Below are 57185 nucleotides of genomic sequence, written 5' to 3'. Positions count from 1 at the left end.
GCGAACGACGCCGCCGCGCGCCAGACGGCCAGGTAAGTCTCCTGCATGACCTCGGCGACGACGTGCTCGTCGGCGCACCGGCGGCGCAGGCGCACGAGGAGCCAGGGCGACGTGCGGCGGTAGAGCTCCTCGAACGCCGCGCGGTCGCCCTTGGCCGTGCGCCGGACGAGGTGTTCCTCGTCGGCGTCCTCCAGTGGCAGTTTCCTCACACCAGGCAAGACGCCGGATCGGCCCCGGCGGTTCTCACACGATTGTGTGCTGCGTCACACTGGGCGCGGCGGCCAGAACTTCCGCCAGCCGTCGGCCTCCAGGGTTGTCGGCTCCAGGCCCACGTCGCGCGCGGCCTGTTCGGCGGCCCGGACGTCGTTCGCGAACTGCTTCGCCATCGCCCGCAGCTCGCCCTCGGGGTCGACGCCCGCGCGCCGCGCCGTCGCCGCGATGCGGAACAGCTGGGCGGCGGCCGCGGTGCCGGCCGGGAAGAGGTCGAGCGGGATGCCCGCGCGCCCGGAGCGCTGCCCGAGCTTGCCGGCCAGCGCCACCGCCGGCTGGCCGAGCGCCACACCGTCCACAATGGACTTGCGTTGCTTTTCCTGCTGCTTCAGCTCTTCCCACTTGACGTTCTGATGCTCGACGGTGTGCACCGAATCGGCACCGGCGAAAACGTGCGGGTGCCGGCCGACCAGCTTCGCGACCAGGTCGGCGGCGACCTCGTCGATGCCGAACGGGTCGGCGGCGTCCTCGGCCGCGACCCGCGCGTGGAAGAGCACCTGGAGCAGGACGTCGCCGAGCTCCTCGCGCAGCGCCTCGCGGTCACCCGACTCGATGGCGTCGAGCAGCTCGTAGGTCTCCTCGACCAGGTACTGCCGGAGCGAATCGTGGGTCTGCGCCGCGTCCCACGGGCAGCCGCCCGGCGAGCGGAGCCGGTCCATCACCTCGGCGGCCTCGACCAGCGGCGGCGCCGGCGTCTCGATGACCTCCGCGCCGGTCGCGATGAGCAGCGACGCCGCGGGCTCGTCCCGGGACCCGGCGAGCAGCACGACGTCCTTCAGCGAAGGCGCCTCGGTGACGGCCGGGACCCCGAACACGCTCGCGTCGAGGTCCGTGGCCGCGTAGACCGCGGTGGCGTCACGAAGGATCTTCAGCGCCGCGGCGGGCAGCGTCGCCCCGCGGACGACTACGACGACGCCCGTGCTCACTGCTGCGTACGGCCGGGACCCGCGACGGGCACGATGAGGGCCGGGGCGGCGTCCAGGTTCGGCACGACGCCCATGGTCGCGGCATCCCACACGCCGTAGCGCGGGTTGATGCGCAGGCCGCTCTCCCCGACGTAGGGCTGGAGCAGGCGGGTGCCGATGGCGGTCAGCTGGTCGTCCGTGGGCTTCTGCGGCTCCCCGTCGGCGGGCACCGGCTGGTCGGTGCCGCGGGTCCGGAGGACGAAGACGTACCAGTCGGGCTTGGCCGGCATCCGCGGCTGGAACGCGACGACGCTGTTCGCCGGGGAGCCGAACAGCACGGTCTCGGCGAGGGCGGGGTACTGGGCGGCGCCGAAGACCGAGGTGAGGCCGGCGTCGGAGAACCCGTTGGGGCCGGGCTGGCCGGTCTGCTGGGACTGCTGGAGCTCCTGGCCCGCCGCCTGCACGGCCGCCTGGACCTTCGACGGGTCGGCGGCGAACTGCTTCGCGACGTCGAACGCCCGCGCCCGGGCCTCGGGGTCGTTCGCGGCGGTGGCGCTGAAGCCGACGTAGTCGGCGCTGACCGCGAGCTTCGGCAGGAACTTGGCGGCGAGCTGGCGCTCCAGGTAGGTGTCCGAGGCGCGCTCGCCGCGATCGCGCACGTTCGCGGCGATCTGCGCGACGGCGAGCGAGTCGCCCTGCCCGGTGTCGGTGACGGGCGCACCCGGCAGCGTCGCGGCGATCTGCGCGATCTTCGCCTGGTCCGCGACGATGTTTTCCTTCTTCGCGGCGTAGGTGATGAGCTGGTGGAGCGCCCCTTGCCGGACGATCTCCCGGCCCAGCAGGACGACCTTGTTCTCACGGGCGAGCTTCTGCGCGTACGGCTGGTCGCGGACGGCCTGGTCGATCATCGACTGCACCCGGTCGAGGCCGAACGACTGGTCACCGAGGATCGAGGCCGCGCCGACCTGGCTGGGGCCCGAGCCGCACCCGGCGAGCAGAAGAGCACCGGCAACAACCGCGACCAGCGCGCGAGGGCGCCCCATGATCCGCATCACAGGCCATACCCTCTCACACCATCGCACCCGAAACGCAACACCCGTGCGGTGTCGCCGGGCGTAACCTCGACGACATGGACCACTGGCTGACCATCGAGGTCTTCGATGGCGAGTCCACGGCTTCCTTGTGGCGGCTCGCCCGCGGTGACGCTCTCACCGAAGCAGCTTTGACGAACGGCGCGGAACAGTGGGTGTGGCACGAACACCGCTGGGGCGTGGTGCTGGAGATCGAGTTCAAGTCGGAGGAAAGCCGCGACGCGTTCCGCGCGCTGCCGGTCGTGACGGCGGCGCTGGACGCCGTGCCGGATCCGGCCCGGGGGTTGCTGGTCTATCCCGGGCGCGGTGGGGGTGCGGGGTCTCGGAAGCCGCGGAAGCCCCGGCCGTTGCCGATGACCGGGGCCGGGGCGGTTCCGGTGCCCGTGGAGTCGGTGAAGATGGGGTTGGCGGAGGCTTTGCCGCCGATGTTCAGCGAAGTCGGCTGAGCAGGCTGGCGATGAACTCTCGCGAGTCTTCCTCACCGAGGGCCCTTGAATCCAAGCCACTCAGCACTCTCCGATAGGCGTTGATCTCGTGGGGCTCCTCGAGGTACATCGATGTTGCCTCGCCTTCGATGCACACAACCGGCTTGAACGAGTCCGACTCGAGCAGCAGGAACCGCCCGGCCGACGCCGGATGTCCTCCCAGGCTCGCCGGGACGATCCGGATCGCCGCGTTCGGCTGTAAAGATATCCGCGCGAGCTGGCGGAGCTGGCCGTCCATCACACCTGCGCCGCCGACTGGGAGGCGGAGCACGAACTCGTGCAGGAAGAACCGGAACCGCACCAGCGGCCTTGCGAGAACCGACTGGCGCGAGAGCCGGGCGAACACGTGCTCATCGACTCTGTCGGGCTCCGCCGGAGCGCCCATTTCGATCGCAAGGTTGCGGGCGTAGTCGCCCGTTTGCAGCAGTCCCGGGACAACGCTCGACTGGAAGGCCGAGATCGTGGTCGCGTGTTCTTCGTGGCTGATCAGCGTCTGCAGAATCTCGGAGCGTTCAAGTAAGCCGGGCTTGCGCATTTCGTCGGCCATGGCCATCAGTTCGCGGTATTCCGCTCCCCTGATCTCCAGCGTCGTCAGGAACCGCGCCAGGCGGGCAGGGTCGGGCCTCGTCAGCCCTCGCGTCACCGACGAGACCCACTGCGCACTCATCTCCAGCTTCCGCGACATCTCGCGGACACCCCAGTGCTTCTCCGCCATGCGCTGGAGCAGCCGTTCGCCGAGCTGCCTGCTACGGATGTTCATGCGGCGAACCTAGAAGCACCGGCCGCGAAAACCCTGACGCCACAACGAGAGTTCCCCCGAAGTGGCGTCAGGTGTCCGCAGCGCGTTACACGGCGGCCGGCTTCTTCGTCAGCTGCGTCAGGAGCTTCGTGCACCAGTCCAGCAGCTCTTCGTCCCGCAGCGTCGGCGCGCCGATCCGGCCGCCGGCCGGGCCCTCCGTGGGCTTCGGGACCGAGACCGTGTTCGTCACGGCCTTGAACGTCGCCTTCGGGTACAGCCTCTTCAACCGGACCATCTGCGAGTCCTGCAACGGCAGCGGCGCGAACCGGATCGTGTTGCCCTGGACCGCCACCTCCGTCACGCCCGCCTCGCGGCACGTGTGCCGGAACCGCGCCACCGACAGCAGCCGGTTCACCGGCGCCGGCGGCTGGCCGTAGCGGTCGATCAGCTCTTCGCGGACCGCGTCCAGCCCCTCGGTGTCCGGCGCCGCCGCGATCTTGCGGTACGCCTCCAGCCGCAAGCGCTCACCCGGGACGTAGTCGTGGGGGATGTGAGCGTCGATCGGGAGGTCGACCCGGACGTCGGCCATCTCCTCGTCCTCCGCCGGCTCGGCGCCCGCGTGCCGCCGGAACGCGTCGACCGCTTCGCCGACCAACCGCACGTAGAGGTCGAACCCGACACCCGCGATGTGCCCGGACTGCTCCGCGCCGAGGATGTTGCCCGCGCCGCGGATCTCCAGGTCCTTCATCGCGACCGCCATGCCCGCGCCCAGCTCGGTGTTCTGGGCGATCGTCGCGAGCCGGTCGTGGGCCGTCTCGGTCAGCGGCGCCTCCGGCGGGTACAGGAAGTACGCGTACCCGCGTTCGCGACCTCGCCCGACGCGGCCGCGCAGCTGGTGCAGCTGGGCCAGCCCGAGCAGGTCACCGCGCTCGACGAGCAGCGTGTTCGCGTTCGAGATGTCGAGCCCGGTCTCGACGATCGTGGTGCACACCAGGACGTCGTACTCGTTCTCCCAGAAGCCCTGGATGATCTTTTCGAGCTTGTCCTCGTTCATCTGCCCGTGCGCGGTGACGACGCGCGCCTCCGGCACCAGCTCCCGGATGTGCCGCGCGGCCTTCTCGATCGAGGAGACGCGGTTGTGGACGTAGAACACCTGGCCGTCGCGCAGCAGCTCACGGCGGATCGCCGCGCCGACCTGCTTGTCGTCGTACGAACCGACGTACGTCAGGATCGGGTGCCGGTCCTCGGGCGGGGTGAGGATCGTCGACATCTCGCGGATGCCGGCCAGCGACATCTCCAGCGTCCGCGGGATCGGGGTCGCGGACATCGTCAGCACGTCGACGTGCGTGCGCAGCGCCTTGATGTGTTCCTTGTGCTCGACACCGAAGCGCTGCTCCTCGTCGACGATCACGAGGCCGAGGTCCTTGTAGCGGATGCCCGTCTGCAGCAGGCGGTGCGTGCCGATCACGATGTCGACCTCGCCGGCGGCGAGCTGCTCCAGGATGAGGTCGGACTCGGTCTTGTTCGTGAAGCGGGACAGGCCCTTGATCGTCACGGGGAACGAGCGCATGCGCTCCTGGAACGTGTTCAGGTGCTGCTGCGCGAGCAGGGTCGTCGGGACGAGCACGGCGACCTGCTTGCCGTCCTGCACCGCCTTGAACGCCGCGCGCACGGCGATCTCCGTCTTGCCGTAGCCGACGTCGCCGCAGATGACGCGGTCCATCGGGACGCCGCGTTCCATGTCGGCCTTGACCTCGTCGATCGCGGCGAGCTGGTCGTTGGTTTCGGTGAACGGGAAGGCGTCCTCCAGCTCGCCCTGCCACGGCGTGTCCGGGCCGAACGCGTGCCCGGGCGCGGCCTGGCGCGCGGCGTAGAGCTGGACCAGCTCGGCGGCGATCTCCTTGACCGCCTTCTTGGCCCGGGCCTTGGTGTTCTTCCAGTCGGAGCCGCCGAGCTTGTTCAGCGTGGGCAGCTCGCCGCCGACGTACTTGGACACCTCGTCGAGCTGGTCGGTCGGCACGAACAGCCGGTCGCCCGGGTGCCCGCGCTTGGACGACCCGTACTCCAGCAGCAGGTACTCGCGGGTCGCGCCGGCGACCGTGCGCTGCACCATCTCGACGAACCGGCCGATGCCGTGCTGCTCGTGCACGACGTAGTCGCCGTTCTTGAGCGCCAGCGGGTCCACCGCGTTGCGCCGCCGGGACGGCATCTTGGTGGTGAGGTCCTTTGTGGACGTTCCGGCGCCGGAACCGCGGCCGGTCAGGTCCGCCTCGGTGAGCACGACCAGGGCGCGCTCCGGCGAGACGAAGCCGTCCGTCAGGCCGCCGCAGGTGACCGTGACCAGGCCCGCCGCGGGCACCCCGGTGAGACCGTCGCCGGCCTGCGTCGCCGGGACGTCCGCGCCCGAGAGCTGCTCGACCGCGCGCGCCGCGGTGCCCTGGCCGGCGACGACGAGCACCGCCGTGCCGCCCGCCGCCGTGTGGGCGCGCAGGTCCGTCATCGCGCGCTCGAGCTCGCCGCGGTACGCCGGCGCGGCTTCGACCGAGACGCGGTAGACGTCCGGGTCTTCGCTGGTCAGCTGGGTGAGCGTCCACCAGGAGCGCTTGGTGTCCTGCGCGTGGGACGCGATCTCGTCGAGCCCGCGGTAGGCGGACGCGCCGAGGTCGATCGGGGCCTGGCCGCCCGCCGCGGCCGTCGTCCAGGACGCTTCGAGGAACTCCTGGCCGGTGCGGACGAGGTCGGCGGCCCGGGCGCGGATCTTCTCCGGGTCGGTCACCAGGACGTGGGTGCCGATCGGCATCGCGTCGGTGAGCAGCTCCAGCTCGCCTTCGCAGAGCACCGGGATGAGGGCCTCCATGCCCTCGACCGGGATGCCGTCGGCGAGCTTGGTGAGCATCTCGGCCAGGTGCGCGTCGGCCTCGTACGTCTTCGCCAGCTCCGCGGCCTTCTCCTTGACCGGCGGCGTGAGCAGCAGCTCCCGGCACGGCGGCGCGGTGACGCGCGCGATCTCGCCGGGCAGCGACCGCTGGTCGGAGACGGCGAACGCGCGGATCTCGCTGACCTCGTCGCCCCAGAACTCGACGCGGACGGGGTGCTGCGCGGTCGGCCCGAACAGGTCGAGGATGCCGCCGCGGACGGCGAACTCGCCGCGCTTCTCGACCATGTCGACGCGGACGTAGGCCAGCTCGACGAGCCGTTCGAGGAGGCCCTCGAAGCTCTGCTCCTCGCCGACGACGAGGTCGACCGGCTCGAGCGAGCCGAGGCCGGGGGCCATGGGCTGGATGAGGCTGCGGACGGTCGCGACGACGACGCGCAGGGTGTCGTCCTCGGTCTTCAGCCGGTGCAGCACCTCCAGCCGGCGGCCGACGGTGTCGGCGCGCGGGGAGAGCCGCTCGTGCGGGAGGGTCTCCCAGGAGGGGAAATCGACCACCCGGTCCTGGCCGACGAGCGCGCCGAGCGCGGCGGTCAGCTCGTCGGCCTCGCGGCCGGTGGCGGTGACGGCGAGGACGGGTTTGCCCGCGCCCTCGTCGGCGGCGAGGGCGGCGGCGACGAGCTGCCGGGCGGCGATCGGGCCTTGCAGCTCGAGCAGCGGCGCACCGGCGCGCTCGACCACGCCACGCAGTGCCGGGTCGGGCAGGATGGCGGTGAGGAGTCCGGACAATGGAGCGTTTGTCACGGTCCCAGCCTACGTGCCACCCCCGACAGGTTTCCGATCACGGCTGGTCGCGCAGCAGTTCCGCCACCTCCGCGAGCCGCGGCAACTGCTCGTCGAACACCTTCGGGTCGGTGCTCGCGATCCGCAGCAGGACGTGCTCCGCCCCTTCGTACTCACGCAGCCGCGAAGCCACCTCCGCGACGCTTCCCGTCACCTGCATCTGGATGCCCTGGACGTACTCCGCCGGCGCGCCGTAGTTGGTCAGGCAGTACTCCTCCAGCAGCGCGCGCCCGCGGTCCACGTCGTCCTCCACCAGGACCGTCGCGAACAACGCCGGCGTCACCGGGCGCGACGCCCGTTCGCGGATCCGGGCCAGGCCGGACCCGTAGTCCGCCGGGTCGGGCGGGTAGGGCAGCCAGCCGTCGTACAGCCGGCCGACGCGCTCCAGCGCCCCCGGCGTGTACGCCGCCAGCCACACCGGCGGCCCGCCCGGCCGCGCGGGCGCGGGATAGGAAGGCAGCGAGTCGTGGTGGAGCACCTCGCCGTGGAACGACGACTCGCCGCTCCACGCCGCCCGCCACAGGCCCACGATGTCGTCGAGGCGCGCTCGCCGGCGCGCCCAAGGCACCCCGACGAACGCGAACTCCGGCTCGCTGCGGCCGGCGAACCCCGCGCCGACGGCCACCGTGAGGCGGCCGCCGCTGAGCAGATCGAGCGAAAGCAGCTGGTTCGCCGAAAGAACCGGGTCCCGCAACGCCGGGAGCAGCGCGGACGTCCCCAGGGTCACCCGGGAAGTCCGGGCGGCGAACGCGCCCAGCACGGTGAAAGCGTCCAGCGGAGCCCGCGCGAGGGTGTCGCCCACCCAGACCGAGTCGAGGCCGAGCTCCTCCGCGGAGACGGCGACGTCGACCAGCTCGGGCGCGGTCCGCCCGGCGTCGAGGATGGGCTGGTAGGTCGGCACGACCAGGCCGTAGTTCGTCATGCCGGAAGCCTCGCCGAAGCGGGGAATGCCCTCAATTCCCCGCGAGGAATGGCGCGCCCGAGCAGGATGGGACCGTGGACTTCGGAACGGCGCTCAAGGACTGGCGCACCCGGCGGCGGCTCAGCCAGCTCGACCTGGCGCTGCGCGCGGGCACGACGCAGCGGCACGTGAGTTTCATGGAAAGCGGCCGTTCGGTGCCCGGCCGCGGGATGGTGCTGCGCGTCGCGGAATCCCTCGAACTGCCGCTGCGCGAGCGCAACGGCCTGCTCCACGCGGCCGGCTACGCGCCGACGTACCCCGAAACCCAGCTCGGCGACCCGGCGATCCGGCCGGTGCTCGACGGGCTGCGGCGGCTGCTCGACGGCCACCGTCCCTACCCCGCGATCGTCGTCGACCGCTACGGCCTGCTCGTCGCGAAGAACGACGCTTTCTCCCTGCTCATCGAGGGTGTCGCGCCGGAATTGCTCGAAGAACCGGTCGACACGCTGCGGCTCGCGCTGCACCCGCGCGGAATGGCGCCGCGCGTGCGGAACCTCGACGACTGGGCCCGCCACATCCTGGAGCGCCTCCGCAACGACCTCGCGCGCACCCCGGACGACCGGCTCGCCGCGCAGCTCGCCGAGCTGACGGGGTACCTGCCGCCGGAACGGCCGCCGAGCGCGGACCACCTCGGGTTCGCCGTCCCCGTGCGACTGTCCACTTCGGCCGGTGAACTGCGACTGATCACGGCGATCACGACGTTCGCGACCGCCGCCGACGTCACGGTGTCGGAGCTGAAGCTGGAGACGTTCCTGCCCGCGGACGCCGAAACCGCGGAACGGCTTCACACCCCCAGCGCCGTCGTGTGAGAGTAGTGCCATGCCCAAGAGGCCCCTTCAACACGTGATCGGCTCGAAGGCGGCCGCAGCTGTCTCGCGTATCTGGCTGGACATCGATGCGGCCGTAGACGAGGTCAAGAACGACTACGGTGAGGATTTACTCGTCCAAACCTCCCTGAGAGGCGAGGTGGACCCTTCTCGAGTATGGGTCCAAGTCAAGGGGCGCTCGCAAATCGATCCGACTTCCTTCAATAAAAAGAGCGTCCGAGTACCGATCGACCGCGCCATCCGATGGGCCTACAGCGCCGAGACAGTCGCGCTCGTATTGTGGGACGTTAGCGCAGATCGCGGTTGATACACGTACCCGAGAACACAGGTTGACCCGATCGATCTCCTCCTGTCTGGAAAACAGTGGATTTCCCTTAAGTTCGACGAATCCGATAAATTCGACCGGACAGCCGCCCACCTGATCGCATGGGATGCACGAATTCAACATTCTTTCGGCAGATACCTCGTTGCCATGGAAAGCTACTCCTCTGCGGAACGACTTGGCACCGAGGGCGCCTCGCACCGACCTTATCGAGCGGCATACTTTGCAATATACGACTTACTGCGCAAGGTGCAGATATTCACTGATGAAGATGTAGTACCAGAGAGACTGATAAGCACATTGAAAAATGGCTATAGGCACACTTGGGAGAAGCCTCTACCGCCCGGAGAACGATTCTCCCGAGCCCTTAATTTGATCGTCCTAAGTCATTTCCAAGAGACAACCGGGTGAGGCCTCCCGGCGGGACTTATACTTGCAACGACAAAATTCGTCGCAAGCATGATTCTCTCGGGGCGAACCGTTCTGGATTGGGCACGAGACGAAGGGCTCTTGTAACCCAAGTCCACCTGATCGAGCCGCGGAACGCCTTCAGAGCACCAGCGCCGTCAGGTGACCCACCAGCAGTTCCGTGCTCGCCCACAGCACGGCCGCGCACACGCTGCCCACGGCGAACCGGCGGTACGGCATCGCCGCCGAGCCCGCGACGCGCGGCACCAGCGTCCGGACGCCGGCCAGGCAGCGGCCCGCGATCACCGCCGGGACGCCGTAGCGCTCGACCGCCGCTTCGGCGCGGTCCCAGCGGTCCTGGCCGATGCGGCGGACGAACCGGGACCGGCGGAGCCGCCGTCCTTCGAAGTAGGCCAGCTGGTCGCCCACGACCGCCGCGACCACGGCCACCGGCAAAGCGAGTCCGAGGTGGAGCGTGCCCCGCTCGGCGAGGAACCCCATCAGCAGCAGCGCGGACAGCGTCGGCAGCACGATTCCGGGCAGCAGCGCGGTTTCCGCCGTGATCAGCAGCGCGCAGACTAGGTAGACGACCAGCGGGGGCGCGTCAAGCAGTGGCCGCAGCAGGCTGTCCATGCGTCGTCCTCCCCACCGTCACCGGCAGCGCCGCGCGGTAGACGAACGCGGGCGGCAGGTTCTCCCAGACGACAGAAGTGCGCTCCACCACGGCGAAACGGCTTCGCAGCGAAGCGGCGAAGCCCCGCGCGGGTGGCGTCCAAGCCGTGTGGGCGTACGCGAACGTCGTGAACCGGCCGTTCGGGGCGAGCGCCGCCGTGACCGCGTCCAGGATGCGGTGCCTGCGGTCCGCCGTCATGGCCGTCCACGGCAGCCCGGAGACGACGACGTCGAGGTCGCCGGCGTCGAGGTGCTCTGCCGAACCGGTGACGACGTCGGCTTGGGGAAAGCGCTTGCGCAGCGAAGCGGCGAAACGCGGGTTGATCTCGTACGCGGTCAGACGTGCTTCGGGACGAAGCAGCGCGAGAACCGCTTCGGTGAACACGCCGGTGCCCGGGCCGAGTTCGACGACGCGGGCCGCGCGTTCCAGGCCGAGGCCCGCCGTCATCGTTTCGGCCAGCCTCGGCGAGCTGGGCGCGATCGCGCCCGTCAGCATCGGGTGGCGGAGGAATTCCCTGGTGATCGACATGATCCCGACGCTAGGAACGGCGGCGGTGGCCGCGAATCCGCCGGATCGGCCGGTCCGGTCCTCCCCGAGGAGGACACGGTCTGGCCGGAGGGATGACGACCCGGGCCGGGTCCCGGCATTACGTTCGGTGGCGTGGAACGACTCGTGAGGTGGGTGCGCGGGCACCGGTGGACGGTGGACCTGCCGCTGTACGCCGTGTTCGTCTTCCTCGGGCCCAACTGGAACGGGGAGCCGGCGTGGGGTGTCCGCGCCCTTTCGATGCTCTTCCTGCTCCCGATCCTGGTGCGCCGCCGGTACCCGCGCACGGCCGCGGTGCTGATCATCGCCGGGGCGGCGGTGGTGTACCTCGACGAGATCTGGGCCTACGACCGCGGCCGGACCGAGCTGGCGATGACGGTCGTGCTGTTCAACCTCGTGAAGCTGGGTGACCGGCGCTTCGCCGCGCTCATCGCGGCCGCCATCGTCGTGCTCGACTTCCAGTGGGGCGTCCTGTGGGGCCCGGGCACCCAGAACCCCACGTTGACGATCATCGGCATCCTGCCGCTGCACTTCGCCGCGTGGGCGCTCGGGGAGTTCTTCCGCAAGCAGGAGCAGCTCACCGCGGAGGAGGAGAAACGCGCCGAAGCACAGTCACGCGCGGCCGTCGCGGAAGAGCGCGCCCGGATCGCGCGCGAGCTCCACGACGTCCTCGCGCACAGCATGAGCGTCATCGTGCTGAACGCCGAAGGCGCGAAGCTCGCCCGGCACCGCGACCCCGAAGCCGTCGACCGCACGCTCGACACGATCGGCCGCACGGGCCGGGACGCGCTGGCCGAGCTGCGGCGGCTCCTCGAAGTCATGCACGCCGGCCAGGCCGCGCGCAGTCCCCAGCCGACCGTCGACGAGCTGCGCGCCCTCGTCGAGCAGTGCGGGCGCGCCGTCGCGCTCGAGGTCACCGGCGACCCCGGTGGCCTGCCCGCGAGCGCCGCGCTGCAGGCGTACCGGATCGTCCAGGAGGCACTGACCAACATGATCAAGCACGCCCCGGCCGACGCGACCGGCCGCGTCGAAGTCGCCTTCGGGCCGGCGGAGATCCGGATCGAGGTGACGAACACCGGCGGGAAGGCCGCGCCGGTGCCCGCGTTGCCCTCGTCCGGGCGCGGGCTCACCGGGATGCGCCAGCGCGTCGAGATGTACCACGGCGAACTGGCGGCCGGGCCGTCGCCGGAGGGCGGGTACCGGGTGTGCGCGAGCCTGGTGGTGGCGTCGTGACGACGCGGGTGCTGCTCTGCGACGACCAGGAGCTGGTGCGCGTCGGGCTGCGGATGATCGTCGAAAGCCAGGACGACCTCGTCGTCGCGGCCGAGGCGGCGAACGGCGAGGAGGCCGTCGCGAAGGCCCGGGAGCTGCGGCCCGACCTGGTGCTGATGGACGTCCGGATGCCGGTGCTCGACGGCGTCACCGCCACCGGGCGGATCTGCGCCGAGCTGCCGGACGTGCGCGTCCTGATCATCACGACGTTCGACCTCGACGAGTACGCCTACGCCGCCCTGCGCGCGGGTGCCAGCGGGTTCCTGGTGAAGGACGCGCCGTCGGAAGAGATGCTCGTCGCGATCCGCGGTGTGCTGCGCGGCGACTCGATGGTCTCGCCGTCGGTCACGCGGCGGCTGCTCGACCGCTACCTCGACGACGACCGCGATCCGGTGGACATCGCGAAGCTCGGCGTGCTGACCGAGCGCGAGAAGGACGTGCTGGGGCTGATCGCGCGCGGGCACTCCAACGGCGAGATCGCGGCGAAGCTGTACATCGGCGAGACGACGGTGAAGACGCACGTCGGGCGGATCCTCGGCAAGCTCCGGCTGCGCGACCGGGTGCACGCGGTGGTCTTCGCCTACGAGTCCGGGCTGGTGCGTCCAGGGGCGTGATCACTCCCTATTTATCCTCTTGATAGGGATGTATAGAGTACTTTGCATGACGATATACAAGTCCGACGCGGGCGCGCGCCTTCTGCGTGAGCGCTACCTCGAGGCACTGACGAGCTGGCCGGTCCCGCGCGACGAAGTGCGCGTGCCGACCCCCGAAGGCGAGACGTTCGTCCTGGTCTCCGGCCCCGAGAGCGCGCCCACGCTGGTGCTTCTGCACGGCTCCGGCAGCAACTCGGCGGAATGGGCGCACCGGATCCCGGCGCTGGTCGAGCGGTTCCGGGTGTACGCCGTCGACATCATCGGCGAACCCGGGATGAGCGCCGAGACGCGGCCGCCGCTCGACAGCGACCGGTACGCGCAGTGGCTGGACGCGGTGCTGGACCACTTCGGCGTCTCGCGGGCGGCCTTCCTGACATCGTCGTTCGGCGGCTGGCTGGCGCTCGACTACGCGACCCGGCGGCCCGAGCGCGTCGCGGCGCTGGCGCTGCGGTGCCCGATCGGCCTCGGCCCGACGAAGAAGGGGTTCGTCGTCAAGGCGGTGCTGCTGTCACTGCTCGGGGAGAAGGGACGGCGGAAGTCGGTGGCCGGCGTCGTGGGCGAGCCGGAGTCGTCACCGATCGTCGAGCAGCAGCTGCTCGTGTCGGCGAACTACCGGTACCGCACCGGCCCGTTCCCGGTCTTCGGCGACGCGGCGCTGGGCCGGCTGACCATGCCGGTGTACGCCGTCGCCGGGGCGGAGGACGCCATGGTCGACTCCCGGACGACCCAGCGGCGGCTCGAGGCGGCCGGCGCGGTCGTGGACCTGGTGCCCGGCACCGGGCACCACATCCCGGGCTCGGCCGACCTGGAGTTCCTGAAGGAGGCCGCGGCGAACGGTGATTTCACCGCTTGATGGCAGGATGGGCCGTATGCGGCGTGTGCTGGGTCTCATCGGTGCGGTGTCCCTGCTGGTCACGGGCTGCTCGGGGGCGTCGAGCGCGCCCGTCCAGAGCGTTCCGCCCGCGGCCACGCCGCCAGCGGCGAGCGGGAAGTTCAAGGTCGAGACGGTGACGGCCGGGCTGCAGCACGGCTGGGACATCGGCTTCCTGCCCGACGGCGGCATCCTCGTGCCGCAGCGGCCCGGCAAGCTCGCGCTGGTCCGCGGCGGGCAGGCGACCGACGTCAAGGCCGACTTCTCCGACGTCCTCGTGCAGGGCGAAGGCGGGCTGCTCGGCATGGCCGTCAGCCCCGACTTCACGACCAGCCGCGAGTTCATCACCTGCCAGGACCACCAGGAGGGCGGCAAGGCCGTCGACATCCGGCTGGTCACGTGGAAGCTGGCCGACGACGGCGCGAGCGCGTCGAAGGTCAAGAACCTGCTGACCGGGCTGCCGGTGAACCCGAGCGGCCGGCACTCCGGCTGCCGTCCGACGTTCGCACCGGACGGCGCGCTGCTGGTCGGCACCGGCGACACGGCGCGCGCGTCGATCGCGCAGGACCGCCACTCCCTGGGCGGCAAGGTGCTGCGGCTGGACGCGAAGACCGGGAACCCGTTGCCGGACAACCCGTTCATCACGTCTTCGGACCCGAAGGAACGGCTGATCTACACCTTCGGCCACCGCAACGTCCAGGGCGTGGCGATCCGGCCGGGCAGCGGGCAGGTGATCACGGCCGAGCACGGGCCGACCTTCGACGACGAGGTCAACCTGCTGAAGCCGGGCGCGAACTACGGCTGGGACCCGTCGAAGGGCGGCACGGACTCGAGCTACGACGAGAGCGTGCCGATGACCGACCTCAAGCGCTTCCCGGACGCGGTAAGTCCACTGCGGACGTCCGGCAAGATCACCGAGGCGATCAGCGGCGACGCGTTCCTGACGGGCGCGCAGTGGGGCCGCAACGACGGCGCGCTGGTCGTGGTGGCGTTGAAGGGGCAGAAGCTGCTGCTGTACCACTTGGACGCGGCGGGCAAGGTCCTCGACGTCTCGCTCCCCCCGGAGTTCGACGACAAGTTCGGCCGCCTGCGCGCGGTCCGCAGCGGCCCGGACGGCGCCCTGTACGTGACGACTTCGGACGGAACGGACGACAAGCTGCTGAAGGTCACACCGGCCTGAGCATGAGAAAGCCACGGGCCGCCGGTGCCGTGGACACTTCCGCCGGGGTGGCGGATCGCGGAACATGTTCTGTACCAAGAGTTTTCGCCCGCCCCCGACGAGTGTTGGACGCGGTCCGAAGATAGCGTTCCCGCGGCAGCACCGCGCCGGTCCCCGAGCGCCATCGCCGACCTGGCGATCGGGGACCGGCCTCCAAACCGTGCCCCTCCCCTAGGATCGGGGCATGACCAAGATCGACCCGGCCACGTCCGCGCTCGTGCTCGTCGACCTGCAGGAGCGGATCGTGACGCTCCCGACGACGCCGTACCGAGGGGAAGAGGTCGTCGCGAACGCACTGCGGCTGCGGGCGGCGTTCCGCGAGGCCGGCGCCCCCGTGGTGATCGTCAAGGTGTCGCGGCCGGACAACCCGCCCGGCAACGAGCTCGTCTTCGACGCGCAGGACGACAAGATCGTCACCAAGTACGCGATCGGCGGTTTCGCGAACACGGACCTCGACGAGTTCCTGCGCGGGACGGGCGTGAAGACGGTGTACTTCGGCGGCATCGCCACGGAGTTCGGCGTGGAGTCGACCCTGCGCGCGGCGTCCGACCACGGCTACGACACGGTCGCGGTGTCGGACGCGATGACGGCGCTGTCCGAGATCTCGCACGAGAACGCGATCACGAAGATCTTCCCGAGGCTCGGCACGGTCATGACGACGGACGAGGCACTGGCGGGCCTGAAGTGATCGACAAGATCGCGTGGATCCACCTGGTGGACGGCCGGATCCTGAGCACGCGTTCCCGTGGCAAGCAGGTCTACTACCTGCCCGGCGGCAAGCGCGAAGCGGGCGAGACGGACGTCGAGACGCTGGTCCGCGAGATCCGCGAAGAGGTGTCGGTGGAGATCGCCGAGCCGACGATCGCGCCCGCGGGTGTGTTCGAAGCCCAGGCCGACGGCAAGGCGGCGGGGATCGTCGTGCGCATGACCTGCTTCACCGCGGACTACACGGGAACGTTGGCGGCGAGCAGCGAGATCGAGGAGATCGCGTGGCTCGGCTACGCGGACCGGGAGCGGGTCTCCCCGGTGGACAAGATCATCTTCGACCACCTGCGCGACGCGGGTTCGCTCAAGTAGCGAGGAATTCGGCGACTTCCGCGCCGAAGGTGCGCAGCTCTTCGCCCGGCGTGACGAAGGTTCGGACGGTGACGGCCCAGGGACGCGTTTCGTCGTGAATCGGTTCGCGGCCCTGCAACGTCCACGCCAGCTCCACGGCACGACCGTGGTGGGTCGCGCGGAGTCCGAGGTCGGCGCGAGCGGACTGCCACACCCGCTCGCCGGACCAGCCGCGGAAATCCCGCTCGAGGCCGGCGGTGAAAGGGCCGAGGCCATCGCCGTGGAGGGTCATCACGCTGGCGGAGGCCGCCAGGCCGTTCCCTTCGGCCCGCGCCGTGAAGTACACCAGGTCGCCTTCGGACGCATCGAGGTCCGTGAGGGTCAGCGTGACCCCCGGCCCCGCCAGGAAAACCGTCATCCCAGCCGAAGCTTCGGCTTGTGCTCCAGGTGCGACAGCCCGTTCCACGCCAGATTCACGAGGTGCGCGGCGACCTCGTCCCGCTTCGGCTTCCGCGCGTCCAGCCACCACTGCCCGGTCAGCGCGACCATCCCCACCAAAGCCTGCGCGTACAACGCCGCCAGCTTCTCGTCGTACCCGCGAGCCGCGAACTGCTGGGCCAGGATGTGCTCCACCTGGCTCGCGATGTCGTTCAGCACCGTCGAGAACGTGCCCGTCGAACTCGCCACCGGGGAATCGCGGACCAGGATCCGGAAACCGTCGTGGGAATCCTCGACGTACGACAGCAAAGCCGTCGCCGCCTGTTCGAGCATCACGCGGGGGTGGCCGCCGTGCAGGGTGGACACCATGCGCTCCAGCAGCAGCTGGGTTTCGCGGTCCACCACCACCGCGTAGATGCCCTCTTTGCCGCCGAAGTGTTCGTACACCACGGGTTTCGACACGTTGGCGCGGTGCGCGATCTCCTCGATCGACGTGCCGTCGAAACCCTTTTCGGCGAACAACGCCCGCGCCACGTTCAGCAATTGCTGACGCCGCTCGCTGCCGGTCATCCGGACGCGCGTCACCGGGGCGACCGGACGCGCCCCGGTGACCTGCTCACGTTTGGAACGTCGTCTCCCCGCCATCGGGGCAGCCTAGTTGACTAGCCCTTTTCCGTCGCGATTCGGGCCAAGCGCTGCGGCGTCGGCCAGCGCACGTCGTGCACCCAGCCGAACTTCTCGAAGATCCAGATCAGCCGCGCGGAAATGTCGATCTGGCCGCGCTTCACGCCGTGGCGCGCGGACGTCGGGTCGGCGTGGTGGAGGTTGTGCCACGACTCGCCGAACGAGAAGATCGCCAGCGGCCAGAAGTTCGCCGACTTGTCGCGCGCGGCGAACGGGCGCTCGCCGATCATGTGGCAGATCGAGTTGACCGACCACGTCACGTGGTGCAGCACGCAGATGCGGACCAGCCCGGCCCAGAAGAACGCGGTGACCGCGCCCCACAGCGACCACGAGATCAATCCGCCCAGCAGGGCCGGCAGCGCCAGGCTGACCAGCGACCACAGCCAGAACAGGTCGTCGACCTTCTTGATGGCCGGGTCCTTGACGAGGTCGGGCGCGAAGCGCTCGGCGTTGGTCTGGTCGCGCTCGAACAGCCAGCCCATGTGCGCGTGCCAGAAGCCCTTGGCGATGGCCCACGGCGAGGTGCCGAACGCCCACGGGGAGTGCGGGTCGCCGTCGCGGTCGGAGAACGCGTGGTGGCGGCGGTGGTCGGCGACCCAGGTGATGACCGGGCCCTGCAGCGCGATGCTGCCGGCGATGGCCATGACCACGCGCAGCCACGGCTTGGCCTTGAACGAGCCGTGCGTGAAGTAGCGGTGGTAGGACACCGTGATGCCGAGCCCGCTGATCGCGTAGAACACCACGAAGATGCCGACGTCGACCCAGCTCAGTCCCCAGCCCCAGGCGAAGGGCACCGCGACCAGCAGTGCCACCAGCGGCGCGATCACGCCGAAGTAGACCGACAGCTGCACGCCGATGCCTCGCGTGCCTTCAGTAACGGGTTTGGGCCCCTTGGGAGCGGAAGGCTCCCCGGCGGGCTGAGAACGGTCGAGCGTGGCCGTCATACGCTTCACTTCTCCCTATGCGGGCAACCTAATGACGTAGGGTGCCCTAACCTACGATGCCGTAAGTTACGGTACAGGAGGTTTCGGCGACTGGGGAGTGCCGGAAGCCTCACACCCGTACTTCGGAACCGGGGTACCCGGCGGACTGGGCGGTAACGCATCCCCCGCGCGGACGACACCCGATCGTCGCTATCCTGACCAGGATCGATCCGCCGTAGTGTAATCGGCAGCACTTCAGATTTTGGTTCTGACAGTTCAGGTTCGAATCCTGGCGGCGGAGCAGCTCGAGGACCCGAACCCACGACACCGGGAGGTTGGCGCTGACCGACGAGGCGACCGACCCGGGTGCGGCCAGGCGTCCCGCCCTGGCCGAAATGTCCGATGCCTGGCTGGTCGGGCGTGCGCGGGAGCTGATCGCCGCGGTCCAGCGGCAGGACTACACCCAGCAGCTCCAGATCGTCGAGCTGATGGACGAGCTCCTCGACGAGACCCAGCGCCGCGGCGAGCCGACGATGATCGCGCAGCTCCTGCGCGCGTCCGCGATCGCCCGGCTGATCACCAAGGGCCTGGCCGCGGAGGCCGAACCGCGGCTCGACGAGATGCTCGCGCACACCCGGCGCCACGGCCTCGCGCTGTTGCGGGCCGACGCGCACGCGCTGCGCGGCCGGCGGCTGGTGATCGCCGCGCAGGAAGACCCCGCGCTCACCGAGATCGCCCGCGCGCTGGCCATCCTCGACGACTCCGCGATCCCGAACCGGCAGGTCGGCATCCGCCAGTGGAACCGGATGCTGTGGTCGGCGCTGAACGACTGCTGGATCGTGCTCAACCAGCTCGGCGTGTACGAAGCCGCCGAAGAGGTCATCGGCCGCGCCGCCTCCGTGATCCGCGAGAGCGCGAGCCCGCACGAGATCACGCTGCAGCTGATGAACCGGGTGAAGATGCTGCTCGGCTGGGGCCTGCGGCTCGAGCGCATCGACGAGTACGACGAAAGCGCCGAGAAGTTCCGCACCGCCGCTTCCATGGCCGTGGCCGCCGAAGGCCCGTTCACCGAGTCGCTGTTCCCGCGGAAGGCGGGCGTCCCGGCCGTCGACCAGGTCGGCGTCCTCGCCTCGGCGCAGGCGCTGCACAGCCCGAGCGCCGACCAGATCGACCGGCTCCGGGCGCTGCACGAAGGCACCGGCTACCCGGGCGAACGCGAGATCGTCGCGATCGCGCTGGCCCGCTGCCTCGACCAGGCCGGCCGGCGCGAAGACGCTCTCGGCGTGCTGCGGCACGCCCGCGAGTCGCTGACCGACGACACGTCGCAGCCGTCGATGCGGCTGAACATCGCCCGTGAGCTGGCCCGGCTGGACACCAGCCCGGACTACGCGTCCGGCGCCAGCCAGTCGCTGATCGACTACGCCACCCGGCTCGAGTCCGAGATGTGGAGCCTGCGCGAGTCGCAGATCGCCACGCTGAACGCGCGTCGCGAGCACGAACGGCTCTCGGCCGAGCACGGCGCGATCACGCAGCAGGCGCTGCAGGACCCGCTCACCGGCCTGCCGAACCGGCGCGCGCTGGACGAGAAGCTGCGCCAGCTCGCGTCGTCGGCCGACGCGCAGCCGCTCGCCGTCGCGCTCGTCGACCTCGACGGCTTCAAGGGCGTCAACGACAAGGCGTCCCACGCCGAAGGCGACAACGTGCTGCGCGTCGTCGCGAGCACGCTGCGTGACGCGCTGCGCGGCGACGACCTGGTGGCGCGCTACGGCGGCGACGAGTTCATCGTCCTGCTCCCGGGCACGCCGGCGTCCGCGGCGAAGATGGCGCTCGGGCGCGCGGTGAAGTCCGTCGCGGGCCTGCCGCACCACCTTTCGCACGGCGTCACGCTGTCCATCGGGCTCGTCTCGCTGCGGCCGCAGGAGCGTGGCGAGCAGGTCCTCGCGCGCGCGGACGCGGCCATGTACCAGGCGAAACGCGGTGGCGGCAACCAGGTGGCCTCGGCCAACTCGATGGCCGCCGATCCCGCCGCCGCGTGGTCGGGCGAAGGCCTTCCCACCGACCCGGCGTGGGAGCCCGAAGAGCCCAGTTAGGATCGGTGCCCGACAGAAGCCATCTTGTGGTAACCGTTGGGAGCGCCGTTGACCGGCCCGCTGAGCACGTTGATCCTCGCCGCGGGTGAGGGCACCCGCATGCGATCCGCGACCCCGAAGGTGTTGCACCCGATCGCCGGGCGGCCCCTCGTGGAGCACGCCGTCCGGGCCGCGGCCGGCCTGGACCCGGAGCACCTCGTCGTGGTGACCGGCCACGGCCGCGAGGCGGTCGGCGCCCACCTCGCCGACGTCGGCACGGCCCTCGGGCGCGAGGTCGGCACCGCCGTGCAGGCCGAACAGAAGGGCACCGGGCACGCCGTGGGCTGCGCGCTCGCGACCCTGCCGGCGGACCTCACCGGCACGGTGATCGTCAGCTACGGCGACGTCCCGCTGCTGGACACCACGACGCTGCGCGCCCTGCTCGAGGAGCACACCGACGCGAAGAACGCCGTCACCGTGCTCACCGCCGTGGTCGACGACCCGACCGGCTACGGCCGGATCACGCGTGACGACGCCGGCAAGGTCACCGGGATCGTCGAGCACAAGGACGCGACCCCGGATCAGGCGGAGATCACCGAGATCAACTCGGGCGTCTACGCCTTCGACGCCGCGGTGCTGCGCGACGGCCTCTCCCGCCTCTCGACGGACAACGCGCAGGGCGAGCTCTACCTCACCGACGTCCTGGGCATCGCGAACGGCGACGGGCTGCACGTCGGCGCGCTCGTGGTCGACGACCCGTGGCTGACCGAGGGCGTCAACGACCGCGTCCAGCTGTCGGTGCTCGGCGCCGAGCTCAACCGCCGGATCGTGCGGCGCTGGCAGCGGGAGGGCGTCACGGTCGTCGACCCGGCCACGACCTGGATCGACGCGGGCGTGACGCTGTCGCGGGACGTCGTCATCGAGCCCGGCGTCCAGCTCAAGGGCACGACGTCGGTCGGCGAGGGCACGATCCTCGGGCCGGACAGCACCCTGACGAACATGGTCATCGGCGCCGGCGCGTCCGTCGTGCGCGTGCACGGCTCCGACTCGGAGCTGGGCGACGGCGTCAACGTCGGCCCGTTCACCTACCTGCGACCGGGCACGAAGCTGGGCGAGAAGGGCAAGCTCGGCGCGTTCGTCGAGACGAAGGCGGCCGACATCGGCGCCGGCACGAAGGTGCCGCACCTGACCTACGTCGGCGACGCCACGATCGGCGAGCACAGCAACATCGGCTGCTCGAGCGTGTTCGTGAACTACGACGGCGTGAACAAGCACCGGACCGTTATCGGGTCCTATGTCCGGTTGGGCGCGGACAACACGTTCGTCGCTCCGGTGCAGGTCGGTGACGGCGCTTACAGTGGGGCGGGTGCCGTGATCCGCGAGGACGTCCCCCCGGGCACACTCGCGGTGTCGGCGCCGCCGCAGCGCAACATCGAAGGCTGGGCGATCCGGCGCCGGCCGGGTACGCCCGCGGCGGAGGCGGCCCAGGCCGCCCTCGACGCCGAGTCAGCAGCAGGAACCGACGGGGAGTCGCCAGCATGAGTCCGAAGCAAGGCACGCCGAAGAAGAACCTCATGCTCTTCTCCGGGCGCGCACACCGGGAGCTCGCGGAAGAGGTCGCCGAGCACCTCAACGTGACGATCACCCCGCAGACGGCCCACACGTTCGCCAACGGCGAGCTGTTCGTCCGCTTCGAGGAGTCCGTCCGCGGGACCGACGCCTTCGTCATCCAGGCGCACACCACGCCCATCAACGAGTACGTGATGGAGCAGCTGATCATGGTGGACGCGCTCAAGCGGGCGAGCGCGAAGCGGATCACCGTGGTGATGCCGTTCTACCCGTACGCGCGCCAGGACAAGAAGCACAAGGGCCGCGAGCCGATCTCGGCGCGGCTGATCGCGGACCTGTTCAAGACCGCGGGCGCCGACCGGATCATGACGGTCGACCTGCACACCGCGCAGATCCAGGGCTTCTTCGACGGCCCCGTCGACCACCTGATGGCGCAGAGCGTGCTGGCCGACCACATCAAGAAGACCTACGGCGACGCCGACATCACGGTCGTCTCGCCGGACTCGGGCCGCGTGCGGCTGGCCGAGAAGTGGGCGCAGCAGCTGGGCGACCGGCCGATCGCGTTCATCCACAAGACGCGCGACCCGGACAAGCCGAACCAGGCCGTGGCGAACCGCGTGGTCGGCAAGGTCGAGGGCAAGCTCTGCGTCCTGATCGACGACATGATCGACACGGGCGGCACGATCGTGAAGGCCACCGAGGCCCTGATCGACGAGGGCGCGGCGGACGTGGTCATCGCGACGACCCACGGCATCCTGTCCGACCCGGCGACCGAGCGGCTTTCGCAGTGCAAGGCGCGCGAGGTGATCGTGACGAACTCGCTGCCGATCCCGGAGGAGAAGCGCTTCGACGGGCTGACGGTCCTGTCGATCGCCCCGATGCTGGCGGAGGCCATCCAGCAGGTCTTCGAGGACGGCTCGGTCACGTCCCTCTTCGACGGCAACGCCTGACGATTCTTTCCCGGAAGCCCGCTCTCCCGCGTCGGGAAGGCGGGCTTTCCGCTGCCCGCGACGTCCGGCTGAGTACGCGTGTCGTCCGCCGGGCGCGAACTCCGCGCCCGGCGGCGGTTCCCGCCGCTAGCGTCAGCGGCATGGGGAACTTCAAGTTCGGCGTCAGCTTCCGCGAAATCGGCAGCCGGGACGCCTGGATCGCCAAGTGCCGTCGCGCCGAGGAACTCGGCTACGACGTCATCACCGTGCCCGACCACCTCGGCACCGGGCGGTTCGCGCCGTTCCCCGTGCTCGCCATGGCCGCCGCCGTCACCGAACGGCCGCGGCTCGGCACCCTCGTCTCCAACGTGCCCTTCTACAACCTCGCGCTCTTCGCGCGCGAAGCCTCCTCGACGGCCGCGCTGCTCGACGGACGGCTCGACCTCGGCCTCGGTGCCGGGCACATGAAGGCCGAGTTCGACGCCGCCGGCCTCCCCTGGCAGAACGCCGCCAAGCGGATCGCCTACCTCGACGAGAGCCTTGCCTACCTGCGGAAACACTTCGAGGACGAGGGTATTGACCACCCGCGGCTGCTGATCGCGGGCAACAGCGACGGCGTCCTGGAGCTGGCCGCCGAGCACGCGGACGTCGTCGGGTTCGGCGGGCTCCGGCAGCAGCCGGGCAAGCCGCCGGGCACCTTCAAGCTCGACAACGCCGAGGCGATGGACGAGCGCGTCGCGTACTTCCGTTCCCGCACCGGCCGCGACCCCGAATACAACATGCTGGTCCAGCACGTCGAGGTCACCGGCGACCGAGAGAAGGCCGCCGAGGCGTGGCACGAGCTGACCGAGCGCGGCGCCGTCGCCGACGCCCGGGAGCTCCTCGACGCGCCCCAGCTCCTGCTGGGCACGGTCGAGGAGATCGCCGGGCAGCTCGAACAGCGGCGCGAACGCTACGGCTTCTCCTACATCACGGTCTTCGAGCCGTTCCTCGAGACTTTCGCGCCCGTGCTGAAAGAACTTCAGTAAGCGACGGTGAACCGCGCGCGGCGGTGCTTCGGCTGCTCGATCTCGTCGACGTACGCGGTCGCGAAGTCGTCGCCGCCGATGTGCGACTTGCCGTTCTCGTCGGTCACCAGGACGTCGCCGCCGAGCCGGAACTCACCCTTGCGCTCGCCCGGGGTCCAGGCCCCGAACTCGGCGGCTGGGCTGACGTAGAACCAGTCGAGGTCCTCGGGCTGCTCGCGCAGCAGGCCGAGCACCTCGGCGTGGTTGCCGGCCTCTTCCTTGTACTCGGCCGGGAACTCCGGGGTGTCGAACAGCCGCGGACCGCCTTCGGCGACCAGCAGGCTCGCCGCGCCGCCCACGAACGACAGCCGGACGCCGTTCTCCCGCGCGATCCGGGCCAGCGACGGCACCGCGTCGATCAGCTTCCGGCCGTCGATCGCGCGCGCCGGGGTGGCGACCACGATGACGTCCGCGTCCTTGGCGACCCGCGCGACGAACTCCTCGTCGTGCAGGGAGCCCTGGTGCTCGTCGACGCCATCGGGCACCGAGCCGGGATTGCGCGCGACGCCGACCACCTCGTGCCCGCGCCGCAGCGCCTCGGCGCCGATCTTGCCCCCGGCGTACCCCGTCGCTCCGAAAACCACCAGCTTGGCCATGTCATTTCTCCGTTCGTTTCGGCTGTCCGCAGCCGATGCTAGGAACGGAAGTTCACCTACTTCAACGGAAGGAACGCACCCCCGGGTAGGTGTCCAGCTCAGCCGCCCAGGCCCGCGAACTCCGCGGCGACCTTCTGCTTCACCGCGTTGACGTCGAGGGCCGCGCGCACCTCCGCCGTCGCGTTCGGCTTGGACAGCACCTGGTAGCTGGCCGTGCGGTTCGGCAGCTTGAACTTGACCGTGCAGGACATCTTCACCGTCGCGTACGGCTCGGCGTCGGCCGCCGTCGTGCAGGTCTGCGCACCGAGTGAGTCGGCGCTGACCTCGACCGAAAGGTTGATGTGGACGACGCTCTTCCCGCCCGAGGCCGACGAGCCGACCACGCTGGTGGAGACGTCGACGGTCGTCGTGCAGGAGCCGACGAAGTCCTTGCAGTCGAGGGTGTCGTTCGTGACGACGGCGCTGGCCTGCACCAGGCCCTCGAACGGCTGCCCCAGCCCGCCGACGGCGTTGTCGAGGTCGGTGTGGAACGTCTTCAGCGCGTCGCCGGCGATCGGGTCGACGCGGAACTCGGCACCGAACTTCGGTCCGGCCTGCGGGTCGAGCAGCGCCGGGGCGAAGCTGACGACCCGGTTCGGCTTGGCCGTGGTGACGCGCAGGACGCTGGGCGTGGCGCCGAGCTGGTAGACCTCGGTGCCGTCCGGGAGCTTCGCCTTGACCGGGTCGCCCAGCCGGTCGAGGCCGGACAGGGCCTTGCGCAGCCCGTCGGCCAGCGCCTGCGGGGCGAACCGGGCCGCGGGGTCGAAGGGCAGCTCGGAGCCGAGCGAGCGCACCCAGCTCGTGCCGAACTGCGTGCCCTCGTCGATGGCGTGCGCCTTCCAGTAGTCGGCGTCGGCCTGCAGGTAGAACTGGCCCGCGGCCGAGGTCACCTGGACGACGCGTCCCTCGAGCGGCAGCCCGCCGAACGCGCTGCCGCCGCGGGTGACCCTGAACTGCTGCTCGGCGCCCTTGGTCACCGACTTCAGGGAGAGCGCGGGCGCCTGGCCCAGCGCGGTGAGGGCCGCGTCGACCGCGGCGCGCTGCTCGGCGCGCCGGTCGGCCGTCTGCCGGCCCGCGGCCGAGACCCCGGCGCTGCCGGGGACCGCCACCTGGCAGCCGGCCAGCAGTCCGCCCAGCAGCAGCACCGCCGCCGCCATGGCCCGTCGAGCCCGCATCTTCCGCCCCTTGCTCTGCGCCTGCGTCCGAGCACACCTCGGCCGGTGAAGTCCCGCCACCGGATTTGTGTCGTCACGCACCGGGGTTCAGGAGGGTTCTAGCCTGGCCCGGGCCCCCGCCGCAACCCACCGTGATGAGGTTGGTTTACACTCTTGAGGTTGTCTCGGCGAGGCGGGGCCCTACTCGGGTGCCCGGCGTGATCGACGCGGCGGCTCGAGTAGCCCCGGCTGTCGTGCACGCCTGAAACTCGCCGCCGCAACCGCCTGAACAGAACAACGCAAGCATCCCCGCCGCAGCATGCTGTCTCCCGCACCATGTTCGTGATTTGAAGGAGTGCCACACCGTGTCCGAGGTACGTCTGTCCGTCGAGCCGCGCACCGAGTTCGGCAAGGGCGCCGCGCGTCGCACGCGTCGCGCCGGCAAGATCCCCGCCGTCCTGTACGGCCACGGCTCGGACCCGCGGCACTTCGCGCTGCCGGCCATCGAGTTCGCCCGCGTCGTCCGCGAGAACGGCTCCAACGCCGTCATCACCCTCGCGCTCGAGGGCTCCGACGAGCTCGCGCTGACGAAGACCATCGTCGTGCACCCGCTCAAGAACTACATCGAGCACGTCGACCTGCTGGTCGTGAAGCGCGGCGAGAAGATCGTCGTCGACGTGCCGGTCGTCGTCACGGGCAACCCCGGCCCCGGTGGCCTGGTCAACCAGGACGTCGACACCCTGCAGGTCGAGGTCGAGGCGCTGCACATCCCGGAGCAGTTCGAGGTCTCGATCGAGGGCCTCGAGGTCGGCAGCCAGGTCCTGGCCGGCCAGGTCGAGCTGCCGCAGGGCGCCACCCTGGTCACCGACCCCGAGTCGCTGGTCGTCGCCGTGAACGAGCCGCAGCGTGAAGAGGCCGACGACGACGCCGCCGAAGCGGGCGAAGAGTCGGCCGAAGCCGCCGAATAGCCTCCGCCTTCCTCCCCGCCACCACCCTCAACGGAGGAGCTTCGCTCCGCTGTTACCTTTTTTGCATGACCGAAGACCTGCCCGGGGCCGGCGAGCTGATCCTGCTCGCCGGCCTTGGCAATCCCGGACCCCAGTACGCCGGAAACCGGCACAATGTCGGCTTCATGGTGCTGGACGAGCTCGCCTCCCGGATCGGCGGCAAGTTCAAGACGCACAAGAGCGGCGGCGAGGTGCTCGAAGGCCGGCTGTCCGGCCGCCGGGTCGTGCTGGTGAAGCCGCGCACCTACATGAACCTCTCCGGCGGGCCGGTGGTCGGTGCGGCGCGGTTCTACAAGGTGCCGCCGACCGGCATCGTCGTCGTGCACGACGAGCTGGACGTCGACTTCGGCGCGCTGAAGCTCAAGTTCGGCGGCGGCGACAACGGGCACAATGGACTCCGCTCGATCACGAAGTCGCTCGGCACCCGTGACTACTACCGGGTCCGGTTCGGCATCGGCCGCCCGCCCGGCCGCCAGGACCCGGCGGACTTCGTGCTGAAGGACTTCGGGACGGTCGAGCGCAAGGAGCTCCCGTTCGAGGTGGACCGGTGCGCGGACGCGACCGAAGCCCTGGTCGGAACGGGTCTCGCGGCCGCGCAAAACGCCTTCCATGCAGGCTGACATCGGTGGCAAGGTGAACCCATGACCCCTGACGAAGTCCGGGCGATCGCGTTCGGCAAACCCCGCTTCGGCCGGCGCGGCTACAACGAGGACGAGGTCGACGCCTTCCTCGACCTGATCGCCGATGCGCTCGACGGCCGGAACATCCTGACCGCCGACGACATCCACTACGTCGACTTCACGATCATGCCGGTCGGCATGCGCAGCTACGACCAGGCTCAGGTCGACCTGTTCCTGGACGAGGCGGAGGCGGCGCTCATCGAGCTGCGGAACCCGCGGCCGGCGGTCGAGGAGCGGCGCCCGGAGGGCCCGCGGAAGTGGTTCGGCCGGTCCTGACGAGTGTGAATCCGGCCACACAGCGCTGAGTAGTCCCGGCTCACTCACAGGCGGACGGCGTCCGCCCGTCGGGGTGAGCTTCGAGGTCTGCCCCTTCCGGGGAACCCGTCCGCGGGTTAGGACGGTGTACGGCAGTTCGCACCGCACAACCCCGGAATCGGAGAGTTGCATGTCGTTCACCGCCGAAGACCTCGCCGAGGTCACCTTCGGTAACGCCCCGATCGGCCGCCGTGGCTACGCGAAGCACGAGGTCGACGAGTTCGTCCGGCGCGTCGCCAAGACGCTCGCCGAGGAGGACGACCTGACCGCCGCCGAAGTGCACCACGTCATGTTCGCGAAGCCGCTGATCGGCAAGCGCGGCTACGACGAGCGCGAGGTCGACGAGTTCCTCGACTCGGTGGAAGACCAGCTCGCCGCCCGCACCGGCCACGCACCGGGCCTCCCGGGCGCGCGTACCCCATCGGAAGCCACGACCGAACGCGCGGCCCCGCCGACGATCCACGCGGAACGTCTCCAGCAGCGCTGACCCCTCCGGCGGCGGGTCCCCACGGCCCGCCGCCGGAGTGCGTCAGGAGTCGGCGTTCTTCTTGATCTTGTCGGCGAACTGCTGGGCCGTCGCCGCGCGCTTGACCTTGCCCGACGGGGTCTTCGGCAGGCTCCCCGCCGGCAGCACCACCACCGCGTACGGCCGCATGTCGACGGCGTCGCGCACCCGGGCCGAGACCTGCTTCATCAGGTTCTTCTCGGCCTCGGCGTCGCCCGCCAGCTTCGACTCCACGACCACCGCGAACCGCTCGCGGCGGCTGCCCGCGTCCAGCCGCACCGCCACCGCGTTGCCCGCCCGGACGCCCTCGACCGACGTCGCCGCGCGCTCGATGTCCGTCGGGTACAAGTTGCGGCCGCCCATGATGATGACGTCCTTGCGGCGCCCGCAGATGACGATCTGGCCGTCGACCAGGTACCCGAGGTCGCCGGTGTTCAGCCAGCCGTCGGCGTCCTGGGTGTCGAGCGGGCCGTCCATGGTCAGGTAGCCGGGCGTCACGGCCTCGCCGCGCAGCCGGATCTCGCCGACTTCGCGGTCGCCGAGCGACGCACCCGCGTCGTCGACGATCTCGGCTTCCAGCCCGTCCAGCGGACGGCCGAGCAGCGCGAACGACCGGACGCTGTCGGTGCCGCGCCGCGGGTCGCCCTCGGGGACCGGCACCGCGCGGTTGTCCGCCTCCAGCGCGTCGGCCTCGACGACGTCGAGCGTGAGCCCGGTGAACAGCGGCGCGAACGACACGGCGAGCGTCGCCTCGGCCATGCCGTAGGCCGGGAAAACGCATTCCGCCGGCATCTTGAACCGGGCACCGGCGTCCACGAAGGTCTGGACGGCGGTCTCGTCGATGGGCTTGGCGCCGTTCAGGGCGATCCGCAGCTTCGAGAGGTCGTAGGCGTCATCCTCGTCGACGCGCGCCATCCGGCGCCCGACGATGGCGTACGCGAAGTTCGGCGCCGCCGTCGTCGTGCCGCCGTACTTGGTGATCAGCTCGGGCCAGATCAACGGCCCGGAAAGGAACTCGACGGGCGTGATCTTGACCAGCTCGACGCCGAAGGTCATCGGCACGGTCAGGAAGCCGACCATCCCCATGTCGTGGAATGTCGGCAGCCAGGACACCATCACGTCGGTGTCGAAGTCGAACTCCGCGCGGTCGACCATGGCCTTGACGTTCGAGTAGAGGTTCCCGTAGGTGATCCGCACGGCCTTGGGGTCGGCGGTCGAGCCGCTGGTGAGCTGCAGCAGCGCGGTCTCGCCCTCGTCGGTTACGACGACGTCGGCGAGCGGCTCGGCATCGGCCAGCTCGGTGATGAGCCGGTAGCCGATGCCCTTCTCCTCCAGCAGCGGGGCGAGCTGGTCGAACGGCTCACCCAGCAGCACCAGGTCCGAGCCGATCATCCCGAGCACGCGCACGGTGTCCTCGGCCCATTCGGCGAGGTCGGTGCGCGGGGTCGGCTGGTGCAGCATGGTGACGCTGCCCCCGGCCAGCCAGACGGCCTGCACGGTCGGCGCGATCAGCACCGGCGCGGCGGCCAGCACCCCGACCGCCGTCCCCTGCTCGAACCCACCCGCGACCAGGCCACCGGCGACCCGCCGGGCCTGTTCGTGCACCTCGGCCCAGGTCCGCCGGACCGGCTCCTTCGGCTCTCCGGTGACCATGCCACGCTGCTGACCCCGGCCCGCCGCGGTGGCGACGAGCGTGTCCACGAACCTGCTCATGGCCAGAGATTACTGTCTCGCTGTCAACATCCGCCGATCAAGGCGGAAACAGCTCACTCCAGCAGCTCTGAGGTCTCCAGCCAGCGGCCCTCGACGTCCGCCACCTCGGCCTGGACGCCCTTCAGCTCGGCGTTGAGCGACATCAGCTTCGCCGGGTCCGTCGCCGCCTCCAGCAAGGCCGCGTGGAGCTTCTCCTCCTTCGCGTGCAGCTGGTCCAGCTTGCGCTCCAGGCGCCCCAGGTCCTTCTGCGCCGCGCGCAGGTCCGCCGCCGACTTCTTGGCCTCTGCCTTCGCTGCCGTCGGAGCCGCTGCGGCCGCCGGTTCCTTGGCCAGTGCGCGGCGGTTCAGGTACTCCTCGATGCCGCCCGGCAGGTGGGTGATGCGGCCGTCGCCGAAGAGGGCGACGATCGTGTCGCAGACGCGTTCCACCAGGTAGCGGTCGTGCGAGACGACGACCATCGTGCCCGGCCAGCCGTCGAGGAGATCCTCCAGCTGCTGCAGCGTGTCGATGTCCAGGTCGTTCGTCGGCTCGTCGAGGAGCAGGACGTTCGGCTCGGCCATCAGCAGCCGGCACAGCTGCAGCCGGCGCCGCTCGCCGCCCGACAGGTCCCCGACCGGGGTCCACTGGCGCTCCTGCGGGAAGCCGAGCTTCTCGCCCAGCTGCGACGCCGTCATCTCCTGCTTGCCGAACACCACGCGCCCGGCCACCTGCTCGATCGCCTGCAGCACGCGCAGGTCGCCGGGCAGGTCGTCGAGCTCCTGGCGCAGGTGCGCGAGCGCGACCGTCTTGCCCTCGATCCGGCGTCCGGTCGAGCCTTCGACGTCGCCGCCCAGCAGCTTCAGCAGGGACGTCTTGCCGGAGCCGTTGACCCCGACCAGGCCGATCCGGTCGCCCGGCCCGACCCGCCAGGTGACGTGGTCGAGCAGCGTCCGGTCGCCGACCGTGTACGTCGTGTCTTCCAGCTCCAGCACGGTCTTGCCCAAGCGTCGCTTCGCGAACGCCATCAGCTCGACGGAGTCGCGCGGCGGCGGCACGTCCGCGATCAGCGCCTCGGCCGCGTCGATGCGGTAGCGCGGCTTCGACGAGCGCGCCTGCGGGCCGCGGCGCAGCCACGCCAGCTCCTTGCGCGCCAGGTTCTGCCGCTTCTCCTCGGCCGTCGCGGCCAGCCGCGCCCGCTCGGCGCGCGCGAAGATCCAGTCGGCGTAACCACCTTCGTACTGCTCGACGCGGCCGTTCGCGACCTCCCACGTCAGGCTCGCGACGGTGTCGAGGAACCACCGGTCGTGGGTGACGACCACGACCGCGATCCGCCGGTTCAGCAGGTGGTCGGCGAGCCACTGGACACCTTCGACGTCCAGGTGGTTGGTCGGCTCGTCGAGCACGACGAGGTCGAGCTCGCCGGTCAGCGCGGCGGCCAGGGAGACCCGGCGCCGCTCGCCGCCGGAGAGGTTCGCCGTCGGCGTGTCCAGCCCGATCGCGGTGATGCCCAGGCCGTCCACAATGGACCGCACGCGCGCGTCGGCCGCCCATTCGTGCTCGGCGCCGTAGCGTTCGAGCACGACCTCGCCGACGCTGCTGCCGTCCGGCAGCTCGGTCCGCTGGGTGACCACGGCCATCCGCAGGCCGCCGACGTGGCTCACCCGCCCGGAATCCGGCGCGGCGAGTCCGGAAAGGACTTCCAGGAGGGTGGTCTTGCCGCCGCCGTTGAGGCCGACGACACCGATGCGCTGCCCGGCCGCGACGCCCAGTGAGACGCCGTCCAGCAGTGGCTTCACCCCGTAGGACTTGCTCACCGCTTCCAGGTTGACCAGGTTGGCCATCCGCTCAGCCGTTCCTTTCCGAGAAGTATGAATCCACAGTGGACGATCAGGCGTGCACGCGCGGCGGCGCCGGGCGTGGGGCGTCGTCCCCGCCGACCACGCGGGCGCCGGGCACCGGGCCGTGCGCCACCCGGACCGTGCGGCACACCCCCGCGCCCGACAGCTCCGCGGCGACCTCCACCGCCGACCGCGCGTCCTCGCAGAGGAACGCGCACGTCGGGCCGGATCCGGAGACCGTGCCGGCGAGCGCGCCCGCGTTGACGCCGGCCCGCAGCGTCCGGCGCAGTTCGGGCCGCAGCGAGACCGCTGCCGCCTGGAGGTCGTTGCCCAGCAGCAGCGCCAGCTGCCGCGGGTCGCCCGAGGCCAGTGCTTCGACGACCGGGGTGTGCGAGCCGATCCGCGGCGGGTTGCCCGCCGCGCGCAGGCGGTCCAGCTCCTTGAACACCTTCGGCGTCGACAGGCCTTCGGAGTCGAAGGCCAGCACCCAGTGGAACGTGTGCCGCGACAGCACCGGGACGAGCTGCTCGCCCCGGCCGGTGCCCAGTGCCGTGCCGCCGTAGAGGGCGAACGGGACGTCGCTGCCCAGGCCGGCGGCGATCTCGGCCAGCTCGTCGCGCGTGACGTCGAGGTTCCAGAGGCTCGACAGCCCGACCAGGGTCGCCGCGGCGTCGGCGCTGCCGCCCGCCATGCCGCCCGCGACCGGGATGCCCTTGCGCAGCACCACCCGGACGTTCGGCTCTTCGGTGCGGCCGACGTGCGCGGAGAGCGCTTCGACCGCGCGCCAGGCCAGGTTGGTGCCGTCGGCGAGCACCGAGCCTTCGCCCTCGCCGTAGATCTCCAGCCCCGGCTCGTCGGTGACCGCGACGGTCACCTCGTCGGTCAGCGACAGAGCCTGGAACACGGTCACCAGCTCGTGGTAACCGTCTTCGCGCAGGTCGTCGACCGCCAGGTGCAGGTTGACCTTGGCCGGGACCCGGACGGTGACTGGGGGCGGAACTACAGCGAGCACCCGACCAGCCTACGTGGCCACGGAAACGCCCCGATGCGACGTGCGCATCGGGGCGTCTTCGGCGTCTGAGATCAGGCTGCGGCAACACCCTGGGGTCCGCGCGCGGTGTGCGTCACGTGGCCGCCGCGCTCGGCGACCCACGCCAGCGCCGCGTCGGCCCGCTCGCCGCGAACGCCGAGGCGGAACCGGCCGACCGGCGTGTCGCCGATCCGGGTCAGGCCGCCGCCGATCGTGGCGAACTCGACGTCGAAGCGGCCCGCGGCCTCGGGCAGCAGCGCGCCGACCGAGGCGAAGCCGACCAGCACGACGTCGGCCGAGCGGTCGTAGCGCGCGATCTGGGCGCGGGTCGTCTCGATAGCGGGCAGCAGCGCCTGCGCCGTGCGGCTGGCCGGGTTCGAGACCAGGTCGAGGACGGTGCCGCGCTCGACGACCGTGCCGTCTTCGAGCACCGCGACGTCGTCGCAGACCCGGCGGACCACGCCGGCGTCCGGGGTCGTGACCACGATGGTGGTACCCAACTCGGCGCGGGCGCGGTCGAGCACGGTGAGCACCGCGCCGGCCTCCTCCGGGTCGATGCCGGCGGTCGGGTCGTCGGCGAGCAGCACGGCCGGCGCCGCGGCCAGCGCCTTCGCGACCGCGACGCGGCGGAGCTGGCCCTCGGTCAGCTCGCCGGGACGCTGCGTCGCACGCTGCGTCAGGCCGACGAGGTCGAGGAGCGAGCCGACCCGGCTCCGGCGCTGTGGGCCGTCGACGCCGAGCTGCTCGAGCGGGGAGGCGATGTTGCCGGCGATCGTGCGCTCGGCGATCAGCTCCGGTTTCGTCGAAACGACGCCGAGCTGACGGCGGATCTCGCGCAGCCGGCGGCCGTCGAGGGTGCCGGTGTTGAGGCCGTCGAGGCGGACGACGCCGCGGTCGGGCCGCTCCTGCAGCGCGATGCAGCGGGCGAGGACGGACTTGCCGGACCCGGCCGGGCCGACCACGCCGAACAGCGAGCCGGCCTGGACCTCGACGCTCACGTCGCGCAGGGCGACGACCGAGTTTCCGTTGGTGGCAAAGGTTTTGGACAGGTTTTCGACGGTGATCACGAAGGCTCCAGAAAACGGGGTGCGCGCACGAAACGGCACCCGGCCGCAGGCAAAGTCCGTCCTATGTGGACGGTGCGTGAAGAAGGGGTGGACCGGCTACGACAAGCTCAGTGGGAGCGTCGACATGCGGTCACGGAGCGGCGGCCTTCGTCGACTACGCGACGCCTGGTCAGGAGCAGGGGGCGAGCTACCCTCTTCATCGGAAACGGCCTCCATCGGTCCTGGCGGTAGCACCTGCCCTGTGGAGGGTGGTTGCTGCGACTTCGGCGAGCCAGGTCTCTCAGTCGCTCGGGATGGACGCTTCCGAGTAAAGCCGATCCCGAGGAGCGAAAGCAAGCCTGTTGGCCCAGATCACACGAGTGGAGGTGTCCGAATCGCGAGATCGCACGTCAAGAGGCGTATTTTCACCGACCGGCGTTGACTTCCACTGTGGACGTGCTAACGGGCGGCGGCGAGCCGGGCGAAGTCGTGCACGTCCAGCTGCTCACCGCGGGTTTTCGGGTCGATCCCGGCGGCCGTGAGCAGCTCCCCGGCCCGTTCGGCCGAGCCCGCCCAGCCCGCCAGCGCGGCCCGGAGCGTCTTCCGGCGTTGTGAGAAAGCGGCGTCGACGAGCCCGAAGAGCCGATCGCGGTCGTCCGACGCCGGAGCGTCACCGCGCTCGAAGGCGACGAGCGCGGAGTCGACGTTCGGCACCGGCCAGAACACCGAACGCGGCACGGCGGCGACCTTGCGCGCCGGGCCGTACCAGGCGAGCTTGACGCTCGGCACGCCGTAGATCCGGCTGCCGGGGCCGGCCGCCATCCGGTCGGCGACCTCGGTCTGGACCATGACGAGGCCGGACGTCAGGGACGGCACCTCGGCGAGCAGGTGCAGCACGACCGGGACGGCGACGTTGTAGGGCAGGTTGGCGACGAGCGCGGTCGGCTCGCCCAGATCGTCCTTGCTGACGCGCATCGCGTCGGCTTCGACGACGGTCAGCCGTTCCGCGGCCTCGAGACCCCGCTCGGCGACGGTCTTGGGCAGCCGTTCGGCGAGCTTGGGATCGATCTCGACGGCGACGACGCGCGCGCCGGTGGCGAGCAGCCCGAGGGTCAGCGACCCGAGCCCGGGCCCGACCTCGAGGACGACGTCGTCCGGGCCGACGTTCGCCAGCTCGACGATCCGCCGGACGGTGTTGGGATCGTGCACGAAGTTCTGCCCGAGCTTCTTGGTCGGCCGCACGTCCAGCTCGGCCGCCAGCCCGCGGATCTCGGCAGGTCCCAACAGTTCAACCACCGCTGAAGCCTACCGATGGGGCATCACGCGTGACTGGGCAGGCATCACGCGTGATGGGAAGGGCATCACGCGCGATGCCCGCCTGATCACGAGTGATGCCCCTCGGGACACGCGTGATGCCTCTTCGCGCACGCGAAACGGCCCTCACCTCGGCGAGGTGAGGGCCGCTCGAAAAGCGTGTCAGGCCTTCTTGCCGCAGACCGGCCAGGCGCTGTAGCCGCCGCGGGCGTCGCGGACCTTCTCCGCGATCGCGATCTGCTGCTCACGCGAAGCCTGGCTCGGCAGGTTCGCGTAGGCGTCGCCGCCGTAGGCGTCCCACGTGCGCTTGTCGAACTGGAGGCCGCCGTAGTAGCCGTTGCCGGTGTTGATGGCCCAGTTGCCGCCCGACTCGCACTGCGCGATGCGGTCCCACGAGGAGCCGTCGCCGATCGCCGGCGTCGGGGCCTGCTTGGTGCCGACGTGGATGATCTTCGGCTTCGGCTGGGTGATGACCTGCTCGGAGATGCTCTCGCGGGAGACCTCTTTGCCGTTCTTCTGCGTGACCTTGTAGGTCACCATCTTCTCGCCCGGGGTGCCCGGGTCCTCGACCGAGGTCTTGCCCTTGGCCAGGTCCGGGTCGTCGACCTTCTGCTCGGGCGGGGCGATGTCTTCCTTCTGGACGACCGTCGAGACGCCGGTGCGGCTGATGTGCACCTCGGCGCCGTCGGTCAGCTTGACGTCCAAGCCACCCTCGGCCTGGTCCTCCGGGCCCAGGGTGAGCTTGTACTCGCCCAGGAACTCCTTCGTGGTGACCGCGGTCGTGGTGACCTTCTTCGGCGCGTTGGCGCCGTCGTAGAGCGTGAGGTTCTTGAGGGTCTTGATCTCGACCGTGGCGCCCTGCAGCGGCAGCTCGCCGTCCTTCGGCATCGACATCCACGTGCCGGGCTTGTCCACGCCGGCCATGCCGAGCTGACCCAGCGCGTCGCCGAGGTGGGTCGCGCGGACCCAGGAGGTGTGCTCCGAGCCGTCGACGATCATCTTCAGCTGGCGGCCGCGCTCGAGCTTGATGACCCCGCCGTCGCCGACCTCCGCCTGGGGGGACGGGGAGAGCGAGTCGTGCGCGCCGACCGACAGGCCGGCGTCCTCCAGCACCTCGCCGACGGTGTCGCCGAACGAGTGCACGGTGGTCTGCTGGCCGTCGACGTCGACGGTGATGCTCTTGTTCATCGCCAGCGCGGCCGCGCCGCCGCCGGCGACGCTGATCATGACGCTGAGGACGGCGCCCTTGAGGAAGCGGCGCTTCCAGACCTTGGAGGTCGCCCGGATGCTCTCGTCCATCGCGGCCTTCTTGGCCTGCGGGGACGCGGTCCGGTCCGCCTCGAACTCGTCCGGGAGGACGATCGGGGGAAGGAAAGTGGTTTCCGCGTTGATGAGGCGGATCAGCTCGTCGACGTCGACGTCGATCTCGGCCATCATCGCGTCGGCGTCGGGGCCGAGCGCGGCGAGGATGTCCTGCTGCGTGATGTTCGGGTCGTCGGAGAAGTCGAGCTGACCGTACGCGGTGTCCTCGAAATAACTGCGTTCGAGGACGGCGGAGCGCGCTCCAGCCTGTCTGCTACCTGTCACCGGGTCGTTCCCTTTCCCAAGACGCCGTTCGGGGCGGCGTCTTTACGTCTGGGCCCGCAGCCGGCGCCATCGTCACGGTTCCGGTCGTACCTACCCGGTTCCGCTTCCCCGACGTGCACTGACGTGACTGTGGGCGTAACAGTCGGCAACTGCATGGTGCAGTACCGACCGGCACGATCACGGGACAGTAACGGGTCCCGCCGGGTTGCGCAAACACCCCCCGGAGTGTCGTGATCCCCGTCACTCCATCAGGTGGACGATCAAGGAACCCTGATGTCGCAGTGCGTTCACCCCGTTGTGACACTGGGGAGTCGGTAGACCCGCTCGGCAGTGGTCCGGACCGATTGGGCGACTTCGTGGACAGCTTCGCCCCTGAGCGCCGCGAGGTGACGAACGGTGTAAGCCGCGCCGAACGGCTCGTTCGGCCGTCCACGGAACGGGTGGGGGGTCAGAAACGGTGCGTCGGTTTCGACGAGGTACTGGTCCGCCGGGCAGAGCCGGGCCGCCTCGTGGAGCCCCTTCGCGTTCTTGAACGTCACCGTGCCGGCGAAGGAAAGGACGTATCCCGCGTCGACGCACTTGCGTGCCATTTCGGCGTCCCCGGAAAAACAATGGAAGATTACGGCATTCGGCGCATTCTCTTCGGCCAGGATGCGCAGCACGTCGTCGTGGGCCTCGCGGTCGTGGATCATCAGCGGCTTGTCCAGCCGCTTGGCGAGGTCGATGTGCCAGCGGAAGGCTTCCTGCTGGGCGTCGTGGGGCGAGTAGTCCCAGTAGTAGTCGAGGCCGGTCTCGCCGACGGCGACCACGCGGTCCTGCGCGGCCAGGCGCTCCACTTCGGACCTCTCGGCCTCGCCGAACTCCTTGGTCCGCGTCGGGTGGATCGCGACGGCGGCCCAGACCCGGCTGTCCCAGGTCGCCGCCTCGGCCGCCCAGCGGGCCGACGCGAGGTCGTCGGCCACCGTGACGACGCGGGCGACACCCGCGCGCTCGGCGCGGTCGACCACGGCCTTCACATCGGCCGCGGTGACCGCACCGCACGCGTCGAGATGGGTGTGCGCGTCCACCACCGACACCGGGAGCCGGTCCGGGACCGGCGGCAGCTCGCGCTTCTCGTCACCCATGCACTACCTCTAGTCCTTCGTGATCGGTGCCCACTCCGGGCCGGTCTCGCCGAGCGCCGGGTCGAGCTTGGTGAACAGCGGCGACGGCTTCTGCAGGGGCTTGCCGACCTCGATCGGCTTCGACTCCCACTTCGCCTGCTCGCCCGCGTAGTCGCCGGTGAGGATCGGGTTGACCCGGCCGTCGATGTCGAGGTCCTCGACCTCCTTGAGCTCCGGCTGCGCGGCCCAGACGCCGGTGCCGCCGAGGGCCTCGTGCACCTTCTGGGCCGAGTGCGGCAGGAACGGCGTCAGCAGCGTGTTGGCGTCGGAGACGACCTGCAGCGCGGTGTGCAGCACCGTGTCGCGCCGCGCGGGGTCGTCCTTGAGCTTCCACGGCTCCTGGTCGGAGATGTACTTGTTCGCCGCGGTGACGACCTTCATCGCCTCGCTCGCCGCCAGCTTGAACCGGGACCGGGCCAGGTGCGCGCCCGCGGTGTCGAAAGCCTTGCGGGACAGGGCCTTCAGGTCCTCGTCGGCCGCGGTCGGGGCCTCCGGGCGCGGGATGGCGCCGACGTTCTTGTGCGCCATCGAGATGGACCGGTTGACCAGGTTGCCCCACTCGTTGGCCAGCTCGAAGTTGGTCCGGCGGACGAACTCGTCCCAGGTGAAGTCGGTGTCCTGGGTCTCCGGGCCGGCGACCGAGATGAAGTACCGCAGCGTGTCCGGGCCGAAGTCGCGCAGGAAGTCCTCGACGTAGATCACGCGCCCGCGCGAGGTCGAGAACTTCGAGCCGCTCATGGTGAGGAACTCGCTGGAGACGATCTCGTCGGGCAGGTGCAGCTTGCCGTACTTGCCCGGCTCGCCGCCCTTGTCGCCCTCGCCGTTGTGGCCGAAAAGCAGCGCAGGCCAGATCTGGGCGTGGAAGGTGATGTTGTCCTTGCCCATGAAGTAGTACGACCGGGCATCGGGGTTGTTCCACCACTCCTGCCACGCGTCCGGGTTGCCGGACCGGCGGGCCCACTCGACGCTCGCCGAGAAGTACCCGATCACCGCGTCGAACCAGACGTAGAACCGCTTCAGCGGCTGGTCGCGCCAGCCGTCGAGGGGGATCTTGACGCCCCAGTCGAGGTCGCGGGTGATCGGCCGCGGCCGCATGTCGTCGATCAGGTTCTTCGTGAAGTTGAGGACGTTCGGGCGCCAGTCGGTCTTGGTGCCCAGCCAGTCGCCGAGGGTCTTGGTGAACGCCGGCAGGTCGAGGAAGTAGTGCTCGGTCTCGACGAACTTCGGCGTCTCGCCGTTGATCCGCGACTTCGGGTTGATCAGCTCCGCGGCGTCGAGCTGGTTGCCGCAGTTGTCGCACTGGTCGCCGCGCGCGCCGTCGTACCCGCAGATCGGGCAGGTGCCCTCGACGTAGCGGTCGGGCAGCGTGCGGCCGGTGGACGGGCTGATCGCCCCGCGCGTGGTCTTCGGCACGACGTAGCCGTTGCGGTGCAGCGCGAGGAAGATCTGCTGCGTCACCTCGGCGTGGTTGCCGGTCGTGGTCCGGGTGAACAGGTCGTAGGAGAGGCCGAGGCCCTGCAGGTCGGTGCCGATCTGGCGGGTGTACTTGTCCGCCGTCAGCTGCGGGGTCGAGTTCTCCTTGTCGGCCTGGACCGTGATCGGGGTGCCGTGTTCGTCGGTGCCGGAGACCATGAGCACCCGGTTGCCGGCCATTCGCTGGTAGCGGGAGAAGACGTCGGACGGGACGCCGAATCCGGACACGTGGCCGATGTGGCGGGGGCCGTTGGCGTAGGGCCAGGCCACCGCGGTCAACACAGGGGTGCTCATACCTTATTAGCCTACGGAGGGCGTCACGCGCCTTGTCGAGAGGGAGGCCCGGTTGTCGGCGACACGGTTGCTCGTGCTCGGGGTGGTGCGCATGTACGGCCGCGCGCACGGCTACCAGGTGCGGCGGGAGCTGCTGACCTGGTCCGCGGACAAGTGGGCCAACGTCCAGCCCGGCTCGATCTACCACGCGCTGAAGAAGATGACCGCCGAAGACCTGCTGGAACAGGTCGACGTCGAGCCGGGCGAGGGCGGCCCGGACCGGACCGCCTACCGGCTCACCGGCGAGGGCGAGCAGGAGTACCAGGTGCTGCTGTCGAAGGCGCTGTCCGATCCGGAGCTCAACCACCCCGACCTGTCGGCCGCCATCTCGCTGATGACGACGCTGCCCCGCGCGCGCGTGATCAACCTGCTGCGGCACCGGCTGGTGCACCTGCGGGCCGAACAGCAGCAGGCGACGCTGATGCTGGAAGAGCTGAAGGTGAACATGGGGCAGGGCACCCCCGAGCACGTCGGTGAGCTGTACCGGCTGTGGGGCGGGATCACCGACACGAGCCTCGCCTGGCTCGAAGGCCTGATCGCCCGGCTCGAAGCGGGCGAGTACGTGATGGCCGGCGAGTCCGGGGACGCATTCGGCGAGCCGCCCGCTCGGTAATCAAGTTTGACTAGCGCACTCTTCTGGGGCACAGTGAGCGCCTCAGCTAGTCAAGCTTGAATACCTTCGAGAGGGGTTTCTCCATGATCACGGCACGCGGTCTCGAGCGGCGGTTCCGCCGCAAGGGCCGCACTGGGGGCGAAGTACACGCGGTGAAGGGCGTCGACCTCGACGTCGAAGCGGGCGAGCTCGTCGGGTTCCTCGGGCCGAACGGCGCCGGGAAGACGACCACGCTGCGCATGCTGACCACGCTGCTGAAGCCGACCGCGGGCACCGCGACCGTCGGCGGCCGCGACCTGCTGGCCGACCCGCTGGGGGTGCGGGAGCGCATCGGCTACGTCGCCCAGGGCGGCGGCAGCTCGCCGGAGACCACGGTCGCCGATGAGCTCGAACTGCAGGGGCGGCTCTACCGGATGAGCAAGGCCGACGCGATCGCGCGCGGCGCCGCACTGACCGAGCAGCTCGACCTGACCGGGCTGGACCAGCGGCTGACCAGGACGTTGTCGGGCGGGCAGCGACGGCGGCTCGACATCGCGCTCGGGCTGATCCACTCGCCGGGGCTGGTGTTCCTCGACGAGCCGTCGACCGGGCTCGACCCGCAGAGCCGCGCCAACCTGTGGGAGCACATCCGCCGGCTGCGCGCCGAGCAGGGCGTCACGGTCTTCCTCACCACCCACTACCTGGACGAAGCCGACGCGCTGTCCGACCGGCTGATCGTCATCGACGACGGCCGGATCGTCGCCGAGGGCACGCCGGACGCGCTGAAGGCGCGGGTCAGCGGCGACCGCGTCGAAGTGGGCGTCGATCCGGAGCAGGGCGCGGACGCCGCCGAGATCGCGGGACGCCTGCCGGGCGCGCACGAGCTGTCCGTCGCCGACGGGCTCGTCCGGTTCCGGGTACCGCGCGGCGACGTCGCGCTGCCGGAGCTGCTGCGGGCGCTCGACACGAAGAGCATTCCGATGCTTTCGGTCCAGGTCCACCGGCCGACGCTCGACGACGTCTTCCTGACGCTGACCGGGCGCTCGCTGCGCGAAGCCGAGGAGGGCCCCCGTGCTGCGTGACACCTGGCTGATCTTCCGCCGCGACATGAAGGCGGCGCTGCGCAACCCGACCTGGGTCATGATCGGGATCATGCAGCCGCTGCTGTACCTGTTCCTGTTCGGACCGCTGATGGTCAAGGCGATGCAGGCGCAAGGCCTGTCCGAAGTGGACGGCTGGATGCTGCTCACCCCGGCGCTGATCGCCCAGCTGGCGTTGTTCGGCAGCTCGTTCGTCGGGTTCGGGCTGCTGGCCGACTACCGCTCCGGCGTGGTCGAGCGGTTCCGGGTGACGCCGGTCAGCCGCGGGGCGCTGCTGCTGGGCAAGGTGCTGGCCAGCGCGCTGCAGGCCGTCGTGCAGGCCGTGTTGATCATCGTGCTGGCGTACCTGGCGTTCGACCTCGACGCACCGGTCGGCGGCATGCTGCTGAGCCTGGTGATCGTGTTCCTGCTGGCCGTGTCGCTGGCGTCGTGCTCCTACGCGCTGGCTCTGACGTTGAAGAGCGAGGAGACGTTCCCCGCCCTGCTCAACGCCGTGCTCATCCCGCTGCTGCTGCTTTCCGGGATCCTGCTGCCGATCACGGCCGGCGTCGCGCCGAAGTGGCTGTACACGATTTCCCAGATCAACCCGTTCCGGCACGTGGTCGACGTCGAGCGGAACTCGTTCCGCGGCGACTTCACGATGGACGCGTTGTTCACCGGCAGCGTGGTCGTGCTGGCGATGGCGGTGCTGTCCGTCTGGTGGGGCACGCGGACCTTCCAACAAGAAAACGCCTGATCAACCTGGTGTTGCTGACTGCGAGTCCGCCTCCGGCGACGTATGGTGTGCTCTCATCTACGCGCCGGGGGCGGACTGTGACGGAGCCGGAAGCCGAACTCGGCATCTCGCTGTCCCACCGCGAGCACGTCGCCGACTGGCAGGCCGTGCGCGGCGCGCAGACCCGGTTCGTCTCGGTGACGGTCAGCGAGAACGTCAACTGGAGCAGCTCCGCCGCGGAGCGCAACCTGACCGGGGCGCAGGAAGCCGGGCTGCACGTCGGAGGCCGGCACTACGCGCGGCCCGGCGCGGTGCACGACCAGGCCGACCACTTCGTGCGGACGGCCAGCCGGCTCGGCGCCTTCGCGCCCGGGTCGCTGGCGCCGGCGCTGGAGGTGGCGGCCCCGAGCGTCGACGACCGGTTCATCAAGGCGTGGATCAAGTACGTCCGGCAGGCGGCGCGGATCGAGCGCGTGCTGATCTACGCCGACTACGACTGCTGGCAGCACCGGCTGCACCCGGACCGCTGGGCCGACTCCGAAGTGGTGCTGTGGCTGATCCGGCACAACGGCATCCCGGGCCGGGCCGGCTGGTTCCACTCGCGGCTCGGCGTGCACCAGCACGCGTACGCGCCGGACGTGCCGGGCGTCGACGGGCCGGTGGAGCAGAACGCCGTCGTGTACCCGTTCACATTGGGTGACCTTCTGCTCTGACGTGTGGTGATATGACGCCATGCGCGTGACGAGCAGGGCACTTCGGACGAAGGTGACGCCGTCGCGTGCTTTTTCGGTACTCGCTCACCACAACGCCGCCCGAGGGCTGCCGCCGCCCGCGATGCTGTCGGGCGAGTGGTTTTCTTCGAGTGCGGTGATCGCGCCTTCGCTCGCCGTTTCGCCCGGCGAGCTGCCGCCGGTTTCGCCGGTGCCCGCACCGCCGGGCGTGATCGGCGGCGGCTGGTTCGGCTATCTCTCCTACGACCTGGCGGACCCGTCCGGCCGCACGGGCACCCTGCCGTCGGCCGCGTGGGGCTGGGCGGACCACGTGCTGCGGTGGTCGTCCTCGGGCACCTGTTTCCTGGAGTCCCTGGACGGCGGCGGGCCTTCGATGTCCACAATGGAGTCGCTGCTTTCTTCTCCGCCGCCCGATCTCTCCTGGGAGGCCGGGCCGCTGCGGCGTCCGCTGCCCTCGGAGCACCGGGACGCGGTGAAGGCGTGCGTGCACGCGATCGAAGCCGGGGAACTGTTCCAGGCGAACATCTGCAGCCGGTTCACGGGTGCGTTCTCCGGCTCGCCCGAGGCGCTGTTCGCGGCCGGGGTGGCTTCGCTGGATCCGCGCCGGGCGGCGTTCGTCGCGGGGCCGTGGGGGTCGGTGGTGTCGTTCTCGCCGGAGCTGTTCCTCGCGCGGCACGGCCGGGCGGTGCGGTCGACGCCGATCAAGGGGACGCTCCCCCGGCGTGGCCCGGCCGACGACGGGAACGCCGTGCTGCTGCGCCGGTCCGCCAAGGACGTCGCGGAGAACGTCATGATCACCGACCTGGTGCGCAACGACCTCGGCCGGGTGTGCGAGGTGGGGACCGTGGCGGTGCCGTCGCTGCTGCGTGTTCGCCCGGCGCCGGGGGTCTGGCACCTGGACTCGACGGTGACGGGGGTACTGCGCCCTTCGGTGTCCGACGCCGAACTGCTGGCCGCGACGTTCCCGCCGGGCTCGGTGACCGGTGCGCCGAAGATCCGCGCGCTGGACCTGATCGGCGAGCTGGAGCCCTGCGGACGCGGGGTCTACACCGGAGCGATCGGACTGCTGTCCCCGGCGGCGGGGCTGGAACTGAACGTCGCGATCCGGACGTTCGAAATCGCCTCCGGCGCCATCTCCCTCGGTGTCGGCGGCGGGATCACGGCGGATTCGGACCCGGAGGCGGAGTGGCAGGAGTGCCTGCACAAGGCGGCACCCCTGGAACGCCTACTCGCCGGGGTCGAGCAGTAGCTTGCCGACGGTCTTGCGGGAGCGCAGGGCCTCGTGCGCGCCGCGGGCGTCGGAGAGTCCGAACTCGCCGCCGGGGATGGCCTTGAGCTTGCCCTTCAGGACGAGGTCGAACAGCTCGTTCAGCGCGGTCCCGAAGACGTTGCCGGGCAGGCGGAAGACGTGCGGCAGCCACATGCCGCTGATCGTGGTGCTGTGGCCGAGGAGGTTGCGCATCTCGACCGGCTTGGGGTTCTCCCGTCCGGCCATGCCGTAGAAGGCGAGCCGGCCGAACGGCGCGAGCGCGGCGATGCTCTGGTCGGTGGTCGTACCGCCGACCATGTCGAGCACAACGTCCACGCGGCGTCCGTTGTTGGCCTCGATCAGGGTGGCGGTCATGTCCTCGGCGCGCGAGTCGACGGCGACGTCGGCGCCCAGTTCGAGCGCGAGGGCGCGCTTCTCGTCGCTGCTGGCGGTGGCGATGACGCGGCCGGCACCCCAGGCCTTGGCGAGCTGAACGGCGATGGTCCCGACACCCCCGGCGGCCGCGTGCACGACGACGGACTCGCCCTTCTCGAGGTGGGCGTTCTTCTTGAGCAGGACCCAGGCGGTGGCGCCCTGGACCAGCATGGACAGCGCGGTGAGGTCGTCGATGCCGTCGGGCACGGGGAAGGTGGTCGCCGCGGGCGCGACGGCCTTCTCGGCGTACCCGCCACCGCCGTTGAGCAGGGCGACGACGCGCTTGCCTCCGCTTGTCCCGACCACTTCACCACCGGGGACGAGCGGCAGCTTGGACGGCGCGAGGTAGGAGTTTTCAGCCTGGTGCGTGTCGGCGTAGTTGACGCCGATGCGGTCGACGTCGATGAGCACCTCACCGGGGCCGGCCACGGGATCGGGCAGCTCGACGGGGGTGAGCACCTCGGGTCCGCCGAACTCGGTCACCTGCACTGCACGCATTTCGCTGTCCCTCTCGCCGTCCGCCGCTCGATGTGAGACATTCTGACATATGTCTCACTCGGCTGCGTTCGACCTGGCCCGCGACTGGTTCCTGGCCGGCCGACGGGTGGACATGGGCGAGCTGGCGGAGGCGCTCTCGATCAGCCGCGCGACGCTGCACCGCCGGGTGGGATCCCGGGATCTGCTGCTGGGCGAGATCCTCTGGTCGCTGTCCGCCGCGTCGATCGCCCGGCTGTTGCCTTCGTGCGCCGGCCGCGGGGCGGCCGGGGTGGCCGACTTCGTGAGCGGGTATGTCCGGTTCGCGAACGAGTCGCCGCCTTTTCGGAATTTCTTGCGCCGGGAGCCGGAACGGGCGTTGCGGCTGTTGACGACGCGCGCAAGCGTTTGCCAGCAGCGGACCACGGCTGAGCTTTCGAAGCTGCTGACCTCGGAGGTCGCGGCCGGGCGGCTGGAGCCGCCGTTGCCGGTACCGGATCTGGCTTATCTGCTGGTGCGGATCGGGGAGTCGTTCGTGTACACGGACGTCATCACCGGGGATGCGCCTGATGCGGAGAAGGCGCATGCCGCGGTGACCGCGTTGCTGACGTGACCGCTCACCAGCCGGCCATTAGTCCAATTGCGCCATTTCCGAACGAAGAAAATCCGTGAACGAATCCCACTCCGAGACCGGGGCGTCTTCATCTTCTTCGTACATCAGAACCTTGGGATCGGATGAACCGACATCGGTGACCACGTAGACCTGATAGCCCTGGTGCATGCCAAGGACAAGCGACCCCGGAACCGAAGAGATAAGATCGCGTACGACCGGAAAGTCGTCCAAGGAGTCTTTCAGCGGTAAAATCGCGGGATAAAATATATCCGTTCCGACGAGCATTCCTCCCGCACGTCGGCCCATCAGCGCAAGAAATCGTCGATACTCCAGAGGCAGCTCTTCGACACCTTGCCGGACTCGGACCTCTTCTACCTCATCCGGCGAGATTCCCACCACTTCACCGTGACCATAACGTTCCCGCAAAACTGATGCGATTTCTTCGATTTCGCCCATCATCAACCCCACGAAGTACTCACCTTGATACCAGGGAACATATCTCTGAACTGCGCAATGACACCGCGACAACTCGCACAGATCTCCCGTTCCGAATAAAGCTTGATCGTACCAGTGGCATTACGCGGCAAGCTGGCCGCATAGGTTTCGAAGATCTTGGTTTCGGAGTCGAAGGGGCGAGTTCCCGGGTTGAACTGCCGCACCGGCGGCATCGAGGTTGACCCGGGATGGGTGTGTTTTCCACTGACTCCTACCAACTGCCCCGAGGACCCGTTGATTTCATGGTCTGCGACCGCAATATTCTTCGTGTGCGAGACGCCCTGCCCGTTGTTGGCGTTCGCACGAAACTCCTCGGCTGCCTCTTTGCCGCCGCAGTTGTGGACCAGCACCGCGACCGCGCCGGCGCCCACGTAGTAGTCGTGGACTGAATCCACCGTGAGGTCGTAGACCGGCGCCTGCTGCCTGAAGTGGCGAACCGACTTGACCTCGACCGACCGACCATCAGCCGAGTGTAGGTGCTCACCCGGGACCAGCGATCCGATCGCGACCCAGTCCCCGGCCTCTTCCACCCAGATGGGGTGCCAGTCCGTCGCGACCAGAGTCCCGCCCGAATCGAGAGTGACCTCGGTGCGCTCCTCCTCGTCACTGTGGACGAGCGTGCCCACCACCTTGTGCTGCTCGACCGCACCCGTCGAAGGATCCGTCGTCGCGACCACGTCGCCGTCGTGGACCTGGTCGATCGGCTTCGTCGTGCCGTCCGCCAGCAGCACCAGCGTCCCCGCGACAAAACTGTGCAACGCGCACGAAGCGCCGCTCTCCGCTCCCTTGGCTTCCTCGGCCCCGTGGGCCACCTCCGACGCAGCCCGCTCCGCATCCGCCGCCGCATTGGCCGCCTTGTCCGCGTCGACCAGGACCTTCTCCGTGTCGACGATGACCTTCTCGGCCTTCTCGACCTCCTTGCCGAACGTGATGAGGGCCTTCGCGCCCTTCCAGAAGTCCGCGATGATCTCGCCGGCCTTCAGGATCTTGCCCCACGGGATGAAGTTGATGACCGTCCGGACGCACGCGCCGAACGCTCCCTGCGTCACGCAGTCCTTGATGTCGTCCCAGCCGATCAGGCCCTTGACCAGCTCGCCCGCCGCTTCGACGAAGACGTCCCACTTGGACTTCTTCACCACCGCCTGCGCGTCCTGGTACGCCGCCTGGCTGATGCCGGAGTTGCGGATCGCTTCGTCACGCGCGTACTTGCCGTTGTGCTTGTCGATCTCCTGCTGCGTGTGGTGTCCCTGGACGTTGCAGCTCGGGTTCCACGAACACCCCTCGGCCTGCGGCGTTCCCGCGTTGCACAGCAAGCCGTCCGAACCCATGCTGTGGCACGCCGACAAGCCCGACGGGTCCGACTCCGTCACCGGTGAGTTGTTCGCGTACGCGTACGCGTTCAGCGTCTGCGGCAGATCCGGCGTCAGCACCGGGTCGGCCTTCGTGAACCGCCCCGTCGTCGGGTCGTAATCACGCGCACCGAGGTGCGTCAAGCCCGTTGTGTCCTGGTAGCCCCCGACGAAACCGTGCTTGTCCGGCCACGTCGACGTCTGCGCGCGGACGTTGCCGAACGGGTCCGTGTACCGCTGGTTCGGCTGCAGCGTCCCCTGCGTGATCGACAGCCCGTTCGTGCCGTGCAGGTCGCCCAGCATCCACTTCAGCCCCGCCGACCCCGCCCGCTCCGCGATCTGCGCGCCGCCGTGGGAGTAGTAGCGGATCGCCGTCGCCGCCTGTGTGCCCGCCGCCTGGATGATCTCCAGGTCGCCGATCGACAGCGTCGAGCCCGTCGGGTCGTGGGCGATCAGGCGGTTGCCGTCCGCGTCGTAGACGTACGAACTGGAACCCGCCGGGTCCGTCTCCTTCGCCGTGTGACCTTCGGCGTCGTACGTGTACGTCTGCGTGTTGCCGCCGACGTCGCGGGTCTTGACCGAACCCGCCTCGTCGTAGGTGTACCCCGTCGTCGCCGTGCCGGTCGGGCCCGCCGCGTTCGTGCCCTGCAGGGCGTGCGGCCGGACCGCGGTCGCGCCCGAGGCCGGGTAGTTGTACGTGGTCGTCACGTCGCCGGCCGGCTTGTGCTCGACCTGCGTCTTGCGGTTGCCGGTCTTGTCGAACGTGTACGTGTTCCAGTACGGCGCCGCGCCGTTCAGGGCCGACGCCGACTTCGCCGTCGAGCAGTCACCCGACGACGGCGTCCACGCGTCCGTCATCCGCTGCAGGTAGTCGTAGTCGAAGCACTGGATGTCCGCCGCCGCGCCGGCGGGCGTGTCCGCGATCTTCCGGACGTTGCCCGCCGGGTCGTAGCTGTAGGTCCGCTTCGACAGCTCGGCGCCGATCTGCGTCTCACGGCTGACCGTCGTGGTCTGCGCCCGCCGGGTCACCTCGTCGTAGGTCTGGGTGATGCCGACGTTCGAGATCGAGGTGGCGCCGTCCAGCTGCAGCGTCGACATCTCGTTGAGCGACGTGTACCCGGTGGCCGACACCAGGTCCGTGCGCGCGCCGGTCGTAGAGTCGAGCGCGTAGGTCGTCGACGCCAGGCCCAGGTCCGTGTAGCCGTGGACGACGTGCTCCTGGTGCAGGTTCCCGGCCGCCGGGCTCACGGTCTCCGCGATCGCGCCGGTCGCCGTGTACTTCGTCGAGAACTCGAAGGTGCCCTTGAGCGCGTCCTCCTTCTGCGGGATGTCGACGGCGGTCTTGGTCGGCCTGCTGAACGCGTCGTAGGCGACGACCCGGTTCGTGTAGCCGTCCGTGCCGTCCCAGCGGGTCGACGACGCCGGCAGGCCCAGCCCGTGCGCGACCGTGTCGTAGGCCCACGACGCCAGCAGGGTCCCGGTGTCGGAGTCCTTGTTCTCGCGGACCTTCCGGCCGAGGGTGTCGTAGGTGAAGGCCAGCGTCTGCCCGCGCGCGTCCGTCGTGGTCTTGACCTGGCCGGCCTGGTCGTACGTGGTGGTCGACTTGCCCGCGTCCGGGTCGTTCTGCTCGACCTTGCGGCCGCGCAGGTCGTACTTGGTCGACCAGACGTTGCCCGAGGAGTCCTGCACGGACGTCTGCGCGCCGGCGGCGTTGTACGCGTACGTCGTGACGTCGGCCGGGTTCGTCCCGCCCGCCGTGTAACCGTTGGTGTACTGCAGCCGCTGGACGGTCTGCCCCTGCGCGTCGGTGACCACTGTGGACGGTGAGCCGCCCGCGGGCGGGATCGTCGTGGTCTTCTCGCCGTCGTAGCGGGTCGTCGTCCGCCACTGCTCGACGCTCTTCGACATCAGGATCGACGCCGTGGGCCGCGCCCGCCGGTCGAACTCGGTGACGGTCTGCGCCATCATCGTGTTGTCGGCCGCCCCGACCAGGGTGGCGTTCGGGCCCGACGCGTCGTTGTAGAACGGCGCGTTCGTCTTGAACTGCAGCCCGCGCGAGTCGTACAGGGTGTCGGAAAGGATCCGGCCGCCGCCCTGCGCCGGGACCTGGGTCTGCCGGGTCCGGCCGAGGTGGTCGTAGATCGTGTACGCGTCCGTGTAGGCGTTCGTGTCCTGCAAAGTCCGCGTGCGCACGTAGACCGGGCCGGTCTTGCTCTCGCCGTACTCGAAGGTCGCGCTCGCCGCCTGGCTCCGGGTCCGGCCCGGGTTCCAGACCGACGTCTTCCGGCCCAGCGCGTCGTAGTCGATGTCCGTCGTGACGCCGTTGACGTCGGCCGAGGTCGTCGGGTTGCCGCGCGCGGGCTCGAGCGTCGTGGTCGACGTCCAGCCGAGCGGGTTGGTCGTCTTGATCTGGGTGACCGGACCGCCCGTCGCCGGGGTGAAGCCGGTCTTGGTCAGGTTGCCGAACACGTCCGTCGACTCGGTCTCGCGGCCGAGGTCGTCGTAGCTGCTCTTCGCGGTGGCGACGTAGTGCTTGCCCGTCGCGTCCCACGTGTCGAGCGTGTCCTGCTCGGTGATGTCGCCCTGGGTCGGCGGCGCCCCGACCGCCTGGTGGTCGTAGGCCACCTGGACGTCGGTGATGCTGTTCGCCGCCGTCTGGGTGCCGGCGCAGTTCGCGCCGAACATGACGACCGCGCTCGACCGGTCGAACATCCCGGCGCCGTTCGCGACGTAGGTCGTGTTCGTGCAGGTGTCGTCGGTGGCGGTCGAGGTGTCGCCCAGGTCCTCGACCTGCGTCGTCATGCCCTGGTCGTCGAACTTCTTGTTCACCTGCGTCCGGCGGTAGGTCGTCCCGTCGGAGAGCAGCATGCGGCCGCGGACCGCCTGGGTGTCGGTCATGTACCCCTTGAGGCGCCCGTCCGCGCTGGTCGCGGTCGGGCCGCGCGACCACGGGTCGTTGATCGACGCCGAGTCGACGGTCTTGCCGTCCGCCAGGTACGTCCGGGACTCGCGCACGAACCCCTGCAGCCAGTCCTTGTCGGTGATGGTCCCCTTGTCGGAGTCGGTGACCACCTCGCCGTCCATCCCGCGCAGGTACAGGGATTCCGTGACGGTCTGGGTCGTGCCCGGCGCACCGATGGACGTCGTCACCACGTTGTAGCCGCGCCACTGGTTCCAGGTGCGGCGGTCGTCCGGCGTGAACTGGCTGTCGTCGTAGTGCCAGGCCGCGCTGTCGGCCGGGTACGAGTAGTGCGTCTCGACCGGGACCGAGTCACCCGGCCCGTCGTCCTCGGTGACGTCGGTGACGACGTACTTGTGGAACCAGTCCAGCACCGGGTCCTTCGACTCGGGCGGGCTCCAGTAGGAAGCGAAGCAGCGGTACTTGTCCGTCTGCGGCGACGCGGGCATCTTCGTGCCCGGCACGCAGTCCTGCGCCGAGTAGTTGACGGCGATCCGCCCGCCGGTCTCGGTCCGGATCTCCTTGAGCCGGCTGCGGGTGATCGCCGCGTACTTGTCGCCGAGCGTGTCGACGCGGTTGGGGAAGATGTACCGGTCGAACTCGGTGGGCGGCAGGGTGATCGGCGTCCCGGCCTTCCCGGTGTGCGTGACCGAGTTCAGCCACGGCGCGGGCGGGGCGGCGTCCCCCGACCCCGGGTAGGACTGCACGAGGTCCCACCGGTCGATGTCGTTCGGCGTGGTACCGCTGAAGTACTGCGTGCGGACCGCGGTCAGGCGCTTGCGGGTGAAGAAGGCGGGAGCACCGTAGTCGCAGGTGGCCCCTTCGGCGCAGATCTGGTCGAACGGGACGTCCGGCCAGTGCGACGCATTCGCGGCGGTGAGCTTCGCCGGCGCGCAGTCGAAGGAAGCGTCCGGGATGCACCGCTCGGCCGTGTCGAACACGACCTGGTTCGTCGGGCCGGTGCCGTAGACGCTGCCGTCCTTGAGCCGCAGGCCGTACTCGACGCGCAGCGGGTAGCCGCCCGCGACGTAGGACGTGCCGGCCGAGGTGACGTTCAGGTTCAGGCCGTAGGAGTTCTTCTCCGGCTGGTAGTAGTACGAGCTGACGTTGCCGTGCGGGTCGACCGAGTAGTCGAGGTTCCAGCGCCACCCCTGCTGGCACCACGAGTGCGCGAAGTCGCCGGCCTTGTAGCAGTCTTCGCCGTCGTTGTTGCCGAAGACCGGGACCGTCCACGCGGACTGCGTCTCGGGCTTGCCGCTGGTCCAGCCGGGCAGGTGGTTGAGGCCGAAGTAGTACTGGGTGCCGTCGCCGGTGGTGACGCGCCAGTGCTGTCCGTGGGAGACGCCGTTCGTGGCGCCGGTCAGGAGCTCCACCTTGGAGCCGTCGTCGGTCTTCGGTCGCCACAGCGTGTCGCTGACCTTGATCAGCTGCGTCGACCGGCCGCCGAGGACGAGCGACGCGTTGTCGGGACCCCAGCACTGGTCGCCGGTCTTCGTCTGGCCGTTGTTGCCGCCCAGGTCCTCGCCGCAGCCCTTGTAGTGGCGCTCGATGAACCCGCCGGGCGTGAAGTCCCAGCCGTCGCCGATCCACGACGCCTGGTTGTTCGTCGCCGACGTCAGGCCGTCGATGCTGCCCGAGGAGTAGGACAGCCCGAGGTTCGGCGCGGCGCCGTTCGGGGCCTTCGGCGTCGCGAACGGGTAGCTGTAGGAGAAGTCGCCACCCGAACCGCCGCCGGACCAGTCGCCGGCGGCCGACAGCGGCATCGCGGTGGTCGAGCCGGCCGAGCCGCTCGCGGTCGCCGCCGCGGCCAGCACCCGCGTCCCGCCGCCGGCCGCGAGGTCGGCCGTGACCTGCTTCGTCTTGGCGTCGTTGGCCGAACCCGCGATCGGCGTGCGCTGCCGGCACTCGGGCTTGTCCGGTGTGGACAGTGCGCAGGCCGGCAGCGTGAACAGCCGGAGCCGGTCGCTCCAGCCACCGCCGAAGGCGTTCGCGAAGCCGCTGTAGTCCAGTCCGACGTGGACCGGGCCGTCCGTGGCGCCGGTGACCGCCAGGACCACGCCGTCGAGACCCAGCGCCTCGGCGGCCCGGTGGTCGGCGACCTTGACGTGCACCTTGGCGGGCTTGGCGGCGGCCGCGGCGCGCCCGACCCGCACCGGGGTGTCGGCGGCGCGCAGCTGCGTGGCCGCCGGCGCCAGGTCGACGTCGGTGTCCTTCGCGGCGGGCCAGACCGGCGGCGTGACGGGCGGCGTGCCGATCTTGATGTCCGGCAGCTTCCCGGTCGTCACCGGGCTCACCGGGATGCTCTTCTCCTGCTGCCCCGCCGGGACCGTCCAGTCACCGCCGGGCCGGGTGGGTGCGGCGACCGCCGTCCCGCCGGAGCCGAGCATGACGACCGCGAGCACCGCCGCCGTGACCCGGGAAAGCCGGCCCGACCGGGCCCATCTGGCACTTCTGCGCATGGAAGATCCACCCATTCTGGGAAGGTCGGGCTGGACTAGGGGTGGTCGAGGATGGCGTCGGCGTTGATGTGCTGCTGGTCGAGCACACCGCTGTAGACCCGGATGCCACGCAGGTCGCCGTACCAGTAGTCGCTGTCCTGGCCCTTGAACCGGCCGCGCCCGAGGAAGAGGTCCTCGAGGTCGCTCGCGCCGTTCCAGCCGACGACGTTGCCGACGCACTTCGGGCTGTACTGGTAGGCGTCCGTCGTCGCGTAGAGGCAGGCCTGGTGCGCCACGGCGTCGTAGGTCCCGGCGAGGTGGGTCCAGACGCCCGACTCCGCGTCCACGTCCGGCGTCGCCAGGATGGCCACCGGCGTCGTCGGCGTGGACTCCGCCATCCACATCGCCCAGCTCCAGCGGGGGTGCCAGGTGCCGTTCGCGTCCTGCACGCCGCGGTAGCCCAGCAGGTACGGCGAGAAGTTCGCGCCGTTCGCCCCGAGCGCCGTCCGGCCGGGCTTGTCCACGCCGCCGGGATCGGACGGGTCACGCTGCTTCTCCCGCGCCGCGTCCGCCGCGGTCCAGGTGTGCTTGACCCAGGCCTCGGCGGTGAAACTCCGGTCGCTGCGGAAGTTCTGCGGACGCGGCCCTTCGACCTGGGAGCCCCAGTCGAACGGGAACCGGGCGACGTTCGCGCCGTTCTCGTCCGTCGTCATCTGGAAGTTCCCGGACGGCGTGCCCGTGACGCCGCTGACGGAGTCCTTCGTGGTGCCGTCGAGCTGGTAGTTCGCCCGCAGCACCGCGGTGTTGGCGAGGCCGGCCACCTCGGCGGCGGGCAGCGCGCGGTCCCAGACCTGGACCTGGTCGATCGAGCCGGCGAAGGCCCCGGCCGCCCGGCCGGGCAGCTTGCCGATCCCGAGGGGCCCGGTCGAGCGCCACACGCTGCCCGCGGGGATCACCGTCTCCGAGGCGAGCGCGCCGTTGACGTACAGCCGTTCCTTGCCCGCGACCGAGTCGTACTCCCCGGTCAGGTGCGTCCACTTCCCGGCGTACGGGGTGATCGACGTACCGGCCCACCGCCAGTTGGCCGCGTCGCCGACGGAGTCCGTGGTGCTCATCCCGAACGCGACGTTGTCGGGTGAGGAGCTGAGCAGGAACGAGTCGTTGGCGGTGCCCTCCTGCTCCACGAGGGTGTAGAAGTCGGGCTTGTCCAGCTTCACCCAGGCCGACACCGAGAAGCTCTGCGCGGTGTCCACCACCGGGGACGACGTCGCCGCGTACCCCGGGCCCGAGCCCACCAGGGCCTGGCCGCTGCCGTGGCCGATCGAGTCGTCGGTGGCGGACTGCCCCGCCGAGTCCGAGTACCCCGGGCCGAACGGGAGGCCGGTGAACGCGAGGGTGCCCTCGGTGCCGGTGGCGTCCCGCGTGTCACCGTCCAATGTGTACTCCCGCGCGGCGGACAGTCCCGTGGGAACGCCGTTGGCGCCGGAGAGGGTGCCGACCTCCGCCGCGGAAAGGGCCCGGCCGAACACGGCCGCCTCGTCGATCGATCCCTTGGTCAGGTACGTGCGGACGCCGCCCCACTTGCCGCCGCCCAGGACGAGCGGGCCGGTCACGTTCGCCGCCGTCGCGGACACCGTCTGCTGCGGGGCACCGTTGACGTACAGGGCCGCGGTGTGCGCGGTCGCGTCGTACACCCCGGTGAGGTGGGTCCACGTCCCGGCGGCGGGTGCGGCCGTCGAAACAGCCGAGGTGACCGCCGGGTTGGCGACGTCCGAGCCGCTCAGGCTGAACGCCCACTTGCCGGTGCTCAGGTACTGCAGGGCGAACCCGCTGGCCTGGTCCCCGTCCTGGGAGAGCACGGTCCGCTGGCCGTTCAGGTCGGCGGCGTTCACCCAGGCCGAGACGGAGAACGACTTCGTGGTGTCGACGATCCGGGCCGGCGTCGCGAAGTAGTCGCCGGCCTGCCCGCTGAGCACGGCGGCCTGGCCGAGCTTGCCCGCGGCGAAGGTGCCGGTGCCGGCACCCGCGTAGCGCAGGCCCGTCACCTGCGAACGGCCGTCGCCCTCGAACTGCCAGGACGCGACCGGAGCCGCGGCGTCCTTCACCGTGAACGCGTAGTCGATGCGGCTCGACGGGGTCTTCGCCCGGTTGCACGACCACGCGCTGAGCACGTGCGGTCCCGAGGTGCCGGGCGCGATCGCCGTGGTGCCGGGCCCGTTGAGGGCCTGGGGCTTCACCGTGCCGGCCTCGGTGCCGTCGCAGCTCGGCGCGGCCGTGTCGTCGATCCGCCAGACGTAGTGGTCGACCGGGGCCGCTGTGCCCGCCGCGGTGAACGTGAAGTCACCGGGACGGCCGGGGCCGCCGCCGTACGCGCCGGACGGGTACGTCTGCGACGCGACGCCGGGCGCCGCGGGCGGGGTCAGCTCGACCTCGACCTCGCAGGGGACCGCCCACGCCTCCTCCTTGCCGTCCGTCGAATGGACGTCCCACGAGTAGAAGCCGTCGGCGTTCAGCTCGTCCTTGGGCAGCGTCGTGACCGCGTTCCGGTTCGCCTGGTTCGCGTCGCTCAGGACGTTGTTCGAGCTGAAGTCCCGGCCGTCCCAGGTGTAGCCGCCCTTGCTGACGAGTCCCTTGTAGACGCGGAACATGGCGTCCAGCTGGTAGCCGTCCGGGTCGGAGACGTTGGCCCGGGTGACGTAGCCGGTGCTGGTCGGGCCGAGGACCGGCCGGGAGGCGCCCTGGACGCAGGGGTAGGACTGCGTCCCGTTGAAGATCGCGAGGTTCTTCGGCTGGTTCGGCGGGGAGTTGTAGACGACCGAGAAACCGACCTGCGTCGAGTAGCGCTTCCAGGTCGCCTGGTCGCCTTCGTTCGGCGAAACGATGCCGAACGTCCACGTCGGCGAGTTGCCCTGGATCGCGGTCGCGATGGTCGAGGTGATGTCGAAGCTGACGTTCGTGTCCGCGGGGCAGTGGTTGCCGACCGTCGCGACGGTGTTCCACCAGGCCGGGCCGCTGTTGAACCTCAGCCCGGCGCCGATAACGCCCGACCAGACGATGTTGTTGGTCGCCGAGCAGGTGCCCGGGTTGGTCAGGCCGAGGTTCAGCTGTGCGCCGTAGATGGTCTTCCCGATGAGCCCGCCGAGGTTCATCTCGACGAACGACCGCGCGGTGACCAGGTGCCCGGCGCAGCTCGACCGGCTGTCGTAGGTGTAGCCGGCGCGCAGGTTGTCGTCGCTGTCCCACACCGCGTCACCCGGCGTCTTGCCCGAGCCGCAGGCGTACTGGACCAGGTAGTGGTTGCGCCCACACGCGGAGCAGTAGTTGTCGTGCCAGGTCGGGTCGACGTAGACCGGGTAGACGGTGCCGGCGGCGGCCAGCAGCTTCGGGTCCGGGGTGAGGGTGAGCTTCGCCCCGGCGAGATCCACGCCGACCGCCGCCTGGCGGCCGCCCGCGGCCGGGCCGCGGACGAAGTCGTGGTCACTCACGTCGATGCCCGACGAGTCCCACATGGTCGCGGGCGGCGCGGTGAACTTCTCGGCGCCCTTGGCGTCGCGCACGTGGAGGCTGCCGTCGGCATCCTTCGTCACCTTGCCGTTCTGCACGGGCACACCGAAACCGAGCGTCGCCACGTTCTTCGCCGCCTCGGGCGTCTTGACCACGACGACCTCGTGCACGGTGTCGACGTCGACCTGGACCCGCAGGTCGACGCCGGGCAGGACCTCCGGATAGGTCGCGGTCGAGCCGGTGACGACCGGTTCGGGCAGCGCGGCGGGCCAGTCGAACCCGGCCGACGTGCCGTCGCGGGTCAGGCGCAGCAGGGGCTGCGCGCCCACGGCCTTCTCCGACTGCTTCTTGCCCGCGGAAAGCGTGATGCCGGTCGTCGCGGCCTTCGGGGCGACCACGCCGTCCTTCGGCACCAGCGTCGAGTCCGGGGTCACCCAGCCACTGCCCTGCTTGACCCGCACGGGCCGCGTGTGGCGGGTGGTCGTCATCGTGCCGCCGGGGTCGGCGAACGTCTCCGCGGTCTCGGTGGTCTGGTCCATGACCTGAACGCGCTTTCGGGCCTGCCCGGCGTACCGGGCGGCGGTGGCCTCGTCCGGCGCGGTGTCCGGGACTTGCGCGACGACGTCGGCCGCGGCCGGCGGAGGGCGCAAAAAAGCCGTGGCCGGAAAGATTCCGAAGGCCACGGCCAGCACCAGGAAAAGCACGCCACGTCTGTATCTCGGCCGCGAAGAACGCACGAAAGCCACGCGAAGATTCCCCTCACTCCGCGGCGGGACAACCCCGGGCCGCGCCCGCCTTCACGATCACCGATGATCGAAAGCAGCGGTAGCGGCCGAATGGCTTAATTCGGATCTCACATCGATCACTTGCGGCAAAACGGACATCTCTTGCCGTGACCGGGATTACTTCCCCGCGCGCGCCGCCAGGACGGCGTCGTAAAGCTCCTTTTTGGACACTCCGGCCGCCTCCGCGACCTCCGCCGCCGCGGTCTTCAGGCGCTCGCCCGCCGACACCCGGTCCGCCACCTCCGAAACCAGGTCCGCCACGGACAGCTCCCTCGGCTCGGC

49 protein-coding genes, 1 tRNA gene and 1 riboswitch (2 of these 51 cut by a window edge) are annotated in these 57185 nt (G+C 70.2%); of the genes, 24 read left to right on the top strand and 26 right to left on the bottom strand.

What is annotated here, in order from left to right; all coding sequences use genetic code 11:
• The 3 genes in view from AA23TX_RS02180 to AA23TX_RS02170 are tightly spaced (at most 54 nt apart) and all read right to left on the bottom strand, a layout consistent with a single transcriptional unit that may run on beyond the window.
• Positions 1-209, bottom strand: the 5' portion of a protein-coding gene (locus AA23TX_RS02180) for an RNA polymerase sigma factor (RefSeq protein WP_155540920.1). The gene continues 349 nt to the left of window position 1, outside the view; only the first 209 of its 558 coding nucleotides appear in the window; the start codon lies at positions 207-209; its stop codon lies beyond the left edge, outside the window.
• Between the two features lie 54 nt (positions 210-263).
• Complete coding sequence (locus AA23TX_RS02175; RefSeq protein WP_155540919.1) at positions 264-1196, bottom strand: nucleoside triphosphate pyrophosphohydrolase; 933 nt, start codon at positions 1194-1196, stop codon at positions 264-266.
• On the bottom strand, positions 1193-2218 hold the full coding sequence (locus tag AA23TX_RS02170) for a hypothetical protein (RefSeq protein ID WP_230862307.1): 1026 nt from the start codon (positions 2216-2218) through the stop codon (positions 1193-1195). Before AA23TX_RS02170 ends, AA23TX_RS02175 begins: the two co-directional genes overlap by 4 nt.
• Positions 2219-2304: 86 nt before the next feature.
• Here AA23TX_RS02170 and AA23TX_RS02165 point away from each other — a divergent pair, with 86 nt between their 5' ends.
• Positions 2305-2712 (top strand): hypothetical protein, encoded by a 408-nt coding sequence (locus tag AA23TX_RS02165; RefSeq protein WP_155540917.1) that lies wholly within the window; start codon positions 2305-2307, stop codon positions 2710-2712.
• Here the strand turns inward: AA23TX_RS02165 and AA23TX_RS02160 are convergent.
• From AA23TX_RS02160 to AA23TX_RS02150, 3 genes are all read right to left on the bottom strand, one after another.
• Positions 2696-3511 (bottom strand): helix-turn-helix domain-containing protein, encoded by an 816-nt coding sequence (locus AA23TX_RS02160; protein ID WP_196425149.1) that lies wholly within the window; start codon positions 3509-3511, stop codon positions 2696-2698. The two genes, AA23TX_RS02165 and AA23TX_RS02160, sit on opposite strands and share 17 nt — an antisense overlap.
• 85 nt (positions 3512-3596) lie before the next feature.
• Positions 3597-7151, bottom strand: coding sequence for a transcription-repair coupling factor (mfd, locus tag AA23TX_RS02155; protein WP_155544198.1), 3555 nt, complete (start codon positions 7149-7151; stop codon positions 3597-3599).
• A 52-nt stretch (positions 7152-7203) separates the two neighbouring features.
• Positions 7204-8127 (bottom strand): LLM class flavin-dependent oxidoreductase, encoded by a 924-nt coding sequence (locus AA23TX_RS02150; protein ID WP_155540916.1) that lies wholly within the window; start codon positions 8125-8127, stop codon positions 7204-7206.
• 74 nt (positions 8128-8201) lie between these two features.
• Here AA23TX_RS02150 and AA23TX_RS02145 point away from each other — a divergent pair, with 74 nt between their 5' ends.
• Together AA23TX_RS02145 and AA23TX_RS02140 are read left to right on the top strand one after the other, a co-directional pair.
• Positions 8202-8975, top strand: coding sequence for a helix-turn-helix transcriptional regulator (locus AA23TX_RS02145; RefSeq protein ID WP_155540915.1), 774 nt, complete (start codon positions 8202-8204; stop codon positions 8973-8975).
• A 10-nt stretch (positions 8976-8985) separates the two neighbouring features.
• Entirely contained in the window at positions 8986-9300 is a 315-nt protein-coding gene (locus tag AA23TX_RS02140; protein WP_155540914.1) for a DUF4365 domain-containing protein, read from the top strand.
• A gap of 564 nt (positions 9301-9864) precedes the next feature.
• On the opposite strand, the gene AA23TX_RS02135 is transcribed toward AA23TX_RS02140, so the two are convergent.
• Positions 9865-10356, bottom strand: a complete 492-nt coding sequence (locus AA23TX_RS02135; RefSeq protein ID WP_155540913.1) for a DedA family protein — start codon at positions 10354-10356, stop codon at positions 9865-9867.
• Entirely contained in the window at positions 10328-10924 is a 597-nt protein-coding gene (locus AA23TX_RS02130) for a class I SAM-dependent methyltransferase (protein ID WP_155540912.1), read from the bottom strand. Before AA23TX_RS02130 ends, AA23TX_RS02135 begins: the two co-directional genes overlap by 29 nt.
• 132 nt (positions 10925-11056) lie before the next feature.
• Here AA23TX_RS02130 and AA23TX_RS02125 point away from each other — a divergent pair, with 132 nt between their 5' ends.
• The 6 genes from AA23TX_RS02125 (at position 11057) to AA23TX_RS02100 (ending at position 16034) form a co-directional block, all read left to right on the top strand.
• Positions 11057-12175 (top strand): sensor histidine kinase, encoded by a 1119-nt coding sequence (locus tag AA23TX_RS02125; RefSeq protein ID WP_230862306.1) that lies wholly within the window; start codon positions 11057-11059, stop codon positions 12173-12175.
• Positions 12172-12828 carry a response regulator gene (locus tag AA23TX_RS02120; RefSeq protein WP_155540911.1) on the top strand — a complete coding sequence of 219 codons (657 nt, stop codon included), beginning with the start codon at positions 12172-12174 and terminating at the stop codon, positions 12826-12828. The genes AA23TX_RS02125 and AA23TX_RS02120 overlap by 4 nt, the downstream gene beginning before the upstream one ends.
• A gap of 46 nt (positions 12829-12874) precedes the next feature.
• Positions 12875-13720: an alpha/beta fold hydrolase gene (locus AA23TX_RS02115; RefSeq protein WP_155540910.1), complete on the top strand. Its 846-nt coding sequence runs from the start codon at positions 12875-12877 to the stop codon at positions 13718-13720.
• A gap of 16 nt (positions 13721-13736) precedes the next feature.
• On the top strand, positions 13737-14918 hold the full coding sequence (locus tag AA23TX_RS02110) for a PQQ-dependent sugar dehydrogenase (protein WP_155540909.1): 1182 nt from the start codon (positions 13737-13739) through the stop codon (positions 14916-14918).
• A 223-nt stretch (positions 14919-15141) separates the two neighbouring features.
• Positions 15142-15645 carry an isochorismatase family protein gene (locus tag AA23TX_RS02105; RefSeq protein ID WP_155540908.1) on the top strand — a complete coding sequence of 168 codons (504 nt, stop codon included), beginning with the start codon at positions 15142-15144 and terminating at the stop codon, positions 15643-15645.
• Positions 15642-16034: an NUDIX hydrolase gene (locus tag AA23TX_RS02100; protein ID WP_155540907.1), complete on the top strand. Its 393-nt coding sequence runs from the start codon at positions 15642-15644 to the stop codon at positions 16032-16034. Before AA23TX_RS02105 ends, AA23TX_RS02100 begins: the two co-directional genes overlap by 4 nt.
• Here the strand turns inward: AA23TX_RS02100 and AA23TX_RS02095 are convergent.
• From AA23TX_RS02095 to AA23TX_RS02085, 3 genes are all read right to left on the bottom strand, one after another.
• On the bottom strand, positions 16027-16431 hold the full coding sequence (locus AA23TX_RS02095; protein ID WP_155540906.1) for a DUF6228 family protein: 405 nt from the start codon (positions 16429-16431) through the stop codon (positions 16027-16029). The two genes, AA23TX_RS02100 and AA23TX_RS02095, sit on opposite strands and share 8 nt — an antisense overlap.
• The gene (locus tag AA23TX_RS02090; protein ID WP_155544196.1) at positions 16428-17021 is read right to left on the bottom strand and encodes a TetR/AcrR family transcriptional regulator; all 594 of its coding nucleotides are present in this window, start codon (positions 17019-17021) and stop codon (positions 16428-16430) included. Before AA23TX_RS02090 ends, AA23TX_RS02095 begins: the two co-directional genes overlap by 4 nt.
• A gap of 92 nt (positions 17022-17113) precedes the next feature.
• Positions 17114-18079: an acyl-CoA desaturase gene (locus AA23TX_RS02085; RefSeq protein ID WP_155540905.1), complete on the bottom strand. Its 966-nt coding sequence runs from the start codon at positions 18077-18079 to the stop codon at positions 17114-17116.
• Between the two features lie 208 nt (positions 18080-18287).
• On the opposite strand from AA23TX_RS02085, the gene AA23TX_RS02080 reads away from it, so the two are divergent.
• The 5 genes from AA23TX_RS02080 (at position 18288) to AA23TX_RS02060 (ending at position 23653) form a co-directional block, all read left to right on the top strand.
• Positions 18288-18359 (top strand) — tRNA-Gln (locus AA23TX_RS02080).
• A gap of 34 nt (positions 18360-18393) precedes the next feature.
• Complete coding sequence (locus tag AA23TX_RS02075; protein ID WP_155540904.1) at positions 18394-20148, top strand: GGDEF domain-containing protein; 1755 nt, start codon at positions 18394-18396, stop codon at positions 20146-20148.
• A 48-nt stretch (positions 20149-20196) separates the two neighbouring features.
• On the top strand, positions 20197-21669 hold the full coding sequence (gene glmU, locus AA23TX_RS02070) for a bifunctional UDP-N-acetylglucosamine diphosphorylase/glucosamine-1-phosphate N-acetyltransferase GlmU (protein ID WP_155540903.1): 1473 nt from the start codon (positions 20197-20199) through the stop codon (positions 21667-21669).
• On the top strand, positions 21666-22646 hold the full coding sequence (locus tag AA23TX_RS02065; protein ID WP_155540902.1) for a ribose-phosphate diphosphokinase: 981 nt from the start codon (positions 21666-21668) through the stop codon (positions 22644-22646). Before glmU ends, AA23TX_RS02065 begins: the two co-directional genes overlap by 4 nt.
• A 140-nt stretch (positions 22647-22786) precedes the next feature.
• Positions 22787-23653 (top strand): TIGR03621 family F420-dependent LLM class oxidoreductase, encoded by an 867-nt coding sequence (locus AA23TX_RS02060; protein ID WP_155540901.1) that lies wholly within the window; start codon positions 22787-22789, stop codon positions 23651-23653.
• On the opposite strand, the gene AA23TX_RS02055 is transcribed toward AA23TX_RS02060, so the two are convergent.
• Both AA23TX_RS02055 and AA23TX_RS02050 read right to left on the bottom strand, forming a co-directional pair.
• Positions 23647-24288, bottom strand: a complete 642-nt coding sequence (locus tag AA23TX_RS02055) for an NAD(P)-dependent oxidoreductase (protein WP_155540900.1) — start codon at positions 24286-24288, stop codon at positions 23647-23649. The two genes, AA23TX_RS02060 and AA23TX_RS02055, sit on opposite strands and share 7 nt — an antisense overlap.
• Positions 24289-24386: 98 nt before the next feature.
• The gene (locus tag AA23TX_RS02050; protein WP_230862305.1) at positions 24387-25502 is read right to left on the bottom strand and encodes a hypothetical protein; all 1116 of its coding nucleotides are present in this window, start codon (positions 25500-25502) and stop codon (positions 24387-24389) included.
• Between the two features lie 344 nt (positions 25503-25846).
• Between AA23TX_RS02050 and AA23TX_RS02045 the strand changes: the two genes are divergently transcribed.
• From AA23TX_RS02045 to AA23TX_RS02030, 4 genes are all read left to right on the top strand, one after another.
• Positions 25847-26449, top strand: a complete 603-nt coding sequence (locus AA23TX_RS02045; protein WP_155540899.1) for a 50S ribosomal protein L25/general stress protein Ctc — start codon at positions 25847-25849, stop codon at positions 26447-26449.
• 65 nt (positions 26450-26514) lie between these two features.
• Positions 26515-27108 carry an aminoacyl-tRNA hydrolase gene (pth, locus tag AA23TX_RS02040; RefSeq protein ID WP_155540898.1) on the top strand — a complete coding sequence of 198 codons (594 nt, stop codon included), beginning with the start codon at positions 26515-26517 and terminating at the stop codon, positions 27106-27108.
• A gap of 21 nt (positions 27109-27129) precedes the next feature.
• The gene (locus tag AA23TX_RS50685; RefSeq protein WP_155540897.1) at positions 27130-27444 is read left to right on the top strand and encodes a DivIVA domain-containing protein; all 315 of its coding nucleotides are present in this window, start codon (positions 27130-27132) and stop codon (positions 27442-27444) included.
• Positions 27445-27613: 169 nt separating this feature from the next.
• A complete protein-coding gene (locus AA23TX_RS02030) occupies positions 27614-27970 on the top strand; it encodes a DivIVA domain-containing protein (protein WP_155540896.1) in 357 nt (118 codons plus the stop codon).
• Between the two features lie 42 nt (positions 27971-28012).
• Here AA23TX_RS02030 and AA23TX_RS02025 read toward each other — a convergent pair whose 3' ends face one another.
• The 8 genes from AA23TX_RS02025 to metG form a co-directional block, all read right to left on the bottom strand.
• A complete protein-coding gene (locus AA23TX_RS02025) occupies positions 28013-29701 on the bottom strand; it encodes a fatty acyl-AMP ligase (RefSeq protein ID WP_155540895.1) in 1689 nt (562 codons plus the stop codon).
• Positions 29702-29754: 53 nt separating this feature from the next.
• Positions 29755-31521 carry an ABC-F family ATP-binding cassette domain-containing protein gene (locus tag AA23TX_RS02020; protein ID WP_155540894.1) on the bottom strand — a complete coding sequence of 589 codons (1767 nt, stop codon included), beginning with the start codon at positions 31519-31521 and terminating at the stop codon, positions 29755-29757.
• A 46-nt stretch (positions 31522-31567) separates the two neighbouring features.
• Positions 31568-32530 carry a 4-(cytidine 5'-diphospho)-2-C-methyl-D-erythritol kinase gene (locus AA23TX_RS02015; protein ID WP_155540893.1) on the bottom strand — a complete coding sequence of 321 codons (963 nt, stop codon included), beginning with the start codon at positions 32528-32530 and terminating at the stop codon, positions 31568-31570.
• Between the two features lie 71 nt (positions 32531-32601).
• Positions 32602-33615, bottom strand: coding sequence for a methionine ABC transporter ATP-binding protein (locus tag AA23TX_RS02010; protein WP_155540892.1), 1014 nt, complete (start codon positions 33613-33615; stop codon positions 32602-32604).
• Between the two features lie 209 nt (positions 33616-33824).
• Positions 33825-33915, bottom strand: a riboswitch (SAM riboswitch).
• Positions 33916-34053: 138 nt separating this feature from the next.
• A complete protein-coding gene (gene rsmA, locus AA23TX_RS02005) occupies positions 34054-34890 on the bottom strand; it encodes a 16S rRNA (adenine(1518)-N(6)/adenine(1519)-N(6))-dimethyltransferase RsmA (protein WP_155540891.1) in 837 nt (278 codons plus the stop codon).
• A 180-nt stretch (positions 34891-35070) separates the two neighbouring features.
• Positions 35071-36495 (bottom strand): resuscitation-promoting factor, encoded by a 1425-nt coding sequence (locus tag AA23TX_RS02000; RefSeq protein ID WP_155540890.1) that lies wholly within the window; start codon positions 36493-36495, stop codon positions 35071-35073.
• A gap of 287 nt (positions 36496-36782) precedes the next feature.
• Positions 36783-37619: a TatD family hydrolase gene (locus AA23TX_RS01995; RefSeq protein WP_155540889.1), complete on the bottom strand. Its 837-nt coding sequence runs from the start codon at positions 37617-37619 to the stop codon at positions 36783-36785.
• Positions 37620-37628: 9 nt separating this feature from the next.
• A complete protein-coding gene (gene metG / locus AA23TX_RS01990) occupies positions 37629-39425 on the bottom strand; it encodes a methionine--tRNA ligase (RefSeq protein ID WP_196425148.1) in 1797 nt (598 codons plus the stop codon).
• A gap of 52 nt (positions 39426-39477) precedes the next feature.
• Between metG and AA23TX_RS01985 the strand changes: the two genes are divergently transcribed.
• The 5 genes from AA23TX_RS01985 (at position 39478) to AA23TX_RS01965 (ending at position 43851) form a co-directional block, all read left to right on the top strand.
• On the top strand, positions 39478-40077 hold the full coding sequence (locus tag AA23TX_RS01985; RefSeq protein WP_155540888.1) for a PadR family transcriptional regulator: 600 nt from the start codon (positions 39478-39480) through the stop codon (positions 40075-40077).
• A gap of 83 nt (positions 40078-40160) precedes the next feature.
• Positions 40161-41138, top strand: coding sequence for an ATP-binding cassette domain-containing protein (locus AA23TX_RS01980; protein WP_155540887.1), 978 nt, complete (start codon positions 40161-40163; stop codon positions 41136-41138).
• The gene (locus AA23TX_RS01975) at positions 41128-41892 is read left to right on the top strand and encodes an ABC transporter permease (RefSeq protein ID WP_155540886.1); all 765 of its coding nucleotides are present in this window, start codon (positions 41128-41130) and stop codon (positions 41890-41892) included. The genes AA23TX_RS01980 and AA23TX_RS01975 overlap by 11 nt, the downstream gene beginning before the upstream one ends.
• Positions 41893-41969: 77 nt before the next feature.
• Positions 41970-42584, top strand: coding sequence for a glycoside hydrolase family 25 protein (locus AA23TX_RS01970; protein ID WP_155540885.1), 615 nt, complete (start codon positions 41970-41972; stop codon positions 42582-42584).
• A gap of 19 nt (positions 42585-42603) precedes the next feature.
• Positions 42604-43851, top strand: a complete 1248-nt coding sequence (locus AA23TX_RS01965; protein ID WP_155540884.1) for an aminodeoxychorismate synthase component I — start codon at positions 42604-42606, stop codon at positions 43849-43851.
• Here AA23TX_RS01965 and AA23TX_RS01960 read toward each other — a convergent pair.
• Entirely contained in the window at positions 43828-44784 is a 957-nt protein-coding gene (locus tag AA23TX_RS01960) for a quinone oxidoreductase family protein (protein ID WP_155540883.1), read from the bottom strand. The two genes, AA23TX_RS01965 and AA23TX_RS01960, sit on opposite strands and share 24 nt — an antisense overlap.
• Before the next feature lie 112 nt (positions 44785-44896).
• Between AA23TX_RS01960 and AA23TX_RS01955 the strand changes: the two genes are divergently transcribed.
• Positions 44897-45373 (top strand): QsdR family transcriptional regulator, encoded by a 477-nt coding sequence (locus AA23TX_RS01955; RefSeq protein ID WP_241867106.1) that lies wholly within the window; start codon positions 44897-44899, stop codon positions 45371-45373.
• A gap of 18 nt (positions 45374-45391) precedes the next feature.
• On the opposite strand, the gene AA23TX_RS01950 is transcribed toward AA23TX_RS01955, so the two are convergent.
• The 4 genes from AA23TX_RS01950 to rsmI form a co-directional block, all read right to left on the bottom strand.
• A complete protein-coding gene (locus AA23TX_RS01950; protein ID WP_338422502.1) occupies positions 45392-45832 on the bottom strand; it encodes an SMI1/KNR4 family protein in 441 nt (146 codons plus the stop codon).
• Positions 45832-52635 (bottom strand): RHS repeat-associated core domain-containing protein, encoded by a 6804-nt coding sequence (locus AA23TX_RS01945; RefSeq protein ID WP_155540880.1) that lies wholly within the window; start codon positions 52633-52635, stop codon positions 45832-45834. The genes AA23TX_RS01950 and AA23TX_RS01945 overlap by 1 nt, the downstream gene beginning before the upstream one ends.
• A 35-nt stretch (positions 52636-52670) precedes the next feature.
• The gene (locus tag AA23TX_RS01940) at positions 52671-56822 is read right to left on the bottom strand and encodes a LamG-like jellyroll fold domain-containing protein (protein ID WP_155540879.1); all 4152 of its coding nucleotides are present in this window, start codon (positions 56820-56822) and stop codon (positions 52671-52673) included.
• Positions 56823-57020: 198 nt separating this feature from the next.
• On the bottom strand, positions 57021-57185 hold the end of the coding sequence (gene rsmI, locus AA23TX_RS01935) for a 16S rRNA (cytidine(1402)-2'-O)-methyltransferase (RefSeq protein WP_155544193.1). The gene runs 675 nt beyond the window's last position; 165 of the gene's 840 nt are visible here — the last part of the coding sequence; the start codon falls outside the window, past its right edge; the stop codon is at positions 57021-57023.

Source organism: Amycolatopsis camponoti, assembly GCF_902497555.1.
GTDB classification, from domain to species: domain Bacteria; phylum Actinomycetota; class Actinomycetes; order Mycobacteriales; family Pseudonocardiaceae; genus Amycolatopsis; species Amycolatopsis camponoti.
Note: the sequence above shows the minus strand (reverse complement) of the source record. Positions and strands in the feature narration are given on the sequence as shown.

Coding starts and splice junctions, on each gene's coding strand:
- AA23TX_RS02170 (WP_230862307.1), bottom strand. CDS start 2,218: ATGGGGCGCCCTCGCGCGCTGGTCGCGGTTGTTGCCGGTGCTCTTCTG.
- AA23TX_RS02165 (WP_155540917.1), top strand. CDS start 2,305: ATGGACCACTGGCTGACCATCGAGGTCTTCGATGGCGAGTCCACGGCT.
- AA23TX_RS02160 (WP_196425149.1), bottom strand. CDS start 3,511: ATGAACATCCGTAGCAGGCAGCTCGGCGAACGGCTGCTCCAGCGCATG.
- AA23TX_RS02150 (WP_155540916.1), bottom strand. CDS start 8,127: ATGACGAACTACGGCCTGGTCGTGCCGACCTACCAGCCCATCCTCGAC.
- AA23TX_RS02140 (WP_155540914.1), top strand. CDS start 8,986: ATGCCCAAGAGGCCCCTTCAACACGTGATCGGCTCGAAGGCGGCCGCA.
- AA23TX_RS02135 (WP_155540913.1), bottom strand. CDS start 10,356: ATGGACAGCCTGCTGCGGCCACTGCTTGACGCGCCCCCGCTGGTCGTC.
- AA23TX_RS02130 (WP_155540912.1), bottom strand. CDS start 10,924: ATGTCGATCACCAGGGAATTCCTCCGCCACCCGATGCTGACGGGCGCG.
- AA23TX_RS02115 (WP_155540910.1), top strand. CDS start 12,875: ATGACGATATACAAGTCCGACGCGGGCGCGCGCCTTCTGCGTGAGCGC.
- AA23TX_RS02110 (WP_155540909.1), top strand. CDS start 13,737: ATGCGGCGTGTGCTGGGTCTCATCGGTGCGGTGTCCCTGCTGGTCACG.
- AA23TX_RS02105 (WP_155540908.1), top strand. CDS start 15,142: ATGACCAAGATCGACCCGGCCACGTCCGCGCTCGTGCTCGTCGACCTG.
- AA23TX_RS02095 (WP_155540906.1), bottom strand. CDS start 16,431: ATGACGGTTTTCCTGGCGGGGCCGGGGGTCACGCTGACCCTCACGGAC.
- AA23TX_RS02090 (WP_155544196.1), bottom strand. CDS start 17,021: ATGACCGGCAGCGAGCGGCGTCAGCAATTGCTGAACGTGGCGCGGGCG.
- AA23TX_RS02085 (WP_155540905.1), bottom strand. CDS start 18,079: ATGACGGCCACGCTCGACCGTTCTCAGCCCGCCGGGGAGCCTTCCGCT.
- AA23TX_RS02065 (WP_155540902.1), top strand. CDS start 21,666: ATGAGTCCGAAGCAAGGCACGCCGAAGAAGAACCTCATGCTCTTCTCC.
- AA23TX_RS02060 (WP_155540901.1), top strand. CDS start 22,787: ATGGGGAACTTCAAGTTCGGCGTCAGCTTCCGCGAAATCGGCAGCCGG.
- AA23TX_RS02055 (WP_155540900.1), bottom strand. CDS start 24,288: ATGGCCAAGCTGGTGGTTTTCGGAGCGACGGGGTACGCCGGGGGCAAG.
- AA23TX_RS02050 (WP_230862305.1), bottom strand. CDS start 25,502: ATGCGGGCTCGACGGGCCATGGCGGCGGCGGTGCTGCTGCTGGGCGGA.
- pth (WP_155540898.1), top strand. CDS start 26,515: ATGACCGAAGACCTGCCCGGGGCCGGCGAGCTGATCCTGCTCGCCGGC.
- AA23TX_RS50685 (WP_155540897.1), top strand. CDS start 27,130: ATGACCCCTGACGAAGTCCGGGCGATCGCGTTCGGCAAACCCCGCTTC.
- AA23TX_RS02030 (WP_155540896.1), top strand. CDS start 27,614: ATGTCGTTCACCGCCGAAGACCTCGCCGAGGTCACCTTCGGTAACGCC.
- AA23TX_RS02025 (WP_155540895.1), bottom strand. CDS start 29,701: ATGAGCAGGTTCGTGGACACGCTCGTCGCCACCGCGGCGGGCCGGGGT.
- AA23TX_RS02020 (WP_155540894.1), bottom strand. CDS start 31,521: ATGGCCAACCTGGTCAACCTGGAAGCGGTGAGCAAGTCCTACGGGGTG.
- AA23TX_RS01995 (WP_155540889.1), bottom strand. CDS start 37,619: ATGGGTGACGAGAAGCGCGAGCTGCCGCCGGTCCCGGACCGGCTCCCG.
- metG (WP_196425148.1), bottom strand. CDS start 39,425: ATGAGCACCCCTGTGTTGACCGCGGTGGCCTGGCCCTACGCCAACGGC.
- AA23TX_RS01980 (WP_155540887.1), top strand. CDS start 40,161: ATGATCACGGCACGCGGTCTCGAGCGGCGGTTCCGCCGCAAGGGCCGC.
- AA23TX_RS01965 (WP_155540884.1), top strand. CDS start 42,604: ATGCGCGTGACGAGCAGGGCACTTCGGACGAAGGTGACGCCGTCGCGT.
- AA23TX_RS01960 (WP_155540883.1), bottom strand. CDS start 44,784: ATGCGTGCAGTGCAGGTGACCGAGTTCGGCGGACCCGAGGTGCTCACC.
- AA23TX_RS01955 (WP_241867106.1), top strand. CDS start 44,897: ATGGGCGAGCTGGCGGAGGCGCTCTCGATCAGCCGCGCGACGCTGCAC.
- AA23TX_RS01950 (WP_338422502.1), bottom strand. CDS start 45,832: ATGATGGGCGAAATCGAAGAAATCGCATCAGTTTTGCGGGAACGTTAT.
- AA23TX_RS01945 (WP_155540880.1), bottom strand. CDS start 52,635: ATGCGCAGAAGTGCCAGATGGGCCCGGTCGGGCCGGCTTTCCCGGGTC.